51 protein-coding genes and 5 pseudogenes (2 of these 56 running past the window's edge) are annotated in these 57,193 nt (G+C 60.7%); 29 read left to right on the top strand and 27 right to left on the bottom strand.

Annotation, left to right across the window (positions count from 1 at the left end; translation table 11 throughout):
- From BVER_RS00545 to BVER_RS31080, 4 genes are all read right to left on the bottom strand, one after another.
- Window positions 1-233, bottom strand: the 5' end (the start) of a protein-coding gene (locus tag BVER_RS00545) for a DUF2269 family protein (protein ID WP_050451486.1). The gene continues 238 nt to the left of window position 1, outside the view; the window shows 233 of its 471 coding nt (coding positions 1-233); the start codon lies at window positions 231-233; the stop codon falls past the left edge of the window.
- An 18-nt stretch (window positions 234-251) separates the two neighbouring features.
- Entirely contained in the window at window positions 252-2,474 is a 2,223-nt protein-coding gene (locus BVER_RS32175; protein ID WP_232316324.1) for a saccharopine dehydrogenase family protein, read from the bottom strand.
- Window positions 2,475-2,810: 336 nt separating this feature from the next.
- Window positions 2,811-3,614 (bottom strand): DUF2145 domain-containing protein, encoded by an 804-nt coding sequence (locus BVER_RS00525; protein ID WP_050451480.1) that lies wholly within the window; start codon window positions 3,612-3,614, stop codon window positions 2,811-2,813.
- A complete protein-coding gene (locus BVER_RS31080) occupies window positions 3,611-4,099 on the bottom strand; it encodes a hypothetical protein (RefSeq protein ID WP_050451479.1) in 489 nt (162 codons plus the stop codon). Before BVER_RS31080 ends, BVER_RS00525 begins: the two co-directional genes overlap by 4 nt.
- A 180-nt stretch (window positions 4,100-4,279) precedes the next feature.
- Here BVER_RS31080 and BVER_RS00515 point away from each other — a divergent pair, with 180 nt between their 5' ends.
- Window positions 4,280-5,008, top strand: coding sequence for a Pr6Pr family membrane protein (locus tag BVER_RS00515; protein WP_050451478.1), 729 nt, complete (start codon window positions 4,280-4,282; stop codon window positions 5,006-5,008).
- Window positions 5,009-5,018: 10 nt separating this feature from the next.
- Here the strand turns inward: BVER_RS00515 and BVER_RS00510 are convergent, their stop codons facing one another.
- The 9 genes and pseudogenes from BVER_RS00510 to BVER_RS00470 form a co-directional block, all read right to left on the bottom strand.
- The gene (locus tag BVER_RS00510) at window positions 5,019-5,327 is read right to left on the bottom strand and encodes an EthD family reductase (RefSeq protein WP_050451546.1); all 309 of its coding nucleotides are present in this window, start codon (window positions 5,325-5,327) and stop codon (window positions 5,019-5,021) included.
- 35 nt (window positions 5,328-5,362) lie between these two features.
- Complete coding sequence (locus tag BVER_RS00505) at window positions 5,363-6,298, bottom strand: MBL fold metallo-hydrolase (protein WP_050451475.1); 936 nt, start codon at window positions 6,296-6,298, stop codon at window positions 5,363-5,365.
- The gene (locus BVER_RS00500; RefSeq protein ID WP_050451471.1) at window positions 6,295-7,137 is read right to left on the bottom strand and encodes a quinoprotein dehydrogenase-associated SoxYZ-like carrier; all 843 of its coding nucleotides are present in this window, start codon (window positions 7,135-7,137) and stop codon (window positions 6,295-6,297) included. The genes BVER_RS00505 and BVER_RS00500 overlap by 4 nt, the downstream gene beginning before the upstream one ends.
- A 9-nt stretch (window positions 7,138-7,146) precedes the next feature.
- Complete coding sequence (locus tag BVER_RS00495) at window positions 7,147-8,061, bottom strand: quinoprotein relay system zinc metallohydrolase 2 (RefSeq protein WP_050451469.1); 915 nt, start codon at window positions 8,059-8,061, stop codon at window positions 7,147-7,149.
- Window positions 8,058-9,032: a LysR family transcriptional regulator gene (locus tag BVER_RS00490; protein WP_050451467.1), complete on the bottom strand. Its 975-nt coding sequence runs from the start codon at window positions 9,030-9,032 to the stop codon at window positions 8,058-8,060. Before BVER_RS00490 ends, BVER_RS00495 begins: the two co-directional genes overlap by 4 nt.
- Before the next feature lie 55 nt (window positions 9,033-9,087).
- A pseudogene (locus BVER_RS00485) lies at window positions 9,088-9,808 on the bottom strand (hypothetical protein).
- Window positions 9,805-10,701 carry a substrate-binding domain-containing protein gene (locus BVER_RS00480; RefSeq protein ID WP_050451465.1) on the bottom strand — a complete coding sequence of 299 codons (897 nt, stop codon included), beginning with the start codon at window positions 10,699-10,701 and terminating at the stop codon, window positions 9,805-9,807. Before BVER_RS00480 ends, BVER_RS00485 begins: the two are co-directional and overlap by 4 nt.
- A 43-nt stretch (window positions 10,702-10,744) precedes the next feature.
- Entirely contained in the window at window positions 10,745-11,155 is a 411-nt protein-coding gene (locus tag BVER_RS00475; RefSeq protein ID WP_050451464.1) for a c-type cytochrome, read from the bottom strand.
- Between the two features lie 87 nt (window positions 11,156-11,242).
- A complete protein-coding gene (locus BVER_RS00470) occupies window positions 11,243-13,051 on the bottom strand; it encodes a methanol/ethanol family PQQ-dependent dehydrogenase (protein ID WP_050451463.1) in 1,809 nt (602 codons plus the stop codon).
- Between the two features lie 425 nt (window positions 13,052-13,476).
- On the opposite strand from BVER_RS00470, the gene BVER_RS00465 reads away from it, so the two are divergent.
- Complete coding sequence (locus BVER_RS00465; protein WP_050451462.1) at window positions 13,477-13,851, top strand: 4a-hydroxytetrahydrobiopterin dehydratase; 375 nt, start codon at window positions 13,477-13,479, stop codon at window positions 13,849-13,851.
- Window positions 13,852-14,581: 730 nt separating this feature from the next.
- Here BVER_RS00465 and BVER_RS31075 read toward each other — a convergent pair.
- Window positions 14,582-14,812 (bottom strand): hypothetical protein, encoded by a 231-nt coding sequence (locus BVER_RS31075; protein WP_157055858.1) that lies wholly within the window; start codon window positions 14,810-14,812, stop codon window positions 14,582-14,584.
- A gap of 20 nt (window positions 14,813-14,832) precedes the next feature.
- On the opposite strand from BVER_RS31075, the gene BVER_RS00460 reads away from it, so the two are divergent.
- The 8 genes from BVER_RS00460 (at window position 14,833) to BVER_RS00425 (ending at window position 21,920) form a co-directional block, all read left to right on the top strand.
- Complete coding sequence (locus BVER_RS00460) at window positions 14,833-15,864, top strand: beta-ribofuranosylaminobenzene 5'-phosphate synthase family protein (RefSeq protein WP_050451461.1); 1,032 nt, start codon at window positions 14,833-14,835, stop codon at window positions 15,862-15,864.
- Window positions 15,865-15,948: 84 nt separating this feature from the next.
- On the top strand, window positions 15,949-16,878 hold the full coding sequence (locus BVER_RS00455; protein WP_050451545.1) for an NAD(P)-dependent methylenetetrahydromethanopterin dehydrogenase: 930 nt from the start codon (window positions 15,949-15,951) through the stop codon (window positions 16,876-16,878).
- On the top strand, window positions 16,875-18,041 hold the full coding sequence (locus BVER_RS00450; protein ID WP_050451460.1) for an ATP-grasp domain-containing protein: 1,167 nt from the start codon (window positions 16,875-16,877) through the stop codon (window positions 18,039-18,041). Before BVER_RS00455 ends, BVER_RS00450 begins: the two co-directional genes overlap by 4 nt.
- Before the next feature lie 3 nt (window positions 18,042-18,044).
- Window positions 18,045-19,037 carry a methenyltetrahydromethanopterin cyclohydrolase gene (gene mch / locus BVER_RS00445; protein WP_050451458.1) on the top strand — a complete coding sequence of 331 codons (993 nt, stop codon included), beginning with the start codon at window positions 18,045-18,047 and terminating at the stop codon, window positions 19,035-19,037.
- The gene (locus BVER_RS00440; protein ID WP_083451985.1) at window positions 19,034-19,963 is read left to right on the top strand and encodes an ATP-grasp domain-containing protein; all 930 of its coding nucleotides are present in this window, start codon (window positions 19,034-19,036) and stop codon (window positions 19,961-19,963) included. Before mch ends, BVER_RS00440 begins: the two co-directional genes overlap by 4 nt.
- Window positions 19,950-20,783, top strand: coding sequence for a triphosphoribosyl-dephospho-CoA synthase (locus BVER_RS00435; protein ID WP_050451456.1), 834 nt, complete (start codon window positions 19,950-19,952; stop codon window positions 20,781-20,783). Before BVER_RS00440 ends, BVER_RS00435 begins: the two co-directional genes overlap by 14 nt.
- 162 nt (window positions 20,784-20,945) lie before the next feature.
- Window positions 20,946-21,455 carry a formaldehyde-activating enzyme gene (gene fae, locus BVER_RS00430; protein WP_050451454.1) on the top strand — a complete coding sequence of 170 codons (510 nt, stop codon included), beginning with the start codon at window positions 20,946-20,948 and terminating at the stop codon, window positions 21,453-21,455.
- A gap of 72 nt (window positions 21,456-21,527) precedes the next feature.
- Entirely contained in the window at window positions 21,528-21,920 is a 393-nt protein-coding gene (locus BVER_RS00425) for a hypothetical protein (RefSeq protein ID WP_050451453.1), read from the top strand.
- Window positions 21,921-22,902: 982 nt separating this feature from the next.
- On the opposite strand, the pseudogene BVER_RS00420 reads toward BVER_RS00425, so the two are convergent.
- A pseudogene (locus tag BVER_RS00420) lies at window positions 22,903-23,378 on the bottom strand (dihydroneopterin aldolase).
- Window positions 23,379-23,775: 397 nt separating this feature from the next.
- On the opposite strand from BVER_RS00420, the gene BVER_RS00415 reads away from it, so the two are divergent.
- Genes BVER_RS00415 through BVER_RS00405 form a run of 3 tightly spaced genes read left to right on the top strand, consistent with a single transcriptional unit; the run spans window position 23,776 to window position 27,814 of the window.
- A complete protein-coding gene (locus BVER_RS00415; RefSeq protein WP_050451452.1) occupies window positions 23,776-25,839 on the top strand; it encodes a sigma-54-dependent Fis family transcriptional regulator in 2,064 nt (687 codons plus the stop codon).
- The gene (locus BVER_RS00410) at window positions 25,836-26,435 is read left to right on the top strand and encodes a flavoprotein (protein WP_050451451.1); all 600 of its coding nucleotides are present in this window, start codon (window positions 25,836-25,838) and stop codon (window positions 26,433-26,435) included. The genes BVER_RS00415 and BVER_RS00410 overlap by 4 nt, the downstream gene beginning before the upstream one ends.
- On the top strand, window positions 26,414-27,814 hold the full coding sequence (locus BVER_RS00405) for a DUF6513 domain-containing protein (RefSeq protein WP_050451449.1): 1,401 nt from the start codon (window positions 26,414-26,416) through the stop codon (window positions 27,812-27,814). The genes BVER_RS00410 and BVER_RS00405 overlap by 22 nt, the downstream gene beginning before the upstream one ends.
- Here the strand turns inward: BVER_RS00405 and BVER_RS00400 are convergent.
- Window positions 27,811-28,359 (bottom strand): thioredoxin family protein, encoded by a 549-nt coding sequence (locus BVER_RS00400; RefSeq protein WP_050451448.1) that lies wholly within the window; start codon window positions 28,357-28,359, stop codon window positions 27,811-27,813. The two genes, BVER_RS00405 and BVER_RS00400, sit on opposite strands and share 4 nt — an antisense overlap.
- A 149-nt stretch (window positions 28,360-28,508) precedes the next feature.
- On the opposite strand from BVER_RS00400, the gene BVER_RS36170 reads away from it, so the two are divergent.
- Window positions 28,509-29,138 carry a type II toxin-antitoxin system VapC family toxin gene (locus tag BVER_RS36170; RefSeq protein WP_370444165.1) on the top strand — a complete coding sequence of 210 codons (630 nt, stop codon included), beginning with the start codon at window positions 28,509-28,511 and terminating at the stop codon, window positions 29,136-29,138.
- Between the two features lie 40 nt (window positions 29,139-29,178).
- Here BVER_RS36170 and fba read toward each other — a convergent pair whose 3' ends face one another.
- The 7 genes and pseudogenes from fba to BVER_RS00360 form a co-directional block, all read right to left on the bottom strand.
- Window positions 29,179-30,222, bottom strand: coding sequence for a class II fructose-bisphosphate aldolase (fba, locus tag BVER_RS00390; RefSeq protein ID WP_050451446.1), 1,044 nt, complete (start codon window positions 30,220-30,222; stop codon window positions 29,179-29,181).
- A gap of 29 nt (window positions 30,223-30,251) precedes the next feature.
- Window positions 30,252-32,313 (bottom strand): annotated as a pseudogene (gene tkt, locus BVER_RS00385) (transketolase).
- Between the two features lie 36 nt (window positions 32,314-32,349).
- Window positions 32,350-33,222, bottom strand: a complete 873-nt coding sequence (locus tag BVER_RS00380) for a phosphoribulokinase (protein WP_050451445.1) — start codon at window positions 33,220-33,222, stop codon at window positions 32,350-32,352.
- A gap of 64 nt (window positions 33,223-33,286) precedes the next feature.
- Window positions 33,287-34,381 (bottom strand): annotated as a pseudogene (locus BVER_RS00375) (class 1 fructose-bisphosphatase).
- Window positions 34,382-34,391: 10 nt separating this feature from the next.
- The gene (gene cbbX, locus BVER_RS00370) at window positions 34,392-35,312 is read right to left on the bottom strand and encodes a CbbX protein (protein ID WP_050451443.1); all 921 of its coding nucleotides are present in this window, start codon (window positions 35,310-35,312) and stop codon (window positions 34,392-34,394) included.
- Between the two features lie 15 nt (window positions 35,313-35,327).
- Window positions 35,328-35,744 (bottom strand): ribulose bisphosphate carboxylase small subunit, encoded by a 417-nt coding sequence (locus BVER_RS00365; RefSeq protein ID WP_050451442.1) that lies wholly within the window; start codon window positions 35,742-35,744, stop codon window positions 35,328-35,330.
- 22 nt (window positions 35,745-35,766) lie between these two features.
- Complete coding sequence (locus tag BVER_RS00360) at window positions 35,767-37,257, bottom strand: ribulose-bisphosphate carboxylase large subunit (RefSeq protein WP_050451440.1); 1,491 nt, start codon at window positions 37,255-37,257, stop codon at window positions 35,767-35,769.
- Between the two features lie 325 nt (window positions 37,258-37,582).
- On the opposite strand from BVER_RS00360, the gene pqqA reads away from it, so the two are divergent.
- From pqqA to BVER_RS00345, 3 genes are all read left to right on the top strand, one after another.
- Entirely contained in the window at window positions 37,583-37,657 is a 75-nt protein-coding gene (gene pqqA, locus BVER_RS35020) for a pyrroloquinoline quinone precursor peptide PqqA (protein ID WP_008354335.1), read from the top strand.
- Between the two features lie 97 nt (window positions 37,658-37,754).
- Window positions 37,755-38,351 carry a DUF447 domain-containing protein gene (locus tag BVER_RS00350; RefSeq protein WP_050451541.1) on the top strand — a complete coding sequence of 199 codons (597 nt, stop codon included), beginning with the start codon at window positions 37,755-37,757 and terminating at the stop codon, window positions 38,349-38,351.
- Window positions 38,348-39,049: a (5-formylfuran-3-yl)methyl phosphate synthase gene (locus BVER_RS00345; RefSeq protein ID WP_050451439.1), complete on the top strand. Its 702-nt coding sequence runs from the start codon at window positions 38,348-38,350 to the stop codon at window positions 39,047-39,049. The genes BVER_RS00350 and BVER_RS00345 overlap by 4 nt, the downstream gene beginning before the upstream one ends.
- A gap of 947 nt (window positions 39,050-39,996) precedes the next feature.
- Here BVER_RS00345 and BVER_RS00340 read toward each other — a convergent pair.
- From BVER_RS00340 to BVER_RS00330, 3 genes and pseudogenes are all read right to left on the bottom strand, one after another.
- A pseudogene (locus BVER_RS00340) lies at window positions 39,997-40,585 on the bottom strand (amino acid kinase family protein).
- A 68-nt stretch (window positions 40,586-40,653) separates the two neighbouring features.
- On the bottom strand, window positions 40,654-41,778 hold the full coding sequence (locus BVER_RS00335; protein WP_050451538.1) for a hydantoinase/oxoprolinase family protein: 1,125 nt from the start codon (window positions 41,776-41,778) through the stop codon (window positions 40,654-40,656).
- Window positions 41,765-42,811, bottom strand: coding sequence for an ATP-grasp domain-containing protein (locus BVER_RS00330; RefSeq protein WP_157055857.1), 1,047 nt, complete (start codon window positions 42,809-42,811; stop codon window positions 41,765-41,767). Before BVER_RS00330 ends, BVER_RS00335 begins: the two co-directional genes overlap by 14 nt.
- Window positions 42,812-42,824: 13 nt before the next feature.
- On the opposite strand from BVER_RS00330, the gene BVER_RS00325 reads away from it, so the two are divergent.
- From BVER_RS00325 to BVER_RS00275, 11 genes are all read left to right on the top strand, one after another.
- Complete coding sequence (locus tag BVER_RS00325; protein WP_050451438.1) at window positions 42,825-43,532, top strand: HisA/HisF-related TIM barrel protein; 708 nt, start codon at window positions 42,825-42,827, stop codon at window positions 43,530-43,532.
- Window positions 43,533-44,596: 1,064 nt separating this feature from the next.
- Entirely contained in the window at window positions 44,597-45,859 is a 1,263-nt protein-coding gene (locus tag BVER_RS00320; RefSeq protein WP_050451436.1) for a molybdopterin-binding domain-containing protein, read from the top strand.
- Window positions 45,856-47,562: a formylmethanofuran dehydrogenase subunit A gene (locus BVER_RS00315; protein WP_050451435.1), complete on the top strand. Its 1,707-nt coding sequence runs from the start codon at window positions 45,856-45,858 to the stop codon at window positions 47,560-47,562. Before BVER_RS00320 ends, BVER_RS00315 begins: the two co-directional genes overlap by 4 nt.
- Window positions 47,563-47,567: 5 nt before the next feature.
- Complete coding sequence (gene fhcD, locus BVER_RS00310) at window positions 47,568-48,509, top strand: formylmethanofuran--tetrahydromethanopterin N-formyltransferase (protein WP_050451537.1); 942 nt, start codon at window positions 47,568-47,570, stop codon at window positions 48,507-48,509.
- On the top strand, window positions 48,506-49,327 hold the full coding sequence (locus BVER_RS00305; protein ID WP_050451433.1) for a formylmethanofuran dehydrogenase subunit C: 822 nt from the start codon (window positions 48,506-48,508) through the stop codon (window positions 49,325-49,327). Before fhcD ends, BVER_RS00305 begins: the two co-directional genes overlap by 4 nt.
- A gap of 84 nt (window positions 49,328-49,411) precedes the next feature.
- Window positions 49,412-49,984, top strand: coding sequence for a cytochrome b (locus tag BVER_RS00300; RefSeq protein WP_050451432.1), 573 nt, complete (start codon window positions 49,412-49,414; stop codon window positions 49,982-49,984).
- Window positions 49,981-50,901: a pyrroloquinoline quinone biosynthesis protein PqqB gene (gene pqqB, locus BVER_RS00295; RefSeq protein ID WP_050451430.1), complete on the top strand. Its 921-nt coding sequence runs from the start codon at window positions 49,981-49,983 to the stop codon at window positions 50,899-50,901. The genes BVER_RS00300 and pqqB overlap by 4 nt, the downstream gene beginning before the upstream one ends.
- Before the next feature lie 21 nt (window positions 50,902-50,922).
- Entirely contained in the window at window positions 50,923-51,669 is a 747-nt protein-coding gene (gene pqqC, locus BVER_RS00290) for a pyrroloquinoline-quinone synthase PqqC (protein WP_050451429.1), read from the top strand.
- Window positions 51,666-51,968, top strand: coding sequence for a pyrroloquinoline quinone biosynthesis peptide chaperone PqqD (gene pqqD, locus BVER_RS00285; RefSeq protein WP_050451427.1), 303 nt, complete (start codon window positions 51,666-51,668; stop codon window positions 51,966-51,968). Before pqqC ends, pqqD begins: the two co-directional genes overlap by 4 nt.
- Window positions 51,969-51,972: 4 nt before the next feature.
- Window positions 51,973-53,163: a pyrroloquinoline quinone biosynthesis protein PqqE gene (pqqE, locus tag BVER_RS00280; protein WP_050451425.1), complete on the top strand. Its 1,191-nt coding sequence runs from the start codon at window positions 51,973-51,975 to the stop codon at window positions 53,161-53,163.
- Window positions 53,160-53,861, top strand: coding sequence for a response regulator transcription factor (locus tag BVER_RS00275; protein WP_050451423.1), 702 nt, complete (start codon window positions 53,160-53,162; stop codon window positions 53,859-53,861). Before pqqE ends, BVER_RS00275 begins: the two co-directional genes overlap by 4 nt.
- On the opposite strand, the gene BVER_RS00270 is transcribed toward BVER_RS00275, so the two are convergent.
- The gene (locus tag BVER_RS00270) at window positions 53,780-54,811 is read right to left on the bottom strand and encodes an ATP-binding protein (RefSeq protein ID WP_050451420.1); all 1,032 of its coding nucleotides are present in this window, start codon (window positions 54,809-54,811) and stop codon (window positions 53,780-53,782) included. The two genes, BVER_RS00275 and BVER_RS00270, sit on opposite strands and share 82 nt — an antisense overlap.
- 176 nt (window positions 54,812-54,987) lie before the next feature.
- Between BVER_RS00270 and BVER_RS00265 the strand changes: the two genes are divergently transcribed.
- Window positions 54,988-57,193, top strand: partial view of a TonB-dependent receptor gene (locus BVER_RS00265; RefSeq protein ID WP_050451418.1) — the 5' portion only. It continues 137 nt past the right edge of the window; 2,206 of the gene's 2,343 nt are visible here — the first part of the coding sequence; the start codon lies at window positions 54,988-54,990; its stop codon lies off the right edge, out of view.

Below are 57,193 nucleotides of genomic sequence, written 5' to 3'. Positions count from 1 at the left end.
ATGTCATATCCGGCGAGTCTCGCAAGACCTACACCGGTCAGCGGTTGCAGGATGACTGCCGGCGTCGTGAAAATCCAGTCGGCCATCACGGTGCGTTCCATTACGATGCGAATCGCCCTTACGTCGCCGGTACGATCAGTGACCCATTTAAAGAATGCTATGCCGATTCCCGTGCCGAACAGAATGGTCGATACGAGAACGTGAAGCCATTTGAGGAGGAGATAGCTGTTCATGCGGCGATTTCTTTTACGTCATAACCCTGCAAAGAGGTAGTCTTCAACGCTTAGCAAGCCGACGCATGGCGTGGCGCCATGCGGCAGCGCGTCTCCGCGCGCCAGCTTCCGCCCAAGCGCGATAGCGGCACCGCATGGAATGTGCGGCCCATGATTGTTGGAGGCCACGAGATGCCAATCGAGTTTCAGTGGCTTGCCGTCGAGACCGATTCCTTCCAACGATACGAACATCGCGCCCTTGTCGCTCACGAAAGGCTCCAGCCAACGGCTTACTGCATGCAAAGGGGCCGCTAGCGGCCGGATGCTGGGAGCGAGCTTCATGCGCACCAGTTGCGATGCCGCCCATACGACGAGATGCCCTGGCGCACCCGCGAACCCGGCATGAAACGTTACCGTGCGTACAGCGGGATAGCGGCGTGGGAACAGGATCAGATCGGGCACATCGCAACTACTCAGGAAGCGTTTGCCGACCGGCGCGCGAAACGAATAGCACTGAATATCGAGCCAACCGTGCGTGCCTTGCCAACTTCCGTCGACGAGACGCTGAAAAGGCTTTCCGCAATAACCAAATACGCCCTTCATCGTCGCAAGCCCCGGCGATCTCGCGCCTGAGCCGATACCGTGGCGAATCGAATCGAGCCGCGAGAACCGTCCCAGATAGCGGTCAACGATCGCCGACGACAGCGCCGGCAAAGAGCTTGCGCCGCTAGTGACGAATACACCGCGTTCGCGTGCAGCGGCGTCGAGGCTTTCGATGCCCGCTACGAAATCGCGTCCGTCGGCCAGATCGATGTAGTTCGCACCCGCAGCGATGGCTGAACGCGCCACGCCGTAATCCTGCCCTTGAAACGGGCCGGCCGTGTGGATCACGGTGTTGACACCCATTTCAATGAAACTCGGCGCAAGATCCGGTGCACGCGCGTCGACAGCCACGTCATGCGAAGCCGGCAGTCCGATCCGCTCCGCAGTCACCTTCGCGCGAGCTGCATCACGTCCGCCGATCAGAACACGAATGCCTTCTTTCGTCGCAAGGTCATGACAAATGCGGTTGCCGAAGAATCCGTAGCCGCCTATGACGAGAATGGTATGCATCGCAGTTCGTAGTGTGTCGGGTAAAACCGTTCGTAAAATAAACGGCCACGGCACTATATCCCGTTGTCGCCTTCGACGTCGGCGATCCTGGCGCTGACCGCTGTTGCTGTGCGCTGGCCGACAACGCTGAAGGTCTGTTCCTCGTCTCCGTCGGCGGGAGAGCGGATCCAGATCTCCGCGTACAAGCCTGTTCCTGCCCGATACCCGCCGAACCAGTCCACCAGTCTCGCGAGGTAGCATTTGCCGCCGGCCCGCACGCTCGTATCTCCGACGATTTCGAATCGTATAATGCCCCGGCCCATAGTCGGAATAGCGCTCGCGCTCTTCGTCTTTCACACCGGGCAGAACCGGACACGACACCGGCTTTACCTTCTGATCCCGCGCCCCGGATGCCGACAGCCGGTGAACCACTTCCTCTAGCTGTGCATGAAGGCGGTTGTCGATCGTAATGGCAGTCTTCGCCTCATCACGCTTCTGAATGTGCGGCACGGATAAATGATACGCATACCGAATTGTCAGCTTTGGCACCTTACCAACGATTGACAATGGCCGCAGCAAATAGACGTTGTCCTCGCCGTAATAGCTCACAACGTAAGCGGCATATACTCTGCCGCGCAGTCGGACCCAATATGCGGACTGATTGGCCCCGCGATCGTTGATCGAATAAAGCGCGGTGTCCCATGAATCGTCGGTGCCACTTACCGATGGCGAAAGCCGTGAACTCGTCACAGTGACGAAACGTCCCGCACGTTGCGCGAGCATATACCGATACGAGAACAGTCCTGTACCGCCGGTGTACGCAAGGATGCCGAGCGCGCGCGACTTTTCTCCGTCGATTGGCAAGAGCGTGAAAAACGCGCTCGACGCCGTCCCCTCGACATCGATATCGGATGCCTGCAACGCCCGCCACTCGGCCTCAGTCACGCCATTCGGGCGTCGTGAGGGCAGATGCACCAGCTCTTCCCTATCTCGACCCTCGCTGCCGAATGTCGTAACGCCCTTCTTCATTTCGAATCGATTGAGCGCCTTCTCGAGCGGAAATTCCTTTTCGCTCATCATCACGCTGTTGACAGCCCGCTTCAGATCCTGAAGCGCGCCACGATCGATATCATCAGGCCGCCACGCGATCGAGTCGCGATGCTTACGCACCAACTCGGCGATGCGTTCGCTATAGCGCTGCGAAATGCAGGCGACCGCTACATTGCACAGATCGCGTGCCTTGAGCCAGCGAGTCTGCGCAGCGCGTCGAGTTCACGGGGCGCGTCTTTCGTCGACTGCGCATACATCGACGCGGCCTGCATATCAAGCTTAACCAGCGCTACGTCGTTACAGACGGCAGTCTCGGTTTCATTACGCGCGTGACTGCAATCGATCGTCGCGGCGAAAGCTTCGTGAGCAAGCGCGAGCAAAATCGCGCTGCAAGCGAGTCGGCCTTTACGTACTGTCATGGCTCATTAAGTTATCATGCAGAAGGTACCTCCGCGCTTACGGCTTCGCCGCGATTTCGAAAACACTCCAGCCTTCGTTGCGCGACTTCACGAATTGCTCGATCGAATCCGCAGTCACCGTGCGAATGCGTCCGCTATAGCGAAGATCGTTCGGATGGTCGTCGAACGCCACGTTCGCCTTGAACATCCTTCCTCCGAGTCGGTTGAACGCACCGATCTCCAACTCGGAAGGACGGTATCCGGTCATCTTCAACCAGGCCTTGGCCTCGCTTCGACTGTGAATCACCGCGTCTTTAGCAGAGCTCACCACAATGGTTTCCAGTACCCAGGTATTCGAATTTTCATAACGTGTGGAGAAAGGATAAGCAACGAGACTGTAATCGGGGTCATGAAGCGAGCGAAGCGCCTTGGCATCCGACAAACGGCTCAGCAGTCGCTGCGATAGCTCGGGCGGCGGCACCATGACAACTGCGTCATAAGCGAATAGATCGTCCAGAAAGAAATTTCCTACGCCTTCGTACCACAGGTCTGAACGATTGCTTCCGCAGTCGTTCAACAAGTGCGCAATTCGCCAAGGTTGATCCGGTCCTTCGCGATAGACAAAGCCGACATGGCTATAACGCAGACCGTATTTGCTCAAGTCCTGTCCGATGCGTCCAAGCACCGCCACCTGTACGCCTCGCTTGTCGAGCTCTGCTGTCACGCGCTGAACGGCCGACATGGCGCTTTGGAGGGTGGCGGTTGTCAAGGGCTTCTCGCTGCACCCTTGGCCGGCAATGGCCGGATTCGCGTGAACAGCGAAGACCAGGCTCAACGCAGCAACCAACCGACGCGCGATCATTGCTGAGCTTCCTGTTGAGTCGTGGGACTCGTTCCGGGAACGCGGGAATGATGGAGCAGTGCCTCGCCTGCAGCATTCGGAATGAACGCCAACAACTTGCCGGAAGCGACCAATGCCGTTCCGGTGGATTGAGCGACGACATTCACTGTCGTTCCCACGGACAACCCGACGGCTTGCGCGGTACTGCGCCCGGCTTTCACCGACACCTTGCTCACGCCGCTTGCCGCATCCGCGATGAATTCGACGGCATCTTTACCAGCCTCCGTCACGCCCTTTACCACCAGGACACTTCCCATGCCCGCGACCGAAGCCGCCTCACTGGGATTTACTCCCTGACCGCTCGCCACAATGCTGGCAAGGGGCGCAGCCAGAATCGAGACTGTACCAACAGAAACTTGCTCCGACGCGCCCCCGATGCTTTGCGCAGAATATACTGCAGATACCAAAGAGATTGCTAAAGCGACAGCTATCGACCTCTGTTTCATTATTGACCCTTTTTTTAGATGCGTCGCGCCGACTTTGCGCGATGGGTCGCACACCAGACAATCAGATTCGGCTTATTTTCCGAGCAGGGTTACGCGAAGCGCCTTCTTGCCGTTCGCTTATTTCGGATGGCCGAGAACGTGTCTCCAGATGCGACGCAACAAGCCCGATAAAATACCCGCATGACCCCACCCACCAAACCCGACCTCCCGCTCCACACGCCTAGCACCGCATCCCTCGCGCTGGCCGCAGCAGTCGCGATGATCGCGTGGCTCGCCATTGCCGCGCAGACCGATATCACCATTGCGCGCATGGTGTCGCGCGGCATGACGCCGCTCGGTGGCATCGCACGCATGAGCAGCTATCTGACGAATCTCACGGTGCTACTGACGGCCTTGTGTTTCACCTGCATCGCGACGCGCGCCTCCTGGCCGATCACGCGCTTCTTTCGACAACCCACCGTGGTGACGGCGGTCGTCGTCTATATCGTGTTCGTAGGGATCGCGTATAACGCGCTGTTGCGCTGGGTATGGACGCCGTCGGGCTATCGCGCGCTGGTGAATGAATCGCTGCATACGCTCGTGCCCGCGCTTGCCGCGCTGTACTGGCTTCTATTCGTACCGCGCTTCCATTTGTCGCTGAAGCGATGCGCGCTATGGTTCGCGTATCCGCTGTGCTATCTCTTCGTCACCTTATGGCGCGGACATACGTCGGACTTTTATCCGTACTGGTTCATCGACGTAAGCGAACTCGGCTATGAGCGCGTGCTTCTCAATGCGTCGATGCTCGTTGGAGGCTTCCTCGTGTTGATGTGCGTGTTTCTCGTCATCAATCATCGGCGCGACGATCTGAGCGTGCCCGATCCCGAACTCGAATCCGATGAGACTTCGGATACAGGCACGCAGCGTTAGTTAGGCATGCTTATGCTGGCTTCGTGTCGAACATCAACAGATCGACGCCTGCCTGCGCGAAGTTGGCCAAATCACCCACCACTTTTTGACCATGCGGCGAGCCTAGCGCGGCCTTGAGTGCATCGAGCGAATCGAAGTCCAGCATCGCCGCGAGCCGATACGGCGAATCGCCTGCGGGCGTGGCGACCGGTCCCGTGCTGATCTCGTAGTTGCGCAAGCCTTCGAGCGTCTTCGCGAGCGGTGCGTGCGTCGACGTGTAGTAATCGTCGAAGGCTTTGGGATCGGCGGGATGTTTGTACAGTGCAACGAGCGTGGCCATATTCATGTCTCCAGTGTGTGGACCGTGCGATCGATTTACTGCTTCTCCAACTGCAAATAGATGCGCTGAACGTTCTGCGGTTGCGCAATCGAATAAAGCTTGTAGCGGCTGAACTCGGGAAGCTGCACGTCGTGCATTGCCTCGGTCAGCCCGACGCCCGCCTTGTACGCACGCTTCACCGATGCATCCAGCGCGCGCAAATAGGCGCCGGTCTGCATGATGCCGTCGCCATGCAAAGGCGGCCCGAAGCCCGGAATCACGTTATTCAGATCCAATGCGCGCACATGTTCGAGCGCCGCGAGCCAGCCGGGAATCTGTTCATTGCGCAATTCGGGGATGCGCCCGTTCGACACGATGCCGCCCACAAACAGCACGCCGGTTTGCGTATCGAGCACGGCAAGATCGCCGGGCGTGCTGGCCGGGCCGAAGTACAGCAATTGCAGCTTGCGGCCGCCGCTATCCATTTCGGTCGTGCCGCTCACGGTGCGATCCGGCACCGTCACGCGCGATCCGGCCATTTCGTCTTCGCCCAGCGTCTTGCGCAGATTCGCGAGGCAGATGTGGCAGCGTTCGCGTATCAATTGCGCGGCGCGTTCGTGCGCGAGAATCGGCACGCCCCGATCGCGAAACGCGGATGCGCCGAACACGAACTCCGGCGCCTGATGCGTGATGATCACGAGTTCGACCGGCAAGGGCGTGACGCGGCGAATCGCTTCGATCATCGCGCGGCCGTAGCGATACAACGGTCCCGTGTCGATCACCGTCACGCCGCGCGTGCCGACGATAAAGCCGTTGTTCGACACCATGCCGCGATTCGCGGGCGCAACGGCATCACCATTGCCGATGAATGCGTACACGCCCGGCGCAATCTGTTTCGGAGCGGGCATGCCGCTTAGCGCGGCTCGCGCGATGCCGCTCATCGCGAGCAGCATCGATACGACGATCAGCGCACGCAGGCCGCGCGCCGTCATTTCATCGCCGAGGTTTGTCCTGCATTGATCGCGAGCGCGCCGTCGAAGCTCTTGTTCTTCGTATCCTCGACATGCACCTTCAATTCGCCGCTTCCATTCGGCACGAAATAGAAGCGGAAATTCGGATTCTCGCTAATCGAGAAGTTGACGTTCGCGGTCATCACGGGCTTGTCCGCATACGTGATCGTCACCTTGCGAATAAAGTACGCCGTCGCGTAGTTGCGCGTGATCTGATTCATCGCCATGCCGGTGCGATTCGGATGGCGCACCATCAGTTGCGCGAGTTCGGGCTTGCCTGTCGTCGCCTGACCTTGCGCCTGCAAACGCACTTGACCCGCCGAGCGTTCTTCGGCGGCATCGTCCTTGTCGGCCGGTGCGGAACATCCGCCCGATGCCTTCACGAAGCGCACCGAGCTATACAAATGCCCGTCGTTCGTCTCGGCGATCGCGCGCATGAAGGTGTAGTCCTCCACGCGCACGCGGGTTTCGATGGTCGCAAGTCCCGACTCGGGCGTGAAGTCGAACGAACCCGCATACGGCTCGGGATTTTCGTCGATGTAGAGATACACGCGTTTGATGTAATGCGCGCTCGTCTGCGGAAATTGCGCATTGATCGCGATCGGCACGACGGCTGCATCGGCGGCGCGCGCGGGGGCGTCGAGCTTGATCATAGCGTCGCCGTTGGGATCGATCGCGCGGTCCTTGAAGGTGCCCGCCTTGAAGTCGAGCCATCGCTCGTTCTTGTTCGGATCGTCGTCGGGTTGCGCGGCGCGCGCAGCAAGAGGCGCAAACGACGCAAGCATCGACGCGATAAGAACGACACTACGAATACGATTCATGATGTCCCCCTACTGCTCCCACTCCAGCTCGGCGTATGCCGCCGTGACATTGCGACGATGGTATTGATCGACCAGCAACCACGTGTCGCCCTGCTCGGGCACGATGCTGTCGACGGCCTGCTGCATCGTCTTGCCTTGTTTGATCGCGGCGCGTACATCGCTTGCGAGTTGCGTCAGATAGCGCGCTTCGGCGTCGAGCGCAACGGGCCACGATGAATCGATCGGGCCGTGTCCCGGCACTGCATGACGCGGATTCATCTGCTTAATGCGCGGAATGTCGTCGAGCCAGCCGAGCACGCTTCCGTCGATCACGGGAATGGATTGCACGAACAACAGATCGCCTAGCCAGAGCGTGCCGCTCTTGTCATCGTATATCGTTAAATCGTTGTTGGTATGCGCCGTTTTCCATGTTTGCAGTTTGAGCGTGCGGCCACCGAGATCGAGCGTGCCGGTGCCGTCGATCGTCTTCGTCGGTCCGATGATTTCGCTGCCCTTCGCTTCATCGCCCAGTTCGCGATTCAGCGCGCGCATATAGTTGTCCGCACGCGATGCCTCCGCTTGCGCGAGCTTGAAACTGCCCACGAATTGCGGATGATCCTGCTTGAACGCCGCATTGCCGAAGATATGATCGGGATGCATGTGCGTGTTGATCACATAGCAGATCGGCAGCTTCGTTCTGGCGCGAATCGCGGCGCGCAACGCGCGTCCTTCAGCGAGCATGCCGCCCGTATCGATCACCGCGACGCAGCACGTGCCCACAATAAAGCCGATATTCGCGATATCGCCGCCGTTTTCGCGCGTCGCAACATCGTCGTGTCCGCGATGCACGAAATTGCCCGGTGCGATTTCCTTGACCGTGAATGTCTCGGCAGCGTGAGCGCTTGCCATGCAAGCGAGTATGAGCGCGAGCGCGGCGCGTTTCATCGCACAACGCCCGCATCGGCGACATTCTTCACGCGACGCGGAACATAAGACGCGTATTCGTCTTCGAGGAACGGCGCCGCATGCTCCAGAAGAAAGCGTCGAAACGCAAGACAGGTGGGCGACAATTGCTTCGAGCGCGAATGCACGAGTTGCCAGGTTCGTTCGACCGGCGTGCCGTTCACATCGAGCACGGCGATTTCGCCGGTGCGCAATTCGAGTCCCAGCGTATGAAGCGAGACGAGACTGACGCCCATGCCGGCCATCACCGCTTGCTTGATGGTCTCGTTGCTGCCGAGCGTGACACTGCGCGACGGCACGAACAGGTTCTGCTTGAACACATGTTCGGTGACAGCGCGCGTGCCTGATCCCGGCTCGCGCAATAGAAACGTATCGTGCGCGAGTTCGTGCAGATCGAACCGCTGCGCATGACGCAACGGATGCGACAACGGCGCGATGATCACATGCGGATGCGTCGCGAGCGGTTCGGCCGTCGTGCCCAGTTCGGGCGGCGGACGTCCCATGATGGCGAGATCGGTTGCGTTGTCCTGCAGATGCCTGAGCAGCGTCTCGCGATTGCCGACCGAAAAATGCACGTCGACCTTGGGAAACTGCTGCGAATACAGCGCGAGCAGCTTGGGCGCGAAGTACGTCGCCGAACTGACGATGCTTACCGCGATCGATCCGCTATCGGCTTGCGTCAGGGACATCATCGCGTCCTCGGCGTCCTTGATTTCGCCGAGTATGCGGTTCGCATGATGCGATAGACGCTCGCCCGCTTCCGTCAAGGTCAATCGCCTGGCGACGCGTTCGAACAAGGACAAGCCCGCTGCATCTTCGAGTTGCTTGATCTGCATCGAAACCGCAGGCTGCGTCAGATGCAACTCTTCCGCCGCGCGCGCAAAGCTCGGGCAACGCGTGCAGATCACGAAGATCTGCAACTGACGCAAGGTAAGAGAGCGGACGAAGTTCACGATCGCTGCATATGGCTGTTGTCACGACGATGCTGAAACGCCCGCATGCAGCGGATCAATTGCTCGCGCGCGGCGCATTCCCCGGTTTGACCGGCGCGCCGCCCGGCGGTGTCTTGAGCGCCTCCTGATACGCGATGGTTTCCTTCTGCAAAGGATGCGCGAAGTCGTTGCCCTTGCACGGCACTTCGGATCGAATCATCAGCACATGACCGGGCGGGCACGTCGTCGGCAATCACGAACGTGTAGCACTTGCCCGTGTATTGCGTGAAGCGCTCGGCGTTCGGATCGTTCAAATAAGGCTGAATGACGACCTGTCTTGCCTTGACATGCTTGGGCAAACCGAGCGACTCGCTATCGACAGGCGTGATGGCAGGATTCGCTGCGAGCGCCAAGCGCACGCGCTGCTGAAAATAGCGCCGTTGTCCGCCGGTCAACTGCTGCATCTCGGTGATATCGTGCTCAAGAAAGTAGATGATCACCGGATTGCACGGCAGGCCGCCGGGAATCTCCATTTGCCCCGTGCGATCCGTCACGCGCGCGTCGTTCTTGCTATTGCTCTTGCTGAGCACGAGCACGGTGTCGTTGACCTTATCGGGCGAACCGGAATAATCGACTGCGTAATCGAGTTCGGTCTGCGGATCGACACCGTTCATATGCGGCTGCATGAACAGCATGTCTTCCGCAGGCGCGATCTGCACGCCCGATGCCGCCTGATCCGCCGCATGGGCTGCCGTCGCTAAAGCGCCGCATAGCAGCGCGGCCACGAGCGACCTCATTGCTGGGTTACCGGTTGCAACGGCAGCAAGGGCACCTGATACGTCGTCAGGATCTGATCGATCTTCGGCTGATTCGACGCAATCCAGTTATCGACCTTATCGCGCCATGCCTTTTCACCGTATCGCACGCCCATCGATATTTCGTAATCAAAACGAATTCCGGGTTGCGCTGGAAACGGCACCAGACGCACCTTGTTATCCGAGCGATTGGCGAAATAGCCTGCAATAGGCCCCCATACGAAGGCAGCATCGACATTGCCTTGCGCGAGATCGTGTTCGATCATCTCGCCGGGGAATGCGTCCGGATCGCCGCTTTGTCCCTGATAGGACACGGCCTGATCGATCAGGTTATTGCGCAGCAGCCAGTCCGTCGCCGGACTCTTGACGAAGATGCCGAGCTTCATCTTCTTGAGCTGATCGGGCGGCAGATTCATCAGATCCTGCGGCGCCTTGATGCTCGCGTATTCGGGCTTGTTGGGAAACACCATCGCATACGTGGAATGCAGATACGGCCGCGTGGTTGCCGTGAGTTCGTAGCCCTTCGGCACGCCGATGATCAGATCGCATTTGAACTGTTCGCTGTTCGGCACTTTGTCGCGCAGCGTATTGCGCACGAAACCCATGCGCTGCGGCCAGAACGTATATTCGACCTTATAGCCGAAGTCGCTCGCCATTTGCGCGGCGATCTTGTTTTCATAGCCCTCGCCCTTCTGATTCGACAAGGGCATGTTGTTCGGATCGGCGCACACGCGCAGCACCCCGTCCGCGCCGTCGTTGTTGGGCAGATTGGGCGGCGGTCCGCCCTGCGCGAATGCCGCATGCGCCGCGAATGCCGCGCACATTGCGGCGATCAAGCTGAACGAAACGGCGCGGCCTGCATGGCGGTCAGACATCGATACCTCCGGAATTGATTGAATCGAAGCGCACGGCTAACCCTTACTTCGCGTCGATCGCCTGCAAGTCGCCCGGATTGATCTTGCCGTCGGAGCGCCCCTTGAGATAAGCGAAGAGGTTTTCCCAATTCTTCTGCATCATCTGGCTTGCGCTGAAGTCGGGCATGTCCTTATCGACACGGCCGCCAAATACCGTGCGATGAAATTCGTTCTTATCCAGCGTCTTGAAAGCATCGATCAGCGACGGGCCGACCAGACCTTCCTGCTTCGCTCCGTGACAGCGTTCGCACGCGAGCGCGCGCCAGGTACGCCAGCCTTGCAGCGTATCGGCATCGACCTTGTTGCCATCGACGACCTTGTACGCGACCGGTTTCAATTGCGCAGGCATCGGAGGCGGCGTCTGTGCAAAGGAAGCGGACGACGCAGCGAGCACCAAGAGTGATCGGCCTTTCATACACGTGACTCCATGAACATGTTTTGTGTGGGATGCTTCACGCGGCGGCCGTTGCAGCCGCCGCGTCCTGCTGCTCAAGCCAATTGCTTAGCTCGGAATGGCGAAGATAAAGAGCGTGCCGCCAAGTGCGGTGTATTTCGCGAGTTCGCGATAACCGCCCACAGCACCCAGACCTTCAGTCGATTTTTCCAGACCCGCTGCCATGCCGATGCCGGCCCAGCCGCCGATGCCCGAATACACGCCGACGAATTGCTTGCCCTTGTATTCATACGTGAACACGTTGCCGATGATCCCGGACGGCGTCTTGAACTTCCACAGCTCCTTGCCATCCTTGATGCGCACGGCCTTGATATAGCCTTCGAGCGTGCCGTAGAACGCGATACCGCCAGCCGTCGCGAGCGCGCCGGACCACACCGAGAACTTCTCCGGCTTGGACCATACGACATTGCCCTTCGACGCATCCCACGCGATGAAGTTACCCATCGCGCCGTTCTCGTTCGGGCCAGGGAACATCGACAGCGTGGCGCCCACGAACGGCTGACCGGACACGTAGTCGACCTGGAACGGTTCGTAGTCCATACATACGTGATTGGTCGGCACGAGGAACAGGCTCGATCCCGGATCGTACGCGGCAGGTTGCTGATCCTTCGATCCCAGCGCGGCCGGGCAGATGCCCTTGACGTTGTGATCGGGACCGGCCTTCTGCGTGGAGTAGCTCGCGTTACGAATCGGCAGGCCGCTCTTCAGATCGACGCTGTCGGCCCAGTTCACCGCCGGGTCGAACTTCTGCGCGACGAGCAGCGCGCCTGTATCGCGATTCAGCGTGTAGCTGAAGCCGTTACGATCGAAGTGGACGATGGCCGGAACCTTCTTGCCGCCGATATTCAGGTCGGACAGGATCATCTCGTTCACGCCGTCGTAGTCCCACTCGTCATGCGGCGTCATCTGGTAGACCCACTTCGCTTTTCCCGTGTTGAGGTCACGCGCGAAGATGGTCATCGACCATTTGTTGTCGCCGGGGCGCTGAGTCGGATTCCATGTGCCCGGATTGCCCGAGCCGTAGTACACAAGGTTGAGCTTCGGGTCCCATGCGTACCAGCCCCATGTGGTCCCGCCGCCGTACTTCCACTGATCGCCTTGCCAGGTCTTCAGTGAAGAGTCCGCGCTGACGGGCACCATCTTGCCGTCCGACCAGGTCATGGTCTTCTCGGGGTCCATCAGCATTTCGTTGTCGGGGCCGACGCTGTACGCCTTCCATGCCTCCTTGCCGTCCTTGATGTTGTACGCCACCAGACGGCCGCGCACGCCAAACTCGCCGCCGGAGATGCCGGTCAGCACCTTGTCGCCGAAAACGTGCGGCGCGTTGGTGTTGGTTTCGCCCTTCTTCGGATCGCCGTTTTGCGCGGACCAGACGACGTCACCGGTCTTCGCATCGAGCGCGACGAGTTTGGTATCGGCCTGCTGCAGGAAGATCTTGCCGTCGCCGTATGCAAGGCCGCGGTTGACCGTATCGCAGCACATCACCGAGATGACTTGATTGTCCTGCTTCGGTTGGTATTGCCAGATGAATGTCTGATCCTTCAGGTTGATGGCGATGACTTTGTTAGGGAACGGCGAGTGGATATACATCGTGTCGCCGATGACGAGCGGCGAACCTTCATGGCCACGCAGCACGCCGGTGGACATGGTCCAGGCAACCTGCAACTTGCCGACGTTGTTTTCGTTGATCTGCTTGAGCGTGCTATAGCGGTGATTGGAATAATCGCCCGCCTGCGCCGCCCAGTTCGAAGGATTCTTGATAGCGGTGTAGAGTTGTGAGTCCGCCTGCGCCATAAGCGAGTTAAGGCCAGCCGTCGCGACCACCGCCAGTCCAAGAACCAGGGTGCGTAAGTTCATGTCTCCTCCAGAATAATGATGCCTCCGACCCAGGATGACTACGCTACCTCGTGCATCGTGCGCGCCTTCTCAATGCAGGTAACGAGCTGCGCCTCGTCCGATTCGTTGCCGGACTCTTGCGTATCGACGCCATTTGCATATTCCATGCCGGTTTAATACGGTCGTGTTTGTGATGCGTTTGTACGGGTATGTGCTTAAGCTTTTGCTGATGGAAGTGCTAAGCGCGCGCTTTTGCGCATCGGTGTGCGAGACATACTGTGTCAAATCCGCGAATTTCTTCGGACGGTGCAACACTGACTCATGACGCGTTGCAGCAATACGCTTTCGTCCTTGTTCGTTTCTGTTCATCTGTGAGGATCGTGCGGGGGGCGCATACTGTTTCGTCACCGGATCACTTTGCTCATTTATTTTTTGGAGGTGTTCGTATGGCTCAGGCGGAGAAGGTCTACAGCGAGGACGAGGTCAAGCAACGGTTGACCGGGCCGCTCAAGCACTGGTATGTCGAGGATGGGTGGCTGCGCCGCAAGTTCAAAACCGAAGGCTGGAAGGGGACCTTGATGGTCGTGAATACCGTGGGGCATCTTGCCGAAGCGGCCTGGCATCATCCGGATCTTACGGTTTCTTATGCGTTCGTTATCGTCAAGTTGATGACGCATTCTGCTAAGGGGATTACTGATAAGGATCTTGCGCTTGCTTCCAAGATTGAGGACGTGGTTGGGTGGCAGCCTGGGAAGGAGGATGGACCTCTTGATGGCACGCCTTCTGATGATCAGCGGTTTCGCTATATCAAGTACGATTGAATTGGGTTTTCGCTAGGTTTATTCAGTAGCCGCCTTCCCGGCGGAGGGGTTACTTTCTTTGCGGCAGCAAAGAAAGTAACCAAAGAAAGCCGCTGTCCGATCCTAAGCACCTTCTTGAGCGGCCCCGGCACAGTCACAGTATTAGAGACTTGGCACAGCAGTAGCGAGTGTCTTCACCGCTTGTCCGGGCGCTGGTTCCCATGCGATCCGTGCTCTCTCGCCCACCTTGGTAACGGTCCCCTTCGGCTTACTCCGGCCCGCTTGCGCGGCCGGTTTAGGGCCGTATAAGCCACCGGCAGGTAATAAGCGAAACGACCTCGCACACGGCGTCGCTTCAATCGTTATTCGGCCCTACCTTGGTTTGCGCTTCGACTTGAGCAAGCGCTAACGCGGAACACCGTCCGCATGGCGCGGCTTGCACGGCTTAAGGCAGACACTAAATGCGTTATGCAAGACGACCGTCATATCAGCACCGTGTGGGCTGCTGCCCTAGCTCTGCGAACGCAATCGAAGTTTTATGGAAGCGTTAGCCAAGGTAGGGCCGAATAACGGTCAAACCGATGAGGCGAGGCATTCGAGGTCGTTTCGCTGATCATCTGCCGGTTGCTTGTACATACCTAAACCGGCCGCGCAGCGGGCCGGAGTAAGCCGAAGGGGACCGTTACCTTGTTATGCGAGAAATCACGAATCGCATGGGAACCACTAACCGGACACACCGTAAATACACTCGCTACTGCTGTGCCAAGTCTCTAATACTGTGCCAGGGCCGGCCAAGAAGGTGCTTAGGATCGGACAAGCGGCTTTCTTTGGTTACTTTCTTTGCCGCCGCAAAGAAAGTGACCCCTCCGCCGGGAAAGCGGTTACTGCAATAAACAAAACCACCAACAAAAGCAAAAGAAAACCCCCTGGCCCAATATTTGCCTAAGAAAAAACCAAATCCCACCGCCGTGCGACGAAACAAGAGCCAAGAGCCAAGTCCAAATGCGAACGCAAACCGACCGCCTAGGTCCCCCTCCGGCGATCACGCTAGAAACCGCAGCCCGCCTGCATTTGGGCTTCATCGATCCGAACGGATCGCTCGGCCGCGCCTTCGGCAGCGTGGGCTTATCGATCGAGGGCCACGGTACGCGCATCACCGCACGCAGGTCACAACAGCAAACGCCGCGCATCGACGGCAACATCACCGATGATCAACGCATGCGCATCGCGCACCATATCGCGCAATTGCAAAACGCATTCGCGATCGATCAACACATCGACATAGAAGTACACGACGCGCCTCGCGCGCACACGGGCCTCGGCTCCGGCACGCAACTCGCGCTCGCCATCGGCGCGGCCTTCGTGCATATCGCGGGCATCGAGGCGAATACGGCCGATATCGCCCGCATACTGGGTCGCGGCGCGCGCTCGGGCATCGGCATTCACGGCTTCGATCACGGCGGCCTGATCGTCGACGGCGGGCGCAATACCGCGAGCAACGACACGTCGAGCATGCCGCCCCTGCTGGCAAGACAGACCTTCCCCGATGACTGGCGCGTGCTGCTTATCGACGACACCTCGCGCCAAGGCCTGCATGGCGACGAAGAACGGTGCGGCCTCGCATCGCTTGCGCCGTTTCCCGCGCATCTCGCCGCGCATCTGAGTCATCTCGTGCTGATGCGTATTCTGCCCGCCGTCGCCGAACATGACTTCGCGATCTTCGCCGACGCCATCAGCGACATGCAGCAGACCATCGGCGAATACTTCGCGCCCGTGCAAGGCGGCGTGTTCGCAAGCCCCGCCGTCGCGCGCGCGCTGGACGCCGTCGCCGCCGAACAGCAAGCCGGCATCGGACAGACCTCGTGGGGTCCGGTCGGCTTCGCGTTCGTCGCGAGTGCACAGCGTGCGCTGGCCGCGGCGCAACGTGTGTCAGGCAATGCGTCGCTCAGTTTTTCGATCGCGGTCGCGCGCAATCGCGGTGCGAGTTGGCGCGCGGCCGATGATCGTCGTCATCGTGACGCGAACGCGGCCTGATATCGCACGCACGCATTTCGCATCGAGCGTGCGCCGTTGTCGTCGTCCGAACCGCTTTCCTTCGAAACCGCTACGAGTACCGACATGCCCGAAGCCTCCGACAGACCCTACGTGCTGCATATGTTCACGAGCACGCCGCAGATGAGCCCGTTCGATGTGAACATGGCCGCCGATGCCGGCTATCAGATCCTCGTGCCGTATTGCAACGTGGACGAAGACAGCGTCGTCACGCTCACGCAAGACGCGATCTTTTCGCGCGGACCCAAAGGCGTGTCGCGCACCGGCATCTTTATCGGCGGACGCGACGTGATGCAGGCCGCCGACATGCTCGAACGCGCGCGCCACGCGATGGTGCCGCCATTCGAAGTCTCCGTGTTCACGGATCCGAGCGGCGCGTACACGACGGCGGCCGCGCTCGTCGCGCTCGCGGAAAAGCATCTGAAGGCCATCCATCAGCTTGAATTCGACGGCAAGCGCGTGCTCATACTCGGCAGCACCGGCGCGGTCGGACGCGTAGCGGCGGCAATGGCCGCATCGCTCGGCGCGGTGGTCGCGGTCGCGAGCCATTCGAGTCAGTCGCGTGCGACGCAGGTCAGCGACGAGATCAATCGCCGCTTCGATATCGCGACATCGGGCGTGGCGACCGGATCGCCCGAGCAATTGCATCGCGAACTGGCGCGCGCGGAAATCGTCTTCGCGACCGCCGTGGCAGGCGTGCAAGTGATGACCGCCGCCGATCTCTCGCACGCGAAGAACCTGCTGATCGCAGCCGACGTAAACGCCGTGCCGCCGGAAGGCATCGCGGGCGTCAACGTGATGGACGATGGCAAACCGCTCGCGGGCGCGGCACGATCGGACGCCATCGGCATCGGCGCGCTGGCGATCGGCAACGTCAAATATCAGACGCAACATCGGCTCTTCGTGCGCATGCGAACCGGCGGCAAGCCCGTCTATTTAGGCTTCCCCGAAGCATTCGACGAAGCGCGCGCCGTCGTCGCCGGTCAAGGTTCATGACAGCCGCCGACACGAGCCGCGCCCCGCGCTTAGCGGTCGCGGGACTGTCCGCGCGGCTCGTCGCGCAATCGGCGGCACGCACCGGCTACAGCGTGGTCGCACTCGATATTTTCGGCGACCGCGATACACGGGAGCACGCCAACATGTGGTTCGATATCGGCGGCAACGGGCTTTCGATCGATCGCGCCCGTTTTCACGATGCGCTCGAACGCGCGGCGCGCTTGCCGCGCATGCTGGGTCTGATCGCATCGAGCGGGCTCGAACCGCTTGCGGACGAACTGAGCCGCGCGCCGCATATGCCGAGCTTCATCGGCAATGGCGAAGCCGCGAAAACGGTGCGCGATCCAAGGCGTTTTTTTGCGCTGCTCGACGATGCGGGTATCGCGCATCCGCAAGTGCGCCTGACGTCGCCGGACGATCCGCGCGGCTGGCTCGTCAAACGATCGGATGGTTGCGGCGGCACGCATATCGAGCGCGCGGAAGATATCGAGCGCATTCCCGAGCACGCGTATTTTCAGAAGCAGGCACATGGCCGCTCGATGTCCGCGCTGTTTATCGCGGCGCATCGCGAGGCGGTGGTGATCGGATTCGCGGAGCAACTGAGCATGCAGGCAGGACCGTGGCCTTATGTGTACGCGGGCTCGATCGGGCCCGTTAATTTGCCTGCCGAAACGGCGACGTGCATTGTTCAGGCAATCGAAACCATCGTATGGAAGACGGATCTCACGGGCCTGAACAGCATCGATTTTCTGCTCGACGACGATAACTTCAGCGTGCTCGAAATCAACACGCGCCCCTCATCGACGATGGCGCTTTATGAAGCCGCGTGGCCCGACACATGGCCGCGCGGTCTGATCGGCGCGCATCTCGATGCATGTCTGCACGGCGAGTTGCCTGCATGCGCGCACACCGCGCTGCTCAAGCCGCCGATGCGCGCAGGCCAGCGCGTGGTGTTCGCGCCGAAGTCCTTCATCGTTACGAGCGCCTTCAGCGATGCATGTTTCGCCGATCCCGCGTGTCACGACGTGCCGCTCGCGCTCGCGCATATCGAAGCAGGCCAGCCCGTCTGCACGATGAGCGCGACCGCGCCGACGCTCGACGCATTGCGCACCGCGCTCGATCGCGAGCATGCGCGCCAACTGCAATGCATCGACATGATCTAGGTTATGACTTCATCTCAATCAATCAGCGTGAATGCGTCGAGCGAACGGCTCGTCGCGCGCCTCGTCGACGATGCCTTTAAATACGGTGTCGACGTAACGAAGACGTCGAACGGCACTGTGATCGTCGATGCGGGCGTGAACGCGAAAGGCAGCGCGGAAGCGGGCTTGCTGATCGCGCGTATCTGCATGGGCGGACTCGGGCGCGTGACGCGTCGCGTCGCGTTCGATGCCGCTCCGCTATGGCCGACGTGGTTCGAAGTGCATACGTCGCATCCGGTGCTCGCGTGTCTCGGCAGCCAGTACGCGGGATGGAGTCTGTCCGCGACCAAGGAGCAAACTGGCGGCAAAAAGTTTTTCTCGCTTGGATCGGGACCGGCGCGCGCGCTCGCAGGCAAAGAGACCTTGTTCGATGAGCTCGGCTATCGCGACCGTCACGATCGTGGCGCGCTCGTGATGGAAGTGGATCGTCTGCCGCCGCAAGTCGTCATCGATAAAGTGCTCGCCGATTGCGGGCTTGCGCCGGACAAGCTCGTCATCGCCGTCACGCCGACGCACTCTATAGCGGGCACGGTGCAGGTCGTCGCGCGCGTCGTGGAAGTTGCGCTGCACAAGACGCATGTGCTGGGCGTGGCGCTCGATGAAATCGTCGAAGGCAGCGGCAGTGCGCCTTTGCCGCCGCCATCGCCCGATGCCATTCAGGCGATGGGCCGTACCAACGACGCGATCCTTTACGGCGGCCGCGTGCATCTCACCGTGAAAAGCGATGCAGCCGCGAAGCGTCTTGCGAAAGAACTGCCATCATCGAATGCACGCGATTACGGGCGTCCCTTCGCGGAGATTTTCGCGTCGTTCAACTACGACTTCTATCAGATCGATGCCGCGCTGTTCGCGCCCGCCGAGATCTGGATTTCCAGCCTCGAAAGTGGCGCGACGTATCACGGCGGCGCAATCGATCGCGCCTTGCTCGATGCGCAATGGCTCGGAGATGTGTCATGAGTTTGCGCGTCGCGATCATGACCGACGAGACCGGCTGGCACACGGGACGCCTTAAAAAAGCTTTCCGCGCGCGCGCTGTCGAAGCACGCTGCGTCGATCTCGCGGATTGCCGCATCGACACGACATGGAAGCCGCACGGTCTCGCGATTCCCGGCTTCGGCCACACGTTGCCCGATGCGGTATTCGTGCGCGGCATCGCGGGCGGCACGTTCGAACAGGTGACATTGCGGCTCGGCATCCTGCATGCGCTGCGCGAAAGCGGCGTGCCCGTTTATAACGATGCGCGCGCCATCGAGCGCAGCGTCGACAAGTCGATGACCAGCTTTCTGCTGCATCGTTACGGCGTGCCGACGCCCGCGACGTGGGCCGGCGAATCGGCGGCACATGCACAGCGCGTCCTGATGCGTGAAGCTGCCGCGCATCGACAAGTCGTGATCAAGCCGTTGTTCGGTTCGCAAGGCAAGGGCTTGAAGAAGCTCGATACGCACTTGCCCGAGCTCGCTTCGTTTAACGAAGTCGCTTATTTGCAGCGCTTTATCGATGCAACCGATTTCGACTGGCGCGTGCTCGTGATCGGCGCAAAAGCGGTCGCGGTGATGAAGCGCGTCGGTGGCGGTGGCGAGGACTGGATTCATAACTTCGCGCGTGGCGCGCGCTGCGAGACGGCCGAGCTCACACCCGCGCTCGCCGAGACCGCCATACGCGCGACGCAGGCGCTGGGACTCGATTACGCAGGCGTCGATCTGATTCCATCCGATGAAACGCAACGCCCGCTCGTGCTCGAAGTGAACGGCGTCGCTGCATGGCGCGGCCTGCAATCGGTGACGACGCACGATATCGCCACGCTGCTCGTCGACGATCTGCTCGACCGCAAGCTCGCATCGACGCGCGATGTCCCCGCTTCGAGCGCAAATGGCCGCGTCTGAACGCGCGCGTCGAGCCTTTTTGCGAGCGTGCGCGCTCGATGTCGAGACGCGCAAGCCGGGCAACGTCAGCATCGCGAGCGAAGGACACGGCATGCACGCGGCGCAGTTCATCGCAAGCGCCGATGCTGCGGCGCAAGGGCTTTTCGCATCCGATGCGCGCGTGGGCGCACGCATTCTCGACGCGGTGCGCGCGACCTTCGATGCCGTCGGCTGCAATACGAATCTCGGCATCGTGCTGCTATGTGCGCCTTTGTGCGCGGCGCTGGAGCGCTGCGATGCATCGCGCATGCATTGGCGCGACGCGACGCGACGCGTGCTCGCCGATCTCGACATCGACGACGCGCGCCTTGCTTATCAGGCGATCGCGCTTGCCAATCCGGGCGGTCTCGGCGATGCGCCGGAGCAAAGCGTGCACGCGCCGCCCACCGTGACGCTGCTCGACGCGATGGAGCTCGCCGCGAACCGCAACAGCATCGCGCGTCAGTACGCGAGCGGCTTCGCCGACGTGTTCGATGCGGCGCGCGCAATCGATCTATCGAACGAACACGACGCGATGCTCGACGCGTTCCTGCACTTTCTCTCAGGCTGGCCCGATTCGCACATAGTGCGCAAGCTGGGCGCGCCGATGGCGCAAAGTGTCACGCACGAAGCGACCGCGCGGCGTGCGCAATGGCTTGCGGCCGGACGTCCGCTCACGTCGCAAGAATTGAGCGCATGGGACGCGGACCTGAAAGCGCGCGGCATCAATCCCGGCACCAGCGCGGATCTGTCTGTCGCGACGCTGTTCGTCGCGCTCAATATTCGCGATGCATCGGCTTGACGCGCGCGCAGGGCTAAAAATTGGCACGGAACATGTTAGAGCTTTCGGGCTTCAGCGGCCCGTTCGAGTGGCTATGCGTCGAGTGCACTGCATCATCGTGCGACTCGCGCGCCGCGAAGAGCCAAGTCGATTGCCCTTAGACCACATTACTGGAGGAACAGCATGGCCACCATCAACCGCGTCCTGGTAGGCGAGTCGCTAGTCGGCGATGGCAACGAGGTCGCACACATCGACTTGATCATCGGACCGCGAGGTTCCGCTGCCGAGACCGCGTTCTGCAATGCGCTCACCAACAACAAGGATGGCTTCACGTCGCTGCTCGCCGTGGTCGCGCCGAATCTGATGACGAAGCCGAACACGATCCTCTTCAACAAGGTCACGATCAAGGGCGCCAAACAGGCCGTGCAGATGTTCGGCCCGGCGCAACGTGCGGTCGCGATGGCGGTGGCCGACAGCGTGGAAAGCGGCGTCATTCCCGCCGCCGAAGCCGACGATCTGTTTATCTGCGTGGGCGTGTTCATCCACTGGGAAGCCGACGACGATCAGAAGATCCACGACTACAACTATCAGGCGACCAAGGAAGCGCTGCAACGCGCGGTGACAGGCGATCCTTCCGCCAAGGATGTAGTATCGAAGAAGGGTTCGATGGCGCATCCGTTTTCGCCGAAGTAATCCGTATCCACGCCGGCGTGTTTTCGCGCCGGCGTCAGCCTTAGCGCATTCACGATTTGACGAGGCCTACGCATGACCCCACGTAGTTGCGCGCTGACGATGTTCGCCTGCCTCTCGCTCGCGGCGCCCCTTGCGTTCGGCGCGACGGATTCCGGCGCCGCACATGATTATCCGACGCAGGGCCGCGTCGAGTATGTGCTTGGCTGTATGGACGATAACGGGCACGATTTTGTCAATGTGTACAAGTGTTCTTGTGCGATCGACAAGATCGCTCAGAAACTGTCCTATGACGACTTTGTCGAACAGTCCACTTTTTCCAAGTACGCTACGTTGGGTGGGGAAGGTGGGGCTGAGTTTCGTGTCGATCGGGCTAAGGCGCAGACTAAGAAGTTTAGGGATTTGCAGAAGGATGCGTTTAAGGCTTGTGGTATCGGTCAAGGCGCTGGCGCTGGTGTGGCTAAGTGATTTTTTGGTTGTTAGCGTTGGTGATTGGGGCTTAGAAAATGGTTCTCTTTTCGCGGCTTTTTGTTCAGTAGCCGCCTCCCCGGCGGGGGGGTTACTTTCTTTGCGGCGGCAAAGAAAGTAACCAAAGAAAGCCGCTTGTCCGATCCTAAGCACCTTCTTGAGCGGCCCCGGCACAGGAATTTAGACTTGGCACAGCAGTAGCGAGTGTTCTCGCCGTGTGTCCGGACGCTGGTTCCCATGCGATCCGCGCTTTCTAGCCTGACAAGGTAACGGTCCCCTTCGGGTTACTCCGGCTTCGCTGCGCGGCCGGTTTAAGGTCGTATAAGCAACCGGCAGGCAATTAAAGAAACGACCTCGCACGCGGCATCGGGTTTATCGTTATTCGGCCCTACCTCGGTTAGCTCTTCTACGAATTCAAATACGCTCGCAGCGCCAGCGCGGGAGCGACTCGCGCAGCGCTTCCTTTATTTCGACGGTCCGCTGCATTGCTTTGCTCGAAGCACGCTTCACGCCTCAAGCCCCACGCGTGCATGCATCTTTGTTGGCCTCGCTAACCTGCGCCTAAGCTACGCCGCACGCCCTGTGCAGTGCAGTGGCGCATGCCTATGTCGAAGCGCTAACCAAGGTAGGACCGAATAGCGATTAAAACGATCCCGCATGCGAGGCCGTTTCACTGATCATCTGCCGGTTGCCTGCAAGGCCCTAAACCGGCCGCGTAAGCGGGCCGGAGTAAGCCGAAGGGGACCGTTACCTTGTCAGGCTAGAAAGCGCGGATCGCATGAGAACCAGCGCCAGGACAAACCGTGAGGACACTCGCTACTGCTGTGCCAAGTCTAAAGTACTGTGCCGCGGCCGCTCAAGAAGGTGCTTAGGATCGGCCAGCGGCTTTCTTTGGTTACTTTCTTTGCCGCCGCAAAGAAAGTAACCCCTCCGCCGGGGAGGCGGCTACTGAATAAGCAAAAAAGAAAACAGAAAAAGAACCTTAAGACGGCAAATACCCCCTCCCCATCCAATCCAGCCCAACAGCCCCCGTGCGAACACTCCGCGAACGTCGCTCGATCAAAACCCCAACCGACTCAACATCCTCAAACTTAGCCGGCTTGCAAAGCGAAACCCTGACCCACGAAGCGCCGAAGTCGGCGATAATCAACTGAGCGATCTGCTCGGCAAGCACCTCAGCAACTGCACGCCATGCGAAGAAAGCAAGCCAAGCACCGCATCCCGCACCGCAGCATAATTCACCGTATCCTCGATACGATCACTCACACATGCGCGCAACGAAGGCACCCCAATCGCAAGACTAAGCCGTACAGTCTGCGCCTCGTGCAGTTCGCTCTGATCGATCCCGATCACCGTCTGCCCGGTTAAACCCTCGATATAGACGATATCCATCGATGAAGCATCGTCCGAATACGACACTTTCGGAAAAACTTCGCGAATAGGATCGAACCGGCCCATGCTGTTCTCCACGCATCAATACGGTGCATTTAAATGACAAATCGGCAGAAAAACCGCTTAGTCAGCCTAAAACCTAACTCTCAATACAAGCAAAAAGCGCGCGCAGTGCGCGTACTCTATGCGACTACTTATTGAACCGGCGCGTCATAGGTTGTAGGATTTTTGGAACCGGGCCAGATCGCTCCAAGCGCGCAAATCGCTGGATGCGTCGGCCGCCCGGCTACGAGGGGCGCCCGCGCGCGGAGTAGTTGAAATACCCGCAGCGAAAAGAAGTACAGAAACAGGCATGGAGAGAGCCGCGGCGCTAAGCGTATAACACAACAGATTCGGCGTAGAGGGGTCGCGCGGCAGCGTCATGCGCGCGTGCCGGCCCCGCACGCCTCGGAGACACGCCCTCATGTCGTCGCTTGCTGACGTAGATACGCATGTCCGGGAAGTGCTGAATATCGTGCATAACCCGCTGGCCGCGCGGCGCGCCAGCGATTCCGTCGCGCAGTCGTGGCTGCGGTGCCTGACCGAGTTTCAGCTCGATCCGGCGCGCTTCGTGATGCCGCCCGTGCTCACGCAACGCGAACTCACCGAGCGTCGCGAAGCCGCGACCGATCTCATCGCGTGCTCGAAGCTCGAAATGACCACGCTGTATCAGCAGCTCGCGGATCCCGAGCTCGCCGTGGTGCTCGTCGATGCCGATGGCGTTATCGTGCATCAAGTGTCGTCGGTGCCGTTCGGCGAAGCCGTCGCCGCCGATGGTCTGCGCGTCGGCGCGCTATGGAGCGAACGCGAAGCCGGCACCAACGGCATGGGCACGTGTCTCATCGAACGCGAATGTATCGCGGTGTGCCAGCACGAGCATTTCTATCCGCGCTATACGTCGCTCACCTGCTCCGCCGCGCCGATCTTCGATGAACGCGGCGAAGTCGTCGGCGTGCTCGACGTGACGAGCCGTTCCAAGCTGCTGCAACAGCATTCGCTGGTGCTGGTCGGCATGTCGCGTCAGATGATCGAAAACCGCCTGATCGATGCGCGTTATCGCCACGCCAACATGATTCACTTCCACAGCCGCCCCGAGTTCGTCGGCACGCTGCACGCGGGCAAACTCGCCGTCAGCGACGATGGCGTCGTGCTCGCCGCGAGCCGCAGCGCGCTGTTTCAACTCGATCTGCGATCGCCCGCCGAGTTGTGCGGCAAGCGCATCAAGGAAGCCTTCAACGCGACGCTCGAAGACATGATCGCGCGCAGCATTCGCGGCTCGTTCCATCCGGTGACGGTGTATAGCGCCAAGGCCAACAGCCGCTTCTTCCTCACCGCGCAGACGCCGCGCGAAGGTGCGAACGGCGCCACGCGCATCCTCCTCAACGATCGCTCGAATGCGCCCGTCACCGCGCCGCGCACGGCTGCGAAATCGTCGATACGCAAGGAAGTCGGTGCATCGACGGGAACGGGACGGCTCGACAAACTCGCGCATCTCGAGTTCGGCGATCCGCGCATGGCATCGCAGATTCAACTCGCGGCGCGCGTGATTCAGCGCAAGATTCCGATCATCCTGCGCGGACAAACCGGCACCGGCAAAGAGGTGTTCGCGAATGCGCTGCATAGCATCAGTCCGAACAACGGCGGCGCGTTCGTCGCGGTGAATTGCGCATCGCTGCCGGAGAATCTCATCGAGAGCGAATTGTTCGGTTATCGCGCGGGCGCGTTCACAGGCGCACAACGCGAAGGACGTCGCGGCAAGATAGTGCAGGCGAATGGCGGCACGCTGTTCCTCGATGAAATCGGCGACATGCCGCTCACGTTGCAGGCGCGTTTGCTGCGCGTGCTGGAAGAACATGAAGTCACGCCGCTCGGTGCGGAAACCACGGTAAAAGTGGACTTTCAACTGATCAGCGCGAGTCACCGCAATCTCATCGAGCTCGTGCAGAACGGCATGTTCCGCGAGGATCTTTACTATCGACTCAACGGTATCGAGATCAATCTGCCGCCGTTGCGCGAACGTGCCGATGCGCTCGCGTTGATCGGCCATATCCTCGAAACGGAAACGGAAGAGCCGCCCGAATTGAGCGCGGAGGCACGACAAGCGCTGCTCAACTACGCGTGGCCCGGCAATATCCGGCAGTTGCGTCATGTGCTGCAAATGGCGATCGCCCTGTGCGATGGACCCGAGATTCGTTGCGCGCATTTGCCGCCTGAGATCGTCAATGGAGCGCCCGCGCAGCAGATCACGCCGACGCGTGCGCCCGTTGCCGCGCCCGTCCCGCATCTCGCCGAAGATGCGGACACGTCCGCGCTCAACGCGATTCAGGTCAAGGAGCGCGAAACCGTGTTGCTGTTGCTGGACGAGCATCGCTGGAACGTGAGCAATGTCGCGAAGGTGCTCGGTATCAGCCGCAATACGCTGTATCGCAAGATGCATCGGCTGCATATTCGCCTGTCGCACGATTCGACTTCACCGACCGACGCATGACGGAACCCACGCCCGCCCGCCGGCTCGACGAGTTCAAGCCCGACGCGCGCTTCGCGTGGTGCGTGAGCGGCTCCGGCCATATGATCGAAGAGTCGATCGATCTCGCATTGCGTCTGCCCGGCGTCGATCTGTTTCTGTCGGCGGCGGGCGAAGAAGTGTTGCCGCTATACGGATGGCCCGTACCGAAGTTGCGCGAGCATTTCAAGGTGATCCGCGACAACAGCGCGAGCAGCGTGCCCGTCGGCATGCTCTATAGCGGCGAATATCACACTGTCGTGATCGCGCCCGCGACCAGCAATACGGTTGCCAAATGCGCATTCGGTATCTCCGATACGCTGCCCACGAATCTGTACGCGCAAGCGGGCAAGCAGTGCGTGCCGAGCATCGTGTTCGCGTGCGATACCGCGCCGGTCGTCATCACGCAAGCGCCGAAGGAATGGGTCGAAGTGCGGCCTCGCGCAATCGAATTCGATAACGTCGAACGCCTCGCGCGTTTCGAGCACACAAAAGTCGCGCGCACGCTCGACGATCTCAAGACCGCACTCGATCAACGACTCGAAGAATTGAAACTCGCATGGAACACATCGTCTTCCTGACGGGACGACTTGCGCAAGCGAGTTTGCTGCATGTGCTCGAAAGCATCGCGCCCGCTGACAAGCGAGAGCCGTTCACATGGGAAGTGCGCGAGATCGGTCTGCAAGTGGCGGGGCTGATGACCGCCGACATGATTCGTCGACGCGTCGCGCAGCCCTTGAGCGAAGGCACGAGTCGCATAATCGTGCCCGGTCGTTGTCGCGGCGATCTCGATGCGCTCAGCGCGCATTACGGCGTAAAGGTGGAACGCGGTCCCGAGGAAGTCAAGGACTTGCCGCAGTTCTTCGGACGCGCGGCGCGTCATGTCGATCTGTCGCGTTACGAGACGGAGATTTTCGCGGAGATCGTCGATGCGCCGCGTCTCGACCTCGATGGCATCGCGACGCGTGCGCGCGAGTATCGGCGGCAAGGCGCGGATGTCATCGATATCGGCTGCTTGCCCGAAACGCCGTTTCCGCATCTGGAAGACGCTGTTGCGATGCTGAAAGAGCAAGGCTATCGCGTCAGCGTCGATTCAATGGTCGACGATGAACTCGGGCGCGGCGGCCGCGCCGGCGCGGACTACGTGATGAGCCTCAACTTCGATACATTATGGATTGCAAATGAAATAGCATCGACTCCAATACTCGTGCCACGCGAGCCCTCCGATGTCGCATCGCTCGATGAAGCGATCGAAGCAATGACGCGGCGCAATCGCCCTTTCCTCGCCGATCCGATTCTTGATCCGATTCCATTCGGGCTCGCGAAATCCATCGCGCGATATGTGTCCTTGCGCGAGCGCTACGAGAACGTGCCGATCATGATGGGCATCGGCAATGTGACGGAGTTGACCGAAGCGGACACCACCGGCATCAACGCGGTGCTGTTCGGCATGGCGGCGGAGTTGCGCATCGCGGCTGTGCTGACGACATCGGTCAGCCTGCATGCGCGGCGCGCCGTGCGTGAAGCCGATGTCGCGCGACGCATCATGCACGCATCGCGCGAGACGCAGACGTTGCCGAAGGGAATCAGCGGGGATTTGTCGGCCTTGCATGCGAAGCGCCCATTTCCCTACGATGCAAACGAAATCGCCGCATTCGCCGATGCCGTGCGCGATCCGAATTTTCGCGTGCAGGTATCCGCCGATGGCATTCACGTCTATAACCGCGACGGACATCATGTCGAGAACGATCCGTTCGCGCTCTACCCAAAACTCGCAGTCGAGAACGACGGCGGTCATGCGTTTTATCTCGGCGTGCAACTAGCGCGCGCGGAAATCGCGTGGCAACTGGGCAAGCGTTTCGATCAGGATCAGGCGCTGGACTGGGGATGCGCGGTCGATCGCACGGAAGAAGATCTGAGCGCGTGGCACGCGCCAGGGACCACGAAAAAGAAGGCTTAAACCGTCCACTTGATAGAGCATCCCAGCGCCGGATATTGTTCACCGGGTGCGTCTCCGTGTTCCGCGATTGCGCGCATCGCTTCGAGCAGATCGCGATGCGCGTCCGGTAATGCTTCCTTGCGCGACGCGTCGATTCGTCTGCGATACTTCAATCGCATATCCCCGTCGAAGCCGAAGCATTCCGGCGTGCATACCGCGCCGTAATCGCGCGCGACCGATTGCGTTTCATCGTGCAGATAGGGAAACGGCAACGCGTATTCTTGCGCGAGCGTGATCATGTGCTCGAAGGCGTCGTCGGTGTAGACCCTGCCGTCGTTCGAATTGATGCCTGCCACGTTGATGCCGAACTCGCGCAGATGACGCGCGTCGCGAATCAGGCCGGGCAATGCGGTTTTCACATACGGACAGTGGTTGCACATGAACACGATGACCAATCCGCGTGGGCCTTTGAGATCGTCGAGCGTGTAGGTGTTGCCATCGGTCGCGTTCAGAGAAAAGGACGGTGCGAGCGCACCCAGTTCGCCAGGTGGAGATTCGGTCGGCATGAGAGTGCTCCTATTTTCGCGTGAGGGGCGTGGAATTGGCCATTCGGCTTATTGGTGAGATTTCGGCGCTCGGATAGCATCGATGTTCTTATTAGTTATCCGTATGAATTGTGCATATTTTTAGCCCTGAGGAAGCACAGCGGGATCTGTTGAAGATCCTCGAAATGGTTGCGAAAGACGAGGATGTCGCCATCGGCGGAAAGCAACCGGTTCTATTGCTGAAAGTACGTTCGATCGGCAACATCGTCGACAAGAATGGCGAGTGGGCAGGTGGCTCGATCATTGTCATGGACCCCGCCGACGAAGACGCGCTCGACGATGAAGTCGTCAAGCCTATGCCCGACGATATGATCGAAGAGTTCTTCGGACCGATCTTTCCCGGAACAGACCAACGCCTTGTTCGAGAAACGATAATGCGTGTCCTACTCGATACTCATATCTATGTCTGGCGCATCTCTAAAGATCGCCGGCTATCTGCACGTCATCGAAGCGCAATCGAGCAGGCGAAGCAGGTATATGTCAGCACGGCCAGCATCTGGGAACTGTCGATTAAGGCCGCGCGCGGCAAGCTGGAGCCGCGCGCCGAACGCGCTATCGATGAACTCGAAGACCATCCGTTCATCGAGTTGCCGGTTCAACTCGTTCACGCACGCGCCGTACGCGAACTGCGCCACCTGCATCGCGATCCATTCGACCGCTTGCTGGTGGCGCAGGCGATTACCGAAGATCTACATTTCCTGACCGCCGACCGCGAACTCTCCGAACCCCTCCCCGCCTAACCCCGCGCCGCCCGTCGCCAATCGCACGCGCAGCGCTTCATCACGCCTCAGTATACCGCTTCGCCATCGCCTCCAGCGCCATCGGCCGAATCTTCTCCGCGTGCCCCGCGCATCCGAACGCCTCGAAGCGCGCGATGCACAAGTCACGCGCCGCTGCCGTCGCCACCTTCAACGCGTGACGCGGATCGAACTCCGATTTCGCCGATGCCATCGCGCGTCGCATCGCACCGCTCATCGCGAGACGAATGTCCGTGTCGATATTCACCTTGCGCACGCCGTTCGCGATGCCGCGTCGAATTTCATCGACGGGCACGCCGAACGTCGCCGGAATCTCACCGCCATGCTCGCGGATGATCGCAAGCCATTCCTGCGGCACCGACGACGACCCATGCATCACCAGATGCGTATCCGGAATGCGCTCGTGTATCTCGGCGATGCGATCGATCGCAAGGATATCGCCGGTCGGCTGGCGGCTGAACTTGTACGCACCGTGCGACGTGCCGATGGCAATCGCGAGCGCATCGATGCCCGTCGCCTCGACGAAGGCGCGCGCTTCGTCGGGATCGGTCAACAGGCGATCGTGACTCAGCGTGCCGTCCGCGCCCACGCCGTCTTCCTCGCCCGCGCGGCCCGTCTCCAGCGAACCGAGACAACCGAGTTCGCCTTCGACCGACACGCCCACCGAATGCGCCGCCTCCACCACGCGACGGCTCACCTCGACGTTGTATTCGTAGTCGGCGGGCGTCTTCTGATCGGGCATGAGGGAGCCGTCCATTATCACCGACGTGAAGCCCGAGCGTATCGCCTGCTGACACACCGACGGACTCGCGCCGTGATCCTGATGCAGCACCACCGGAATATCCGGATGCGCCTCGACAGCCGCGAGCACCAGATGCCGCAGATACGGCTCGCCAGCATACTTGCGCGCGCCCGCCGACGCCTGCAGGATCACCGGGCTCTTCGTGACCTCGGCGGCCTGCATGATCGCCTGCACTTGCTCCATGTTGTTGACGTTGAACGCGGGCACGCCGTAGCCGTGCTCCGCCGCGTGATCCAGCAACTGCCTCAATGCGATGAATGCCATGTCGAACTCTCCGTTGCCTCGATGATGGATCACGCCGCCACGCGACGCGCTTCGTCCACAAGCGCCTGCGTCGTCACGCCGAAGTGCACTAACAACTCGCCCGCCGGCGCGGATTCGCCGAAGCGATCGATGCCGATCACGCCGCCAGTCAGCCCGACGTATTGCCGCCAGAACGCCGTGATGCCGGCTTCGATCGCCACGCGCGGCACGCCTTCGGGCAGCACGCGCTCGCGCCACGTCTGACATTGACGATCGAACACGGTTGTCGACGGCATTGACACGACGCGCACCAGAATGCCCTCGGCTTTCAGCGGCTCGACCGCTGCCAGCGCTAAAGCTACTTCGGATCCCGTAGCAATCAATACTATCAGTCGCGCATCGCGTTCGCTCTGGCTCGGCCAGTCGACCAGCACATAACCACCGCGTTCGATGCCGTCGATCTGCGCTTCATCGCGCGGTACAAATGGCAGGTTCTGTTGCGACAACAACAGACACGACGGACGATCGCGCTCAACCGCGCTGGTCCACGCTTGCGCGGTTTCGACCGTATCGCACGGACGCCACACGTCGAGGCCCGGGATCATGCGCAAGGTCGCGGCATGTTCGATCGGCTGATGCGTCGGACCATCTTCGCCGAGACCGATCGAATCGTGCGTGAAGACAAAGATCGTGCGCGTCTTCATCAACGCGGCCATGCGCAGGGCGTTGCGCGAATAGTCGGAGAAGGTCAGGAACGTGCCGCCGAACGGCAGATAACCCTTGTGCAACGCGACGCCGTTCATCACCGCGCTCATGCCGAACTCGCGCACGCCGTAGTCGTAGTGGATGTAATTGCCCTTTTCCGGCGACGCGGTGATGTCCATCGCCGCCTTCCAGCGCGTGAGATTGGAGCCGGTCAGATCCGCCGACCCGCCGAGCAACTCGGGCAGCGCACGCGACAAGCCTTCGATGGCAAGCTGCGATGCCTTGCGCGTCGCCACCGTCTGACCCGCGCGATCCGCGTCGCGCACGAGCGCATGCGCGGCATCGCGCCAGTTCGCGGGCAACGCACCGCGCACGCGACGCTCGAACTCCGCCGCATCATCAGGAAAGGCGCGACGATGCGCGTCCATGCGGCGATTCCATTCGTCGTGCGCATTCGTCGTGCGCGGCCGCGCCCGCTTCGCGCGCATCCCACAGCGCGCGTATCGACGATGGAATTTCGAAGGGCGCATGCGTCCAGCCCAAGGCGCGACGCGTCGCTTCGGTCTCGTCCGCGCCGAGCGGTGCGCCGTGAACATCGTGCGTGCCGGACAGCGTCGGCGCGCCGCAACCGATCACGGTCTTGCAACAGATCAGCGTAGGTCTATCCGAATCGCGAGCGGCTTGTATCGCGTGTGAGACCGCTTCGACATCGTGGCCATCGACCGCGCGCACGACGTGCCAGCCGTAGGCTTCGAAGCGCTGCGGTGTGTCGTCGGCGAACCAGCCTTCGACGTGACCATCGATCGAGATGCCGTTATCGTCATAGAGCACCGTCAGTTTGTTCAGGCCCAGCGTGCCCGCAAGCGATGCCGCTTCATGCGACACGCCTTCCATCAAACAGCCATCGCCGACGAACACATACGTTCGATGATCGACGATCTCATGCCCCGGCCGATTGAACTCGCGCGCGAGCAAGTTCTCGGCGAGCGCCATGCCGACTGCATTGGCGAATCCCTGACCGAGCGGGCCAGTCGTCGTTTCGACGCCGGGCGTTACGCCCACTTCGGGATGGCCCGGTGTTTTGCTGACCATTTGCCGGAAGCGTTTCAGTTCCTCAATCGGCAAGTCGTAACCGCTTAAATTTAGTAATCCATATAACAATATCGAACCATGTCCGTTCGACAGCACGAAGCGATCTCGATCGGGCCAGTCCGGATCGACAGGATCGTGCTTCAGATAGCGGCCCCACAGCGCAACGGCAATCTCCGCCATGCCCATCGGCATGCCGGGATGACCGGAATTGGCCTGCTGCACGGCATCGACCGCGAGCATGCGCAACGCGTTCGCCATCTGTCGCGTTTCGGGCGAATGGCGAGTGACAGGCAAAGCTTCAGCGACGGCATTCATAAGATGCCTCCTTCGATACAAATAAGAAACTTGTGCTCAGGCGCGCGCGCAGCGGTCGCGCAACTGAAGAATCATCGGCGTGAAGATGAGTTGCATCGCGAGACCCATCTTGCCGCCGGGCACGACGATCACGTTCGGACGCGACATGAACGAGTCATGCAGCATCGTCAGCAGATACGGAAAGTCGATGCCGCGCGGCTTGGCGAAGCGGATCACGACGAAGCTCTCGTCGGGTTGCGGAATCTCGCGCGCGGTGAACGGGTTCGATGTATCCACCGTCGGCACGCGCTGGAAATTGACATGCGTGCGCGAGAACTGCGGACAGATGTAGTTCACATAGTCGGGCATGCGGCGCAGAATCGTATCGACGACGGCTTCGTGCGAATAGCCGCGCATCGTCTGATCGCGATGCAGCTTCTGAATCCATTCGAGGTTGATGATCGGCACCACGCCGACCAGCAGATCCGCATGGCTCGCGATATCCACCTTCTCCGTGACGGCGCCGCCGTGCAGGCCTTCATAGAACATCATGTCAGTGCCGGGCGTGACGTCTTCCCATTGCGTGAAAGTGCCCGAGTCTTGCTTGAACTTCGCGGCTTCCGCATCGTCGTGTACGTAATGACGGAACTTGCCGCCACCTGTTTCGCCGTAACCCGCGAACAGATGTTCGAGTTCTTCGAGCAGATTCGCTTCGGGACCGAAGTGGCTGAAGTTATGCAGACCGTCGCGCTCGCTTTGCTTCATCGCTTCGCGCATGCCGAGACGATCGTAGCGATGAAACGCATCGCCTTCGACGATCTGCGCATTGATCTTTTCACGCCTGAAAATATGCGTGAAACTCTTCATGACGGTAGTCGTGCCAGCCCCGCTTGAACCGGTCACCGCGACGATCGGATGTTTGACTGACATGCGCTTGCCTCCCTGATGGCTATCTATGTTTGAGCGCTGTTTCAGATGACGACGACAACGACGACTACGCCTCCGTTTCCGGCAGGAACAGCGAACGCTCCTTGAACAAGGGCGATGTGAACGGTTTGTCCTCGCCGCGATCGTATTCGCCGTGGTAGCGCTGAATGCGGTCCACTTCGTTGCGCGAGCCGAGAATGACCGGCACGCGTTGATGCAAGCCATCCGGCGTCACATCGAGAATGCGCTCGCGCCCGGTGATCGATAAACCACTGGCCTGCTCGACGATATAACTCATCGGATTCGCTTCATACAGCAGACGCAAACGGCCTTCCATCTGCGGCGTCTTGAAGTCGCGCGGATACATGAATACGCCGCCGCGCATCAGGATGCGATGCACTTCCGCGACCATCGACGCGATCCAACGCATATTGAAGTCGTGCTCGCGACATCCCGTGCGACCGTCCTTGCATTCCTGAACGTAGCGGCGCACTGGCGGCTCCCAGAACCGTTCGTTCGATGCGTTGATCGCGAACTCACTTGAATCTTCAGGAATGCGAATATCTGAGTGAGTGAGTACGAAATTGCCGACGTCGCGCTCTAGCGTAAAACCATGCGTGCCGTTGCCGACGGATAAAACCAGCATCGTTGATGGCCCGTAGATCGCGTAGCCCGCCGCAACCTGTTCGCGTCCTGGCCGAAGGAACGCGCGTTGATCGGGCGCATCGCGTTCATCGGGCGCGCGGCGCAACACGGAAAAGATGGAACCGACCACGCCGTTGATATCGATGTTCGAGGAGCCATCGAGCGGATCGAACGCGAGCAGATAGTCGCCACGCGGATAAGACTCGGGAATCGCGTAGACTTCATCCATCTCTTCGGACACCATCGCCGCGAGCAAGCCGTCCCACTCGCAATGCTGGAGGAAGATGTCGTTGGTCACGAGATCGAGTTTCTTCTGTTCTTCGCCGTGCCTGTTGATGCTTTGCGCCTAACCATGCTGACCTCCGAGCGCGCCGCGCGTGAGTGCTGCTGCAATGGTCTTGATCGACGCGGCCACATCGATGAGTAGCGCGGACAAGCCGCTCGATGCATCCGAGCCGGGCTGCCGGTCCAGCGTGTCGATCAGAAACTTCGATAAGGTCGTGCGTCCGTCTCGCATGGGGCGCTCCTTAGGGTTGGGTGTCGCTGAAGACGCGGCTTGCGCGGATATCGCCGGCATCGAGCCGCATGAGCGCGTCGGTGTCGGCGGGGCCGCTGCCGCGTTCGGCATCCGCGAACAAACGATTCGCCTGACGAAGCCGCGCACGATCCAGCGCATTGCGCACGGAGCGCGCGTTCGCGAAGTTGGGCATACGAAGGCGACGCGCGAGATAGTCCTCGAAGGCGCTGCGTGCTTCGACATCGAAGCGATAATGCATGTCGTCCAGCATGTGCTCGGCGATTTGCAGCAGCTCGTCCGGCTGATAATCCGGAAACACGATGTGATGCGCGATCCGCGATCTGAAGCCCGGATTGCTTTGAAAGAATGTCTCCATGCGCGCTTCGTAACCGGCGAGAATCACGACCAGATCGTCGCGCTGGTTCTCCATCGTCTGCAGCAGAATCTCAATGGCTTCCTGACCGTAATCGCGCTCGTTCTCCGGTCGATACAGGTAATAAGCCTCGTCGATGAAGAGCACGCCGCCCATCGCACGCTTGAGCACTTCGCGCGTCTTCGGCGCGGTATGTCCGATGTACTGGCCGACGAGATCGTCGCGCGTCACCGATATGAGATGATTGCGGCGGATATAGCCGAGCCGGTGCAACACCTGCGCCATGCGCAGCGCGACGGTCGTCTTGCCGGTGCCCGGATTGCCTGAAAAACACATGTGCAAGGTGGGCGCACCGCACGCTATGCCGAGCGTTTCGCGGGCGCGCTCCACGAGCAGATGCGCCGCGATCTCGCGAATGCGCGTCTTCACCGGCGCGAGTCCGACGAGATCGCGGTCCAGCTCCGCCAGCACTTCGCCGATGCGCGATTCGCGATACAACGCCATCAAGTCGGCTTGCGTTGCGGGTGCTTCGATGTCGAGCGTGGCTTCGGCGCTCATGGTCGCGGTCCTCCATCAATATCGGTCGCCGGCCGGACGGTCGGTGGCATAGGTGCGGATCGAATAGCGCTGGATGCGGTTGCGTTCGTCCTGGCGCTCGAGGCGGAAGCCTTTCTCGTCGCTCGGACGGTTCACCATGAACGACAGCCGCATCGTTTCGAAGCCGCGCACCGAATCGAATGCGTTCACCTTGATGTAGTGCTGCGGATAGGTCTTGCGGCACGCGTTGACTTCCATCATCACGCCGATCGCATCGTGCAGATCGAACATCGGCAGGCCCCACATTTCCCAATACGTATTGCGCGGATGCGGGTCGTCGGTGTATTCGACCGAGCAGGACCAGCCCTGCAACAGCGCGTAATCGATCTGCGCCGAAATCTCCTCGTCCGTCAAAGGCGGCAGAAAAGAAAACGTCCCTTGGGTGATGTTCATGTCTCTACCTCGCGATGAAGGATCAGGATGCGGTTTCGGTAACGGCGTAGTCGGGCGTGTCCGTCGATGCATAGTTGAAGGTCACGTCGCGCCAGGTTTCGAGCGCTTGACGAAGCGGCGTGCACGATCGCGCGGCGGCATCGAGAATATCGAGCCCTTCGTTGACGATGTCGCGTCCTTCGTTGCGCGCCTTGACCATCGCTTCGAGTGCGACGCGATTCGCCGTCGCGCCCGCCTGAATGCCTTGCGGATGCCCGATGGTGCCGCCGCCGAACTGAAGGATCGCGTCGTCGCCGAACAGGTCGAGCAGTTGATGCATCTGTCCCGCGTGAATGCCGCCCGATGCGACCGGCATCACCTTGCGCAGACCCGCCCACGGTTGATCGAAGAAGATGTCGCGCGCGAGATCCGGTTCGTTGCGCGCTTCGCGACAGACGTTGTAGTAGCCTTGCACCGCCATCGGATCGCCTTCGAGCTTGCCGACCGCCGTGCCCGCATGCGCGTGATCGACGCCCGCCATCCGCAGCCACTTGGCGATCACGCGAAACGAAATACCGTGGTTGCGTTGCCGCGTATAAGTGCCATGCCCCGCGCGATGAAGATGGAGAATCATGTCGTTTCTGCGCGCCCATTTCGACATCGACTGAATCGCGGTCCAGCCGATCACGAGGTCGATCATCACGATGCACGAGCCGAGCTCTTTGGCGAATTCGGCGCGTTCGTACATGTCTTCCATCATGCCGGCCGTCACGTTCAGATAGTGGCCTTTCATCTCGCCGGTTTCGGCTTGCGCGCGGCTGACGGCTTCCATCGCGAAGAGATAACGATCGCGCCAGTGCATGAAGGCTTGTGAGTTGATATTTTCGTCATCTTTAAGAAAATCCAGACCGCCTTTGAGACCTTCGTAGACAACGCGTCCGTAGTTCTTTCCTGACAGACCGAGCTTGGGCTTCACCGTCGCGCCGAGCAGCGGGCGACCGTATTTATCGAGCCGTTCGCGTTCGACGATGATGCCCGTCGGCGGCCCTTGAAACGTCTTCAGATATGCAACAGGAATGCGCATGTCTTCGAGACGCAGCGCCTTGAGCGGCTTGAATCCGAACACGTTGCCGATGATCGACGCCGTCAGATTCGCGACCGATCCTTCTTCGAACAGATTGAGGTCGTAAGCGATATAGGCGAAGTACTGCAGTTCGTCGGCGCGTGCATTGGGCACCGGTTCGCATCGATACGCCTTGGCGCGATACATGTCGCACGCGGTCAGACGGTCGGTCCACACGACGGTCCATGTCGCCGTCGACGATTCGCCCGCAACGGCGGCAGCGGCTTCTTCGGGTTCGACGCCCGCTTGCGGCGTGATGCGAAACAGCGCGATGACGTCCGTATCCTTCGGCACATAGTCGGGCTGCCAATAGCCCATCTCGCGATACTTCATGACACCGGCCGCATAGCGCGAGCGCGGATCGGACGGATTGCGCGCCGCCTCGACGGCGGCCTTGTTGAAGTCGTTCATTCCGTTTCCTCGACTGTGAGTGGAGAGTGAGAGTCGCGCTTCAATGGCGCTGCTGTGAAACCAGAGTAAGCGCAGCCTCATCCAAACGGAATTCACGATTTTCTTGCGCGACGCTAAGCGATTCCTTAGTCCGGGTTTGCCCGCATGAGCATGTCGCGCGACGATGGGACACTTTGCTGCGTTTCCGTCACACTACCGAGATGCGCGCCTCAAAGCCGTGCTTCGAGCAATCGCACGGTGCATGGCATCGCGCTTGCATCGGCAGACGATGCCGGTTCTCTCACGGCATCCTGTCACGCATCATCAACCACACGGAGATACGCGAATGCAATGGACGACGCCCAGCTTCACCGATATGCGTTTCGGCTTTGAAATCACGATGTATATCGCGACGCGCTAAGCTAAGCGTCTTCGGTTCGCACGAACGCGCACCGCCCGCGGCGAGTCGCGCCTTCGTGCGTCCTTTCATTCAATGGGATTGTTTTGCGCATCAGGCCATGATCTACGAGACCATCGTCACCACGGCGGATCGCGATGGCCGGGCGCATATCGCGCCGATGGGCGTGCGCTTCGAGGACGGCTTCGCGATCCTCGCGCCATTTCGCCCTTCCACGACGCTCGATAACGTCATCGCGACGAAGAGCGCTGTCGTCAACTTCTGCACCGATGTGCGCGTATTCGCGGGTTGCGTGAGCGGCTTGGCGCGCGACTGGCCGACGGTCGTCGCCACCACCGTGCCGAGCGTGCGCCTCGCCGATACACTCGCGCATACCGAACTGCGTCTCCACGATTTGCACGACGACGACACGCGTCCCACCTTGCGGATGGAGTGCGTGCATCGTGAAACGCATGCACCGTTTGCGGGTTTCAATCGCGCGCAGGCTGCGGTGGTCGAAGGCGCGATTCTCGTGAGCCGGCTTTTCATGCTGCCCGACGACAAGATCGACAGCGAGGTTGCTTACTTGCAGATCGCGATCGATAAAACCGCTGGCGATATGGAGCGCGAAGCGTGGCAATGGCTCTTACAGGCGATCGAGCGACATCGCGCGCAATCGCGGCTCGATCCTTCTCTTAGCACGGGAACCACACGATGACCGTACTGCTCGCGAGCGTCCGCTCCGTGGCCGAAGCGCTCGATGCGGCTCAGGCCGGGGCCGATATCATCGATCTGAAGGAACCCGCTGCGGGGGCGCTCGGCGGCGTCGCCACGGACGAGATCGCGCGTATCGTGCGCGCGTTGCGGACGCGCTATGCGGTGCGGCCGATCAGCGCCACGATCGGCGATCTGCCTGCTCATGCGCTCGATGAGATCGCTGCGCGTGTGGTCGAGGTGGCGGCTACTGGCGTCGATTATGTGAAGGTCGGGGTATCGCCGGGATTGGACGGTTTTGCATGTCTGCGGCATTTGGCTGGCTTGCCGGCGGCTGTTGTGCCGGTTTTGCTTTCTGACTTTGGGTTGGACGGTGCTTTAGTGGCGCTGGCCGTGCAACTCGGGTTTCCCGCTATCGTGTTCGATACTTCTATTAAAGATGGACGGACTTTGTTTGATTGCGTCGATCTTGAAGTTCTCGGGTTGTGTCTTGATCAGGTGCGCAGTCATGGCGTGATGTGTGCGCTCGCTGGCTCGCTGCGTTGGAGCGATCTTGCTAGGGTCCGGTTTTTTGCTCCTGATATTGTGGGGTTTCGAGGGGCACTTTGTTCTGGCGTTGGCGGACGGGCTGGGGTGCTCGATCCTCAGCGGGTGCGGATGTTTGCTTCTGCTTTGCACGTTGTTTTGGAAGAGCCTCATTGAGCGGGTCTTTTGTTGTTGTCATGCGTTTATGTTCAGTAGCCGCCTTCCCGGCGGGGGGCACTTTCTTTGCGGCGGCAAAGAAAGTAACCAAAGAAAGCCGCTGGCCGATCCTAAGCACCTTCTTGAGCGGCCCCGGCACAGGACTTTAGACTTGGCACAGCAGTAGCGAGTGCTCTCGTGGTGTGCTCGGCTAGTGGTTCCCATGCGATTCGCGCTTTCTCGCCTACATCGGTAACGGTCCCCTTCGGCTTGCTCCGGCCTCGCTGCGCGGCCGGTTTAGGTACGTACAGGTACAGGCAACCGGCAGGTGATCAGTGAAACGACCTCGCACGCGGCATCGTTTTAATCGTTATTCGGCCCTACCTTGGTTGGCACTTTCACTAAGATCACGCGCATGCGTCAAGCATCGTCACCAGGCGACGCCTTCGGCACGGACCATGTTTGCAGTGCGCTTAGCCTTGCGGTACGTTAAGGCACGTGGCCTCGTCGCTAAGGCGGCCAAAGAGTCGGGCATGGAAAGGCATCCAGCTAAGAAAATAGCAACCGGGACTGCCCGAGATAAACGAAAGCAATTAAATTCATCGAAGCGCCGACCAAGGTAGGGCCGAATGACGATAAACGCGATGCCGCATTCGAGGTCGTTTCGCCAATTACCTGCCGGTTGCTCATACGTCCCTAAACCGGCCGCGCAGCGGGCCGGATTAAGCCGAAGGGGACCGTTACCAAGGTAGGCGAGAAAGCGCGAATCGCATGGGAACCAGCGCCCGAACGTCCGGCGCGAACACTTGCTACTGCTGTGCCAAGTCTCTAGTACTGTGTCGGGGTCGGCCAAGAAGGTGCTTAGGATCGAACAGCGGCTTTCTTTGGTTACTTTCTTTGCCGCCGCAAAGAAAGTAACCCCTCCGCCGGGAAGGCAGTTACTGACTAAAAAGAACCAAAAAAAATCCCTAAACCACAACATTAAGCAACCGATCCCGCATAACCCGAAACATCATCCTTAGAAAACACCTCAACGATGTAATTAGCATCCCGCACATAAGCCGAAAACCGCGCATCGACGATACCAAGCGAAGCAAGCCCCTCAAGCGAACAATCAGAAGGCAACGTACAAGACTTAACGATCATCAACCGCTCGGCGTTAAGCGAAGACGAAAGCCAAGCCGCCAGACTATCGGACGTAACGTCCCAGTTGGTCATGGCATCCGGCGTCGTCCGCATCAGATCCGTCGGTACCCAGACCGCCACCCGTCCATCGCGCAAAGCCCGCCTGATGCGCTCCTCGTTCGACGCCAGCACCAGTTCCGGCACCACGCCCTGCATCAGAATCGCGTACTGTGCCATCGCGAGCAGACACATGTTATGTGCCGCGAGATCATCGAAACGCCATTCACGCTGATATTGTCGCACCGCATCAGCGAAATCGCCGCCGCCCGGCACGATCACGACGCGTCCCCCGCCCACTTCCCAAAGGCGCGTGAGCCATTCGCGCAGCGCCGGGTCGTGGCTGAGGCTACCCCCGAGCTTCACCACCCACATGGTTCCTGTCCTCGTTCGATCTTTCGTTCGATACCGCTCTTCGATGCTTCGCTGTATCGCGCAGGCTATCACGCGGCGCGCGACGATGCATCGTTTGAAGGAAACGCTTCGTTGCTTGGCGCGCCTTTCCCATCCACCGCACGCGATGCCAGCAACGCCACCGCCACGCTCGGCGCGCATGTCGATGCCCATTCCGCCTGATCCGCCGCATCGCTCGTCACGCCCGCCAGCCGCGAGAAATCGACGTAACCGCGCGCTTCCTCCCTTGCCAGCGCCGCCGCCAGAAAACGTCCGCATCCCGCGCCGACCACAGGCGCCGCCGCGAGCCGCGCGTGCTGCGCGCACACCCGCGCGAGATTCGCCTCGAGCGTGCGAAGCTGCTCGTGCCGCCATGCATGTGCGAAGCGACGCCACTCGGCATCGGCGGCATCGCGCGCGTCACGTCCGATCATTCTCGCGATGCGCGCGCGGCTCGCCGCTTCGGTCTTGGGCCCGTTATCGGCGCTCGCATGCTGATCGTGTTCCGGCCACAATTCGCCGGTCAGACGATAGACGTCCGCCGTCGTCGCGAACCATTCGTTCATCACGCTCGTAGTCTCGCCGCGAAACGCGATGCGATGCGCCACGCCACACAACGGCGTGCGCACCGCGCCCTGATAGACGAGCTCGCCCGTCATAAGACGCTCGGCGTCGTTCGTGCCGCGCGCGACGACCTGGCCATCGACGATCGGAATGATGTCCGTCGTCGTGCTGCCGATATCGATGAGCAAGGCATCGGGCATGCAGGCCGCGACCCATTGCGCCGTCGCCAGCCAGTTCGCCGATGCCACCTTGCGCCAGCCCTCGACGCATGCTGATCGCGCGAACCATGCATCGCCTGCGTAGAACAGCGTGCGCGGGCCGAGGCGTTGCGCGAGCGCGCGCGTCAACGTGCGCACACCTTCTGCGCGATCGGGGAAGAGATCGACCATCTCGCCGGTCATCGTCACCGCATGACGCGCGGATGATTTCGCCGCGTCGGGCCAGCGTTCGAACACGCCGTCGATCACGCGTTCCAGATGCGCGATGCCCTGCCACAACGGGCAGGCCCATTGCGCGACATCGGCGAGCACGTCCGCGCCATGCGTCATCGCGACCTTGACGTGCGCGCCGCCGACATCCCAGCCGAACACCGGTGCTTTAGATTCGCTCATGACGATGCCCCGCACGCGCGCAAGGCCCCGCATCGTCATCGCCGAAACCGGGCACGCGATGCGCCGCGAGCAACTCGGCCGCGAGTTCGCCGCGCCCCTGCTTCGACAATTCCGCATACGCGACGGTCAGGCGCGGATTCACTTCGATCACGACCGGCCCTTGCTGCGGATGCCACACCACGTCGATGCCGACGAAACCGCGCAAGCCATCGAACGCCTGCGCGACGCGCAACGCCAGCCGTTCCAGCGCGCGCCCTTGCGGCCCGTGACGATCGATGCAATCGACATCGACGCCATCGAACTGCACGATGCGTTCGCGCGGCGCATCGTCATCGTCGGCGTCCGACATGCCGATGCGTTGACGGTTGATCGACACCAGGCGCGCGCCGTGGTCGCCGCACATCAGCGAAAGGCTCAGCGCTTCGCCGTCGATCCATGCTTGCAGCACGGGACTGCGGCCGGCTTCCGCGCGCGCCGCGTATTCCGCGCGGGCTGCATCGAGATCGTCGAATACGTAGGTATCGAGGCCGCCCGCGCCATCATCGGGCTTCACGACCCAGCGACGCGACGCATCGGCGCGCGCATCGTCGGGATCGAGCGCGGCCGTCGCCGCGATGCCATGCGATGCAAGACGCGCCGCCGTCGCGCTCTTGCTCGATGCCGCGCGAATCGTTTCCTTCGCGCAGCCGAGCCAGCGCGACGCGCCGACGGCATCATGCAAACGCAGCAGCAAACCATCGCATTCGGGTGCGATGATGCACGCGTAATCGTGCTCGCGCGCCATGCGCGCGACGAAGCGCGTCACGGGTTCGCCGGCCTGCGCGTACGTGAACGCACCGTCGCGCTGCTCGAAGCGCGAACTCGCCACCGTGATTGCGACGCCGGGCAACGCGCGCAGATCGGCGGCGATGGCATCGCGCATCACGCGTCCTTCGACGATGAGCGCGGAAAGATCGGCGAGGCTGCCCGCGCCCGCGACATCGGGATCGATGCCGCCACCGGTGAGATACTCGAAGACAAATATCTTGATCAAGGGAAAGCCATCCATGCAGGTGATACCCGTTCTCGATCTGCTTGACGGCCACGCGGTGCGCGCGGTGCGCGGCGAGCGGTCGCGTTACCGGCCGATCCAGTCGTCCTTGTGCGCGACGAGCGAACCGCTCGACGTCGCGCGTGCACTGCTTGCCGCTACCGGTTCGACGACGCTTTACATCGCCGACCTCGGCGCCATTCTCGAACGCGGCGCGCATGTCGCCGCGCTTGCTGCCTTGTCCGGTACACTCGGCAGCAGTGTCACGATCTGGCTCGATGCAGGCTTCACCGATTTCGCATCTATGAAGGCACTTTTCGAGTCGATCGCGGATGTCGCGCGGTCATCGGACTGTGCAGCGTTTGTGCCCGTGTTCGGCACCGAAACCTTGCGCGATCCGAGAGCGATCGCTTCTGCTCAGGCTGCGGGTTTCGAGCCCGTGCTTTCGCTCGATTATCGGCACGGACGTTCGCTTGGGCTCCTTTCACACGATGATTCCGGCTGGTGGCCCTCGCGGGTGATCGTTATGTCGCTCGATCGGGTTGGGGCTTTTGATGGGCCCGATCTTGGACTTTTTGCTGCTGTTCTCTCACTTGCACAAGGGCGCTCCTTGATTGGCGCGGGAGGGATTCGCCATTCCCATGACCTTCAGCTTGCGGCACGTTCTGGTGCTAGCGCGTGGCTTGTTGCTTCCGCTATTCATGATTTGGCTATCTGCCGTTGATTTACTCTTTATTCAATATTTGTGCCATGCACGTTGGGGGCTTTTGTTTGCTTTCAGATTTATTCGTTGGGTGTTGAGTCTTGGGACATTCATGGGTGACAGTGTGTTGCACTGCGGAGCACTTTTTTTCTTCGGCCTCTCTTGGTGGGTTCGTTTATTCAGTAGCCGCCTCCCCGGCGGAGGGGTCACTTTCTTTGCGGCGGCAAAGAAAGTGACCAAAGAAAGCCGCTGGCCGATCCTAAGCACCTTCTTGAGCAGCCCCGGCACAGGACTTTAGACTTGGCACAGCAGTAGCGAGTGCTCTCGTGGTGTGCTCGGCTAGTGGTTCCCATGCGATCCGCGCTTTCTCGCCTACATCGGTAACGGTCCCCTTCGGCTTACTCCGGCCCGCTTGCGCGGCCGGTTTAGGGACGTATGAGCAACCGGCAGGCAATTAAAGAAACGACCTCGCACACGGCATCGTTTTAATCGTTATTCGGCCCTACCTCGGTTAGCGCTTCTGCCAAGGCAAGCGCACGCGCCCATCTCATTCACGAGCGCGCCTTAAGGCGTGAAGGTCGCGCACGGGCAACCCCAAAGACAGGACTTGGCGTTAAAGCAGGCAACCGTAACTGCCTCAGATCAACGCCTTCAATTGAGCCTTTGTCGAAACGCCAACCCAGGTAGGGCCGAATAGCGAAGAAACCGATGCGGCATTCGAGGTCGTTTCGCTAATCATCTGCCGGTTGCCTGTACGTCCCTAAACCGGCCGCGCAGCGGGCCGGAGTAAGCCGAAGGGGACCGTTACCAAGGTGGGCGAGAAAGCGCCAATCGCATGGGAACCAGCGCCCGAAATCACGGTGAGAACACTCGCTACTGCTGTGCCAAGTCTAAAGTCCTGTGCCGGGGCCGCTCAAGAAGGTGCTTAGGATCGGACAAGCGGTTTTCTTTGGTTACTTTCTTTGCCGCCGCAAAGAAAGTAACCCTACCGCCGGGGAGGCGGCTACTGAATAAACCCAAACCACCATCAAAAGCCGAAGCGCAAAAAAAATAAACCGGCATAAAGCTTGCTAAAACGCACGACCATGCAACCATCCCCGTCCCCAGAACAAAGTCCCTCAAAAAACAACAACAACTGGACCTGTCCGTTCTGCCCACTGCTATGCGACGACATCTCCCTGACCGAGACCGCCAACGCGCGACTCGAAGCGCCGCACACCGCCTGTCCGCGTCTCGCGCGATCACTTGCCTATCAGGTTCCGCCCGATGCAAACCGGACCTCCGAGATCGACGGACGCGCCACCGACCTGCCAGAAGCGCTGTCGCAAGCCGCGCACATATTGACGAACGCGCGTCGACCGCTGTTCGGCGGACTGACCACCGACGTGGCCGGCGCACGCGCGCTCTATGAACTAGCCGCCACGCACGGCGCGATCCTCAATCATCTTCACGGCGATGCGCTCGCCGCCGCGACAATCGCGATGCAGGATCGCGGCGCGTTCTTTACGACGCTGTCGGAAGTGCGCTCGCGCGCCGATCTGATCGTCGTGTTCGGATGCGAACCCTCACGGCGATACCCGCGCTTCTATGAACGCGCGCTGAGCGACTCGCGCAAAGTCGAAGTCGTATTCGTTGGATGCAAACAGGACAGCGCGTACACAGGCGCCGCCGATTCGATCCTCGATCGCGACGACCCGTTCGATACGCTCGCGCTCTGGTCCGCGCTCGCCGAAAGCAATCGCAAGCCTCAGGCGCAGGAACTCGTCGCGCTGACGGAACGCATCGGACGCGCGCACTACACGGCAATCGTGTACGAGCCTGCGGCACTGCCCGTACCGCACGCAGTGCTCGCCATCGAAGCGTTGCATCGCATCGTCAAGGCGATCAATCGTACCGTGCGCGCGGGCGCGCTCGCACTCGGCGGCGATGACGGCGCGCTCACTGTCAATCAATCGGTGACGTGGCTTTCGGGCTTTCCCTTGCGCACGCGCGTGGCCTACGGCATGCCGCTCGATCACGACGCGCATCGCTACAGCACGCAATCTTTGATAGCGAAAAAAGACATCGACGCCTTGCTTTGGGTATCGAGTTTCGCGCCCGAGCCTTTGCCCGCATCGCTCGATGAAAACGTGCCCGTCGTCGTACTCGGTCATGCAGGAACGAGGCTCGAGAAACGCCCGGGCCCGACCGTGTTTATTCCCGTCGCTACACCCGGCATCGACGATGGCGGACATGTGTTTCGCGTCGATTCATCGGTGGTGGCGCATTTGGCTGCGGCGCGCGCGTCGGGTCTGCCGAGCGTCGCGTCGGTCGTCACGGAACTGATCGCGCGCAGGAGGCCGTCATGAGCCTCACGCGACTGCGCAATGGCATCGTCTACGATCCGGCCAACGGCATCGACGGCAAGCAACGCGACATCTACATACGCGATGGCCGCATCGTGTCCAATGATGATGCACGTAACGAAAACATTGCGGCCGAACGCGACTTCGATGCGAGCGGCATGGTCGTGATGGCGGGCGGCATCGATCTGCACTCGCATATCGGCGGCGGCAAGACGAATCTCTCGCGTCTGCTGCTGCCCGAGGATCATCGCAACGATCCGCGCGCCGTGCCCGATCGTCCCAGCGAAGGCCGCTATATGCGTCTGCCTTCATGCGGAACCTGCACGCCCGGCACGCTCGCCACCGGCTATCGTTACGCGGAAATGGGCTACACGGCCGCGTTCGAACCGGCGATGATCGCATCGAACGCGCGTCACGCGCATCTGGAAATGGGCGACACGCCGATCATCGATCACGGCGCATACGTGATGATGGGCAACGACGAACTGTTTCTGCAAATGCTCGCGGCAAACGACGATTTCGAACATCTGCGCGATTACGTCGGATGGACCATCAACGCGAGCAAGGCGCTCGGCGTGAAGGTGGTGAATCCCGGCGGCATCTCCGCGTTCAAGTTCAATCAGCGCTCGCTGGATGTCGACGAGAAGCACGTTCACTACGGAATCACGCCGCGCGAGGTATTGAAGACGCTGACGCGCGCGCTCACCGAGTTGCGCGTGCCGCATCCCTTGCACGTGCATTCGAGCAATCTCGGCGTGCCGGGCAATATCGAATCGACCATCAAGACGATGGATGCCGCCGAAGGTCTGCCCATTCACCTCACGCATATCCAGTTTCATAGCTACGGCACGGAAGGGCCACGCAAGTTTTCGTCGGGTGCGCGCGCCATCGCGGAAGCGGTGAATGCGCGGCCGAACGTCACCATCGACGTGGGCCAGATCATCTTCGGGCAAACCGTCACCGCATCCGGCGACACGATGATGCAGTTCAAGAACGCGCCGCTCGCCAATCCGCGCAAGTGGGTGCTCGGCGATATCGAATGCGATGCGGGTTGCGGCGTCGTGCCGTTCCGCTATCGCGAACAAAGCTATGTGAATGCGCTGCAGTGGATCATCGGGCTGGAAATCTTTCTGCTCGTCGACGATCCGTGGCGCGTGTCGATGACGACCGATCATCCGAACGGCGCGCCGTTAACGAGTTATCCGCATCTGATCCGCCTGCTGATGGACAAGTCCTTCCGCGACGAACAACTCGACAAGCTGCAGGCCGATGCGAAAACCGCCAGCGCGCTCGGCGACATCACGCGCGAGTTCTCGCTGTACGACATCGCGATCATCACGCGCGCGGGTCCGGCGCGTTTGCTCGGGCTGACCGATCGGGGTCATCTCGGCGCTGGCGCGGCGGCGGATATCGCGGTGTATCGCGAAGACGCCGACCGCGAACGCATGTTCACTTCGCCATCCTATGTATTCAAGGACGGCGAGTTGATCGCGCGCGACGGCACGCTGCTCAAGACACCGGCTGGCGGTATTCATTACGTCATGCCGGATTACGATCGCGCGATCGAAAAGCGCGTGCGCGCCTTCACCGAAGCCAATCTCGCAAGCAAGTTCGAAAACGCCGCCATCGGCGACAACGAAATCTGCGCGTGCTGCAACGGCGGCCGATTGCTGCCCGTCGCATGCTTCGCAACGGATCGAAGGTGACGGCGATGCGCATCAACGACACGCAGATCGACGACACCTTCGCCGAAGCCTTCCCGATGAAGGCGACGCGTCTCGTCATCACCGCGCACACGCCAACATGGGCGCGTCACGCGGCGAATTCGCTGACGGGCTTCGCGACGTCCGTGATCGATTGCGGCTGCGAAGCGGGCATCGAACGCGAACTCACGCGCGATGAGACGCCCGATGGCAAACCCGGCATCGCCGTGCTGATGTTCGCGATCTCGTCGAAGGAACTCGCCAAACAAATTGCGCGACGTGTCGGCCAATGCGTGCTGACGTGCCCGACCACGGCCGTGTATGGCGGCATCGATCCGTCGACGAGCCGCGCGCCGCTCTCCGACAATTCGCCGCTCGGCTCGGGCCTGCGCTTCTTCGGCGATGGCTGGCAAATATCGAAGGTGCTCGACGGCAAGCGCTATTGGCGCGTGCCTGTGATGGACGGCGAGTTCGTCTGCGAAGACTTCACGTCGACGGTCAAAGCGGTCGGCGGCGGTAACTTGCTGTTCCTCGCGCGCGACATCGACAGCGCATTGCATGCAGCAGAAGCCGCCGTCAGCGCGATGCATCGCTTGCCGAACGTGATCACGCCGTTTCCGGGCGGCGTGGTGCGCTCGGGTTCGAAGATCGGTTCGAAGTATGCGGGCGCGACGGCCTCCACCAACGATGCGTTTTGCCCCACGCTCGTAGGTCTTTCGAAGAAAAGCGAATTGACGCCGGAGATCGCGTGCGTGCTGGAAATCGTGATCGACGGCCTCACCGATGCCGATGTCGGCGCGGCGATGACGGCGGGCATGGCTGCGGCGACATCGATCGGACGCGCGGGCGGCGTGCTGCGAATATCGGCGGGCAATTATGGCGGCAAGCTCGGGCCGTATCACTTCAAGCTGCACGAACTCGCGGCGGGCATCGACGGGAGCCGCGCATGAAGGCCACGACATTGCGCGTAAAAACTACGCCGGGCTTTTGCGTCGATGGGTCGAAATTGCTGCCTGCGTCGCTGGCTGCGGCATCGGCGAGCGAGTTGCCGCGCATCGTGCTCCAAGGCGCGGGCGAAACCTGCGCGCTCGGTGACCTCTTCGATATCGCGCAGACCGATGCATCGACCGCATCGCTCGTCATCGAAGGCGATGTGGCATGGCTTGATCGCATCGGCGCGAATCTCGACGCGGGCAGCGTGGCGATACACGGCAACGCGGGCGACTACGCCGGCATCCATATGACGAGCGGCGAATTGCACATTCACGGCGATGCGGGATGCTTCACCGCATGCGAGATGCGCGGCGGGCGCATGACGATTCACGGCAACGCAGGCGATTTCGCGGCGGGCGCGCTGCCGGGTGACATGGAAAGCATGACGGGCGGCACGCTGACGATTCACGGCAATGCAGGCGCGCGGCTCGCGGATCGCATGCGGCGCGGCACCGTGCTGGTCGCGGGCAATGCGGGCGACTTCGCGGCGTCGCGACTCGTTGCGGGCACGGTCTGCATCGGCGGCCAAGTCGATGCACACTTGGGTTATGGCATGCGGCGCGGCACAGTTTTGCTGATGCACGCGCCCGGGCGCATCGGCGTGACCTTTACCGAAGGCGGTCACGGCTTCGACGTATTCTGGCGGCTGTTCTCGCGCATGCTGGCGCGCGAGATCGCGCCCTTCGCATCGCTCGACGGCAGCGCGCCGCCCGTCCGCTACGCCGGCGATGTTGCGGTGGACGGACGGGGGGAATTGCTGATCGTCAAATCGTGAGCCACCGACAAGAATAGTGCTTGATTTATAGGGAATCGTGCAATTGCAACCATCGATCGAATCGAAACGAGCAGGAGGCAAGTCATGAGCGCAGCGCGCACACCCGCAGCGACGCGCAACGCAGCGAACCCGGCGAACGAACGTTTCGCGCGGCCGCTGATCGGTCTGCACTGGATCATTGCGATCGCCATCATTGCGATGCTGTGCGTCGGGTTCTATATGGGCAGCCTGCCGCGCGGGCTGCCCTTCAAGTCGACGCTTGTGAACGTGCACAAGTCGCTCGGCATCACCGTTTTCCTGCTGGTGCTGCTTCGCATCTGGGCACGGCTGGCTTATAGCCGGCCACCTCTGCCACCGATGCAGACGTGGCAACGCGCCGCCGCCGCGAGCATCACGCAGGCTCTTTTATACGTCGGCATGGTGGGCATGCCGCTCACCGGTTATCTCGGCTCGTCGTTCAACAAGTTCGGCACGAAGTTCTGGGGTTTGCCGTTGCCGCAATGGGGTTGGGACGACAAAGGGCTGCGGCATATCTTCTTCATCATTCACGAGTATCTTGCATGGATGATGATCGCGATGATCGCCCTGCACTTTCTCGGCGCGCTGAAGCATCAACTGATCGATCGTGACGGCCTGTTGCGGAGGATGTGGCCATGAAGATACGCGTGCTCGGATCGTCGGCCGGCGGCGGGTTTCCGCAATGGAACTGCAACTGCCGCAATTGCGATGGCGTGCGGCGCGGCAGCATCGCGGCGCGTGCGCGCACGCAGTCGTCGATTGCGGTCAGCGATAACGGCGAGGACTGGCTGCTCGTCAACGCATCGCCCGATATTCTGGCGCAGATCGCGGCAAACCCCGAACTGCAACCCGCGCGACGCGTGCGCGATACCGGCATCGCGGCCGTCGTCACGATGGATGCGCAGATCGATCACGTCACCGGCCTCCTGATGCTGCGCGAACGCGGCACGCCCTTGCCGCTCTACACGACCGATGCCGTGTGGCAAGACCTCTCGACGGGCTTTCCGATTACGTCGATTCTGTCGCATTACTGCGGCGTGGAGCATCGTCGCATCGCGCTCGATGGCGCGGCGTTTTCCGTGCCGGAGCTGCCGCGCGTGAGCATCGAGGCGTTGCCGTTGTCGAGCAAGGCGCCGCCGTATTCGCCGCATCGTCATGCGCCCGAAGTGGGCGACAACATCGGCCTGATGTTCACGAATAATGCTTCTGGCAAGCGCGCATTCTATGCACCGGGCCTGGGCGAACTCGAACCGCATATCCTCGATGCGATGCGCGAGGCGGATCTTCTGCTCGTCGATGGCACCGTCTGGACCGACGACGAAATGATCCGCCTCGGCCTCACGAAGAAGACTGGCCGCGACATGGGCCATCTCGCGCAAAGCGGCGCGGGCGGCATGATCGACGTGCTCGATTCGATTGCGCGCGACGGACAACGCAAGGTCCTCATTCATATCAACAACACGAACCCGATCCTTATCGAGGACGGGCCCGAACGGCGCATGTTGACGGAGCGCGGCATCGAAGTCGCGCACGACGGCATGAGCTTCGAACTATGAAACACGCATAGAGCCGTTCAGATGCATGAACCGATGATCAACCCGAGCACGGGTCCGATCTTCACCGCAGTGAAGGACGATGGTCCCGCATGGACGCGCGACGAATTCGAGGCACAGTTGCGCGCAAAGGGCACGACCTATCACATCCATCATCCGTTCAACGTGAAGATGAACAGTGGCGGCTGTTCGAAGGAGCAGATTCGCGGCTGGGTCGCGAACCGCTTCTACTATCAGATCAACATTCCGCTGAAGGATGCAGCGGTGATGTCCAATTGCCCCGATCGCGACACGCGACGCCGCTGGGTGCTGCGCATTCTCGATCACGATGGCTATGAAGATCAGCCCGGCGGTATCGAAGCGTGGGCGCGTTTGGGCGATGCAGTCGGCCTCTCGCGCGACGATCTCTGGTCGCTGAAACTCGTCACGCCCGGCGTGCGCTTCGCCGTCGATGCGTACGTGAATTTCGCGCGCCGTGCGCCGTGGCAGGAATCCGTGTGTTCGTCGCTGACCGAAATGTTCGCGCCGCAGATTCACAAGGACCGGCTCGCGACGTGGCCCGAGCATTACAAGTGGATCGAGCCTGAAGGATTGCATTACTTTCGCTCGCGCGTATCGCTTGCGCAGCGCGATGTCGAGCATGGTCTTGAAGTGACGCTCGCGCACTTCAAAACGCGTACCGAGCAACACCGCGCGCTCGACATTCTGCAATTCAAACTCGACATTCTGTGGACCATGCTCGATTCGATCGAAAAGGCCTTTCCGTCATGAGCGATCCAACGAAACGCGTACAGGAAGCCGTCGACGCACCCGACGATTCGCTGCATCCGAAACTCAAGCGCCTGTTCCGTCTGCAATGGGAACCGGCACAGGAAGCGCATGTGTTGCTGTATCCCGAAGGCATGGTGAAGCTGAATCAAAGCGCGGCAGAGATTCTCTTGCGATGCGACGGTTCGCGCGATATTCCCACGCTCGTCGCCGATCTGGAGCAGACGTTCAACGCGACCGGCTTGGGCGACGACGTGCGCGCCTTTATCGCCGGCGCACGCGCGCGAGGCTGGCTGGAGTAACGATATGACCGACTTGTCCGTTCCCACTGCAAAGCCCGAACACGAAGGCGTCGCCATTCCGCCGCCGCTATGGCTGCTCGCGGAACTGACCTATCGATGCCCGCTGCATTGCGTGTTCTGCTACAACCCGACGAATTACGCGGAGCACAATCGCGAACTCGACACGGCGCAATGGATAGACGTGCTGCGTCAGGCGCGCGAACTCGGCGCGGCGCAACTCGGCTTTTCCGGCGGCGAACCGCTGCTGCGCGACGATCTCGAAACGCTCGTCGCCGAGGCGCGCAAGCTCGGTTTCTATACGAATCTGATCACGTCGGGAATCGGGCTGACGGACAAACGGCTCGGCGCGTTGAAAGAGGCCGGGCTCGATCATATCCAGTTGTCGTTTCAGGACTCCACGCAAGAGCTCAACGACTTTCTCTCGCATACGAAGACCTTCGATCTGAAGAATCGCGTCGCTAAGCTCATCAAGGCGCACGACTTTCCGATGGTCCTCAATTGCGTGCTGCATCGCTATAACCTGCCACATATCGGACGCATCATCGATATGGCGCTCGAGATGGGCGCAGAGTATCTCGAACTCGCGAACACGCAGTACTACGGCTGGGCGCATGCGAATCGCGCGCAACTCATGCCGACCGGCGATCAACTGAAAGAAGCGGAAGCGATCGTCGAGCGCTACAGGAAAGAGATCGGCGACAAGTGTAAGATCTTCTTCGTCGTGCCCGATTACTACGAGACGCGTCCCAAGCGTTGCATGAACGGCTGGGGACAAGTGTTTCTCGGCATTGCGCCGGACGGTGCGGCCTTGCCGTGTCACACCGCGCGCGCGCTGCCGGGCCTCACGTTTCCGAACGTCACCGAAACTTCCGTGCGCGAAATCTGGTACGAGAGCGATGCGTTCAATCGCTTTCGCGGCTTCGGCTGGATGAAAGAACCCTGCAGAAGCTGCGACGAGAAAACCATCGATCTAGGCGGATGCCGTTGTCAGGCGTATCTGCTGACGCAAGACCCGGCGAATGCCGATCCCGTCTGCGATAAGTCGCCGCATCACGAGCGCGTGATCGAAGTGGTGCGTGCCGCGTCGACACGTCAGGAGCCGCAAGAGCAACCGATCGTCTTCCGCAACGATGCGAATTCGAGGCGCTTCGCCGAACGAGCAAGCCCACAGGAAGGGGGAGAGAAAACACCATGATTCACGATATATCCGTGCTGCTGGTGGACGATCACGCCGTCGTGCGTGAAGGCTATAAGCGTTTGCTCGAACTGAGTCCCGACGTGAACGTCGCGGACGAAGCGGCGAATGCATCGGAGGCGTATCAGAAGTTCTGCGCGCTGCAGCCGGATGTCGTGGTGATGGATCTGGCCTTGCCGGGCGCGAGCGGTATCGAGGCGATGCGGCGCATGCTCGCGCGCGAACCGCAGGCGCATGTGCTGATCTTCAGCGTGCATGAAGAAGCGATCTTCGTGCGACGCGCGCTCGATGCCGGCGCGCGCGGCTACGTGACCAAGGCGAGCGCGCCCGATGTGCTCGTCGAAGCCGTGCGATCGGTGGCGCGGCGCGTGTCGTATCTCAGTCCCGATGTATCGCAGGCGCTTGCGTTGCGCGCGAGCATTCAGGACGGACGGCAATTGTCGAAGCGCGAATTCGAAGTGCTGCGTCTGCTCGTGCAGGGCTATACGTTGCCGAGCATCGCCGAGAAACTCGGTTTGAGTCAGAAGACCGTGGCGAATCATCAATCGGTGATACGGCAGAAATTCGGCGCGGACAACGGCGTGCAACTCGCGCAGATCGCCAATCGTTTAGGGCTTCATTTCGCGGACTTTGCGGCGTCGTCGGATCTTTCGTTCAGATCGTTCGGGCCTGCGGTCGGCAACGGCACGCCCGCCTGAACCGGCACGCGCGCGCAAAACAAAAAACCCTCGCCAGGACGGCTCGCGAGATGAAACTCGCCGCCGAGCGCTTCCACGCGCTCGCGCATGCCGATCAGACCGAGCCCTTTACGCGGCTTCGACAGATTGACGCCGGAACCGTCATCGGTCATGGTCACGACAATTTCGCCCGGACCGCGCGCCAGGTAGATTTCCACATGCGCATCGCGCGCGAACTTCGACACGTTCGTCAATCCTTCCTGCACCAGCCGATACAGCGTGATGTTGAGCGCATCGCTCAGATTGTCGAACTCGCCTTCGACGGCAAGCGTGAAGGCCGCATCTGGCAAGCGCTCGCGCCAGCCGTCCACGCAGTGTTCGAGCGCCGTCGGCAAGCCGAATTCGTCGAGCCCGATCGGACGCAGCTTGCGGATCATGCCGCCGATTTCGCGATACACATGCGTCGCGCTTTGCATCAGCGCCAGCGACAGGCGATGAATCTCCGCTTCGCGTTGCGCCGATAAGTCGCGGATGCGCCCTGCATCGAGCGATATCGCATTGAGGTACTGACCCAACTCGTCGTGCAGTTCGCGCGCGAGATGACGGCGCTCGGTTTCCTGTGCGGCGATGGCCTGACTCGCCAGCCGCCGATTCTCCGCCAGCAGATGCTCCGCCTCTTCTTCGAGCGCGCGGCGACGTCGCGCTTCACGCTGCGCTTCCTGATAGCGCCGCCATGCAAACCACGCGCAACCTACTGCCAGCACCAGCATGGTCGCGGGTAATTCGTCGAGTTGAAAACGTTCAGCGCGACGCGTCCAGTGATACGCCCACTCGCTGAAATCGAAGCGCGCGAACAGCATGCCGGCCACCACCGTGACGGCGATCACGCAAGCGAAGTCGCGCCACACCGTCGAGTGCGGCGAGCGTGGACGCGAAGTATCCGCGTGCGTGGGGAGGGAGTCGGATGGCATCACGGAAGTATTCTACGCATGCGGCACTCGCGCGGTGCGTGCTTAAAAAGACGTTTGGGAACGCTTCCCTGTGCGATCGGGAAAAGCTCCCGGTCCTTTAGCGAATTCTTATGCGACGCTTTCATTGAAACAACATCCATCGAATAAGCAATAAAAAACATTCTTAGGAGGAGACGATGAAGAGCATGCCTCGTCAGGGCAAACCCGCGCATCCGTTCAAACCCCGAGCCGGTTTGCAGCTCGTGTTCGGAGGCGCGTTCGCAAGCATGACTGTCGGTGCATGGGCTCAGGCGCCGAGCGCCCCCGACCCCGCATCAGGTGCTACGCCTGTCGCCGCCGCGAGCGCGCCGCCTAACGTCGAGTTGCCCAATATCGTGGTGGTCGGCACGACGCCTTTAGTGGGCGTCGGCACGCCGCTGGAAAAAGTGCCCGCCAACGTGCAGACGATCAAGGGCGGCCAGATCGATGCACAGCATCCGCCGACCATCACCGATTATTTGCAGAAGAACGTCGGCAGCGTGGATATCAACGATGCGCAAGGCAATCCTTCGCAAGCGGATATTCTTTATCGCGGCTTTACCGCATCGCCCTTGCTCGGCACGCCGCAAGGCCTGTCGGTGTTTCTCGATGGCGTGCGCGTCAACGAACCGTTCGGCGATGTCGTCAATTGGGATCTGATTCCGCAAGCCGCGATTCAGACCATGCAGATCATCCCCGGTTCGAATCCGACCTTCGGTCTCAATACGCTGGGCGGCGCGATTGCGGTGCAGACCAAGAATGGCCGCAGTAATCCGGGCGGCAATGTGGATGTGGGCTTCGGCTCGTTCGGACGCAAGTATGCGCAGATCGAGCAAGGCGGCGTAATCGGCGATCATCTCGACTATTACTTCACGGCGAATATCACCAACGACAACGGCTGGGCCGATCACAATTCGAGCCGCCTGCGTCAGGCCTTCGGCAAGATTCGCTACACCGATTCCGATACGACGATCTCCGTGTCGATGGGCGGCGCGGACAACACGCTGAACGGCTCGCAGACCATTCCGCGTTCGTTCATGGACAACTTCCGGCAAGCCTATACGTTTCCAGATATGAACGAAAACCAGCTCGGCTATCTGACCATCAACGCGGAACATTACTTCACGCCGAACGTGCAATTGAGCGGCAACCTCTATTACCGGCACTATCGCAACAAGAATGTGAGCAGCAACGTCAACGACGACTTCGATCCGAACGGCGACGATGCCGACGAACTCACGCAGGCCTTCAACGATCAATCGGTGATCGTCACCGACAGCTACGGCGCGAGCATGCAGCTCACGCTGCTCAATAAACTGTTCGGCAAGGATAACCAACTGATTGTCGGTGCGGCGGGCGACTTCGCGAATTCGCACTTCACGCAGGCATCGCAGGCGGCGGAGTTCACCGACAGCCGCGCAACCATCGGCACGGGGCCGTTCGTGCCCGACACCGATGCGAAGACGCGCAACGAGAACTGGGGCATCTACTTCGAGAACACCTTCTCCTTCACTGAGCAATGGTCGATGACGCTCGCGGGCCGCTATAACTGGGCCAAGGCGACCATTGGCGATGAAAGCGGTGTGCAACCGCTGCTCGATGGAAACCACACGTTCTCGCGTTTCAATCCGGCCATCGGCTTCAACTGGAATCCGACGCCGTGGTTCACCGCGTATGCCACCTATAACGAAGGCATGCGCTCGCCGACCGCAATCGAACTGGCCTGCGCGGACCCGAACGCGCCGTGCTCGCTGTCGAACGATTTCATCGCAGATCCGGATCTCAAGCCGGTGATCTCGAAGACTTTCGAGATCGGCGCGCGCGGACGCATCGGCGCGCATACGCAATGGAGCGCGGCCGCGTACAGCACGACGCTCACCGACGAAATCCAGTTTGTCAGCAGCCAGGGCGCGGCCAGCACGCTCGGCTATTTCCAGAACGTGGGCAAGACGCGTCGTCAGGGTTTCGAACTCGCGGGACGCACGCAATGGGGCGCGTTGAGCGTGGCCGCGAGCTACAGCTATGTCAATGCGACGTATCGTTCGACCTGGACGAAAAGCAGCGCGAGCAATTCGAGCGCGGACGACGACGGCAATATCACCGTGCACTCGGGCGACCGCATACCGGGCATTCCGGCCAATACGGTGGAGCTGCGTCTGGACTACAACGTGTTCCCGCAATGGAACGTGGGCACGAACATGACGTATCGCAGCAACATCTTCGCGCGCGGCGACGAAAACAATCAGGACGTGAACGGCAGTGTCGCCGGTTATTTCCTGATCGATCTCGACACCACGTACAACGTCACCAAGCAGTTTCAGGTCTATGCAACGGTCAAGAACCTGTTGAACAAGCGCTACGCCA

This window comes from Candidatus Burkholderia verschuerenii (genome assembly GCF_001189365.1).
GTDB classification, from domain to species: Bacteria; Pseudomonadota; Gammaproteobacteria; order Burkholderiales; family Burkholderiaceae; genus Caballeronia; species Caballeronia verschuerenii.
The sequence above is the reverse complement of the archived record's forward strand: the minus strand, read 5'-3'. Positions and strand labels throughout refer to the sequence as shown.

What these genes read in the sequence shown, in the direction of transcription:
- BVER_RS00470 (WP_050451463.1), bottom strand. Translation starts at nt 13,051, where the DNA reads ATGAACTTACGCACCCTGGTTCTTGGACTGGCGGTGGTCGCGACGGCT.
- pqqB (WP_050451430.1), top strand. Translation starts at nt 49,981, where the DNA reads ATGAAGATACGCGTGCTCGGATCGTCGGCCGGCGGCGGGTTTCCGCAA.
- cbbX (WP_050451443.1), bottom strand. Translation starts at nt 35,312, where the DNA reads ATGAGCGCCGAAGCCACGCTCGACATCGAAGCACCCGCAACGCAAGCC.
- fae (WP_050451454.1), top strand. Translation starts at nt 20,946, where the DNA reads ATGGCCACCATCAACCGCGTCCTGGTAGGCGAGTCGCTAGTCGGCGAT.
- BVER_RS00525 (WP_050451480.1), bottom strand. Translation starts at nt 3,614, where the DNA reads ATGATCGCGCGTCGGTTGGTTGCTGCGTTGAGCCTGGTCTTCGCTGTT.
- BVER_RS00435 (WP_050451456.1), top strand. Translation starts at nt 19,950, where the DNA reads ATGGCCGCGTCTGAACGCGCGCGTCGAGCCTTTTTGCGAGCGTGCGCG.
- BVER_RS00505 (WP_050451475.1), bottom strand. Translation starts at nt 6,298, where the DNA reads ATGACGGCGCGCGGCCTGCGTGCGCTGATCGTCGTATCGATGCTGCTC.
- BVER_RS00450 (WP_050451460.1), top strand. Translation starts at nt 16,875, where the DNA reads ATGACAGCCGCCGACACGAGCCGCGCCCCGCGCTTAGCGGTCGCGGGA.
- BVER_RS00275 (WP_050451423.1), top strand. Translation starts at nt 53,160, where the DNA reads ATGATTCACGATATATCCGTGCTGCTGGTGGACGATCACGCCGTCGTG.
- pqqD (WP_050451427.1), top strand. Translation starts at nt 51,666, where the DNA reads ATGAGCGATCCAACGAAACGCGTACAGGAAGCCGTCGACGCACCCGAC.
- BVER_RS00425 (WP_050451453.1), top strand. Translation starts at nt 21,528, where the DNA reads ATGACCCCACGTAGTTGCGCGCTGACGATGTTCGCCTGCCTCTCGCTC.
- BVER_RS00460 (WP_050451461.1), top strand. Translation starts at nt 14,833, where the DNA reads ATGCGAACGCAAACCGACCGCCTAGGTCCCCCTCCGGCGATCACGCTA.
- BVER_RS00320 (WP_050451436.1), top strand. Translation starts at nt 44,597, where the DNA reads ATGCAACCATCCCCGTCCCCAGAACAAAGTCCCTCAAAAAACAACAAC.
- BVER_RS00270 (WP_050451420.1), bottom strand. Translation starts at nt 54,811, where the DNA reads ATGCCATCCGACTCCCTCCCCACGCACGCGGATACTTCGCGTCCACGC.
- BVER_RS00510 (WP_050451546.1), bottom strand. Translation starts at nt 5,327, where the DNA reads ATGGCCACGCTCGTTGCACTGTACAAACATCCCGCCGATCCCAAAGCC.
- mch (WP_050451458.1), top strand. Translation starts at nt 18,045, where the DNA reads ATGACTTCATCTCAATCAATCAGCGTGAATGCGTCGAGCGAACGGCTC.
- BVER_RS00500 (WP_050451471.1), bottom strand. Translation starts at nt 7,137, where the DNA reads ATGAATCGTATTCGTAGTGTCGTTCTTATCGCGTCGATGCTTGCGTCG.
- BVER_RS00335 (WP_050451538.1), bottom strand. Translation starts at nt 41,778, where the DNA reads ATGAGCGAATCTAAAGCACCGGTGTTCGGCTGGGATGTCGGCGGCGCG.
- BVER_RS00325 (WP_050451438.1), top strand. Translation starts at nt 42,825, where the DNA reads ATGCAGGTGATACCCGTTCTCGATCTGCTTGACGGCCACGCGGTGCGC.
- fba (WP_050451446.1), bottom strand. Translation starts at nt 30,222, where the DNA reads ATGGCATTCATCGCATTGAGGCAGTTGCTGGATCACGCGGCGGAGCAC.
- pqqC (WP_050451429.1), top strand. Translation starts at nt 50,923, where the DNA reads ATGCATGAACCGATGATCAACCCGAGCACGGGTCCGATCTTCACCGCA.
- BVER_RS31080 (WP_050451479.1), bottom strand. Translation starts at nt 4,099, where the DNA reads ATGAAACAGAGGTCGATAGCTGTCGCTTTAGCAATCTCTTTGGTATCT.
- fhcD (WP_050451537.1), top strand. Translation starts at nt 47,568, where the DNA reads ATGCGCATCAACGACACGCAGATCGACGACACCTTCGCCGAAGCCTTC.
- BVER_RS00365 (WP_050451442.1), bottom strand. Translation starts at nt 35,744, where the DNA reads ATGAACATCACCCAAGGGACGTTTTCTTTTCTGCCGCCTTTGACGGAC.
- BVER_RS00315 (WP_050451435.1), top strand. Translation starts at nt 45,856, where the DNA reads ATGAGCCTCACGCGACTGCGCAATGGCATCGTCTACGATCCGGCCAAC.
- BVER_RS00475 (WP_050451464.1), bottom strand. Translation starts at nt 11,155, where the DNA reads ATGAAAGGCCGATCACTCTTGGTGCTCGCTGCGTCGTCCGCTTCCTTT.
- BVER_RS00465 (WP_050451462.1), top strand. Translation starts at nt 13,477, where the DNA reads ATGGCTCAGGCGGAGAAGGTCTACAGCGAGGACGAGGTCAAGCAACGG.
- BVER_RS00300 (WP_050451432.1), top strand. Translation starts at nt 49,412, where the DNA reads ATGAGCGCAGCGCGCACACCCGCAGCGACGCGCAACGCAGCGAACCCG.
- BVER_RS00480 (WP_050451465.1), bottom strand. Translation starts at nt 10,701, where the DNA reads ATGTCTGACCGCCATGCAGGCCGCGCCGTTTCGTTCAGCTTGATCGCC.
- BVER_RS00440 (WP_083451985.1), top strand. Translation starts at nt 19,034, where the DNA reads ATGAGTTTGCGCGTCGCGATCATGACCGACGAGACCGGCTGGCACACG.
- BVER_RS00360 (WP_050451440.1), bottom strand. Translation starts at nt 37,257, where the DNA reads ATGAACGACTTCAACAAGGCCGCCGTCGAGGCGGCGCGCAATCCGTCC.
- BVER_RS00415 (WP_050451452.1), top strand. Translation starts at nt 23,776, where the DNA reads ATGTCGTCGCTTGCTGACGTAGATACGCATGTCCGGGAAGTGCTGAAT.
- BVER_RS00350 (WP_050451541.1), top strand. Translation starts at nt 37,755, where the DNA reads ATGATCTACGAGACCATCGTCACCACGGCGGATCGCGATGGCCGGGCG.
- BVER_RS00380 (WP_050451445.1), bottom strand. Translation starts at nt 33,222, where the DNA reads ATGTCAGTCAAACATCCGATCGTCGCGGTGACCGGTTCAAGCGGGGCT.
- BVER_RS00305 (WP_050451433.1), top strand. Translation starts at nt 48,506, where the DNA reads ATGAAGGCCACGACATTGCGCGTAAAAACTACGCCGGGCTTTTGCGTC.
- BVER_RS00410 (WP_050451451.1), top strand. Translation starts at nt 25,836, where the DNA reads ATGACGGAACCCACGCCCGCCCGCCGGCTCGACGAGTTCAAGCCCGAC.
- BVER_RS00515 (WP_050451478.1), top strand. Translation starts at nt 4,280, where the DNA reads ATGACCCCACCCACCAAACCCGACCTCCCGCTCCACACGCCTAGCACC.
- pqqE (WP_050451425.1), top strand. Translation starts at nt 51,973, where the DNA reads ATGACCGACTTGTCCGTTCCCACTGCAAAGCCCGAACACGAAGGCGTC.
- BVER_RS00400 (WP_050451448.1), bottom strand. Translation starts at nt 28,359, where the DNA reads ATGCCGACCGAATCTCCACCTGGCGAACTGGGTGCGCTCGCACCGTCC.
- BVER_RS00345 (WP_050451439.1), top strand. Translation starts at nt 38,348, where the DNA reads ATGACCGTACTGCTCGCGAGCGTCCGCTCCGTGGCCGAAGCGCTCGAT.
- BVER_RS00405 (WP_050451449.1), top strand. Translation starts at nt 26,414, where the DNA reads ATGGAACACATCGTCTTCCTGACGGGACGACTTGCGCAAGCGAGTTTG.
- BVER_RS00495 (WP_050451469.1), bottom strand. Translation starts at nt 8,061, where the DNA reads ATGAAACGCGCCGCGCTCGCGCTCATACTCGCTTGCATGGCAAGCGCT.
- BVER_RS00455 (WP_050451545.1), top strand. Translation starts at nt 15,949, where the DNA reads ATGCCCGAAGCCTCCGACAGACCCTACGTGCTGCATATGTTCACGAGC.